This is a genomic window from Verrucomicrobiia bacterium, from assembly GCA_019694135.1.
GTDB lineage: Bacteria > Verrucomicrobiota > Verrucomicrobiia > JADLBR01 > JAIBCM01 > JAIBCM01.
Genome location: JAIBCM010000002.1, coordinates 115,344 through 173,014, shown reverse-complemented (window position 1 = coordinate 173,014; position 57,671 = coordinate 115,344). Strand labels below are relative to the sequence as shown.

At 43.2% G+C, this 57,671-nt stretch carries 46 protein-coding genes, 2 tRNA genes and 3 rRNA genes (2 of these 51 cut by a window edge); 15 read left to right on the top strand and 36 right to left on the bottom strand.

Annotation, left to right across the window (positions count from 1 at the left end):
* Together K1X66_03250 and K1X66_03245 are read right to left on the bottom strand one after the other, a co-directional pair.
* Nucleotides 1-1,504: the 5' portion of a thioredoxin family protein gene (locus K1X66_03250; GenBank protein MBX7157383.1), read on the bottom strand. 581 nt of this gene lie to the left of the window's left edge; the window shows 1,504 of its 2,085 coding nt (coding positions 1-1,504); the start codon lies at nt 1,502-1,504; its stop codon lies beyond the left edge, outside the window.
* 16 nt (nt 1,505-1,520) lie between these two features.
* Nucleotides 1,521-1,877, bottom strand: coding sequence for a glutaredoxin (locus K1X66_03245; protein MBX7157382.1), 357 nt, complete (start codon nt 1,875-1,877; stop codon nt 1,521-1,523).
* Nucleotides 1,878-2,010: 133 nt separating this feature from the next.
* On the opposite strand from K1X66_03245, the gene K1X66_03240 reads away from it, so the two are divergent.
* Nucleotides 2,011-2,553: a DJ-1/PfpI family protein gene (locus K1X66_03240; protein MBX7157381.1), complete on the top strand. Its 543-nt coding sequence runs from the start codon at nt 2,011-2,013 to the stop codon at nt 2,551-2,553.
* A 1-nt stretch (nt 2,554) separates the two neighbouring features.
* Here the strand turns inward: K1X66_03240 and gap are convergent, their stop codons facing one another.
* Nucleotides 2,555-3,601: a type I glyceraldehyde-3-phosphate dehydrogenase gene (gene gap / locus K1X66_03235; protein ID MBX7157380.1), complete on the bottom strand. Its 1,047-nt coding sequence runs from the start codon at nt 3,599-3,601 to the stop codon at nt 2,555-2,557.
* Between the two features lie 101 nt (nt 3,602-3,702).
* Here gap and K1X66_03230 point away from each other — a divergent pair, with 101 nt between their 5' ends.
* Both K1X66_03230 and K1X66_03225 read left to right on the top strand, forming a co-directional pair.
* The gene (locus tag K1X66_03230) at nt 3,703-4,329 is read left to right on the top strand and encodes an SCO family protein (GenBank protein ID MBX7157379.1); all 627 of its coding nucleotides are present in this window, start codon (nt 3,703-3,705) and stop codon (nt 4,327-4,329) included.
* Nucleotides 4,330-4,435: 106 nt separating this feature from the next.
* Complete coding sequence (locus K1X66_03225; GenBank protein ID MBX7157378.1) at nt 4,436-5,167, top strand: hypothetical protein; 732 nt, start codon at nt 4,436-4,438, stop codon at nt 5,165-5,167.
* A 39-nt stretch (nt 5,168-5,206) separates the two neighbouring features.
* Here the strand turns inward: K1X66_03225 and pnp are convergent, their stop codons facing one another.
* The 10 genes from pnp to K1X66_03175 all read right to left on the bottom strand — a co-directional run bounded on the left by pnp (nt 5,207) and on the right by K1X66_03175 (nt 20,570).
* Entirely contained in the window at nt 5,207-7,348 is a 2,142-nt protein-coding gene (gene pnp / locus K1X66_03220) for a polyribonucleotide nucleotidyltransferase (protein MBX7157377.1), read from the bottom strand.
* A gap of 146 nt (nt 7,349-7,494) precedes the next feature.
* On the bottom strand, nt 7,495-7,758 hold the full coding sequence (gene rpsO / locus K1X66_03215) for a 30S ribosomal protein S15 (GenBank protein ID MBX7157376.1): 264 nt from the start codon (nt 7,756-7,758) through the stop codon (nt 7,495-7,497).
* Between the two features lie 108 nt (nt 7,759-7,866).
* A complete protein-coding gene (locus K1X66_03210; GenBank protein MBX7157375.1) occupies nt 7,867-8,553 on the bottom strand; it encodes a hypothetical protein in 687 nt (228 codons plus the stop codon).
* Nucleotides 8,554-8,592: 39 nt separating this feature from the next.
* A complete protein-coding gene (locus K1X66_03205) occupies nt 8,593-9,270 on the bottom strand; it encodes an SDR family oxidoreductase (protein MBX7157374.1) in 678 nt (225 codons plus the stop codon).
* A gap of 114 nt (nt 9,271-9,384) precedes the next feature.
* Nucleotides 9,385-10,464 carry a hypothetical protein gene (locus K1X66_03200; protein ID MBX7157373.1) on the bottom strand — a complete coding sequence of 360 codons (1,080 nt, stop codon included), beginning with the start codon at nt 10,462-10,464 and terminating at the stop codon, nt 9,385-9,387.
* Nucleotides 10,465-10,587: 123 nt separating this feature from the next.
* On the bottom strand, nt 10,588-13,941 hold the full coding sequence (locus tag K1X66_03195; GenBank protein MBX7157372.1) for a hypothetical protein: 3,354 nt from the start codon (nt 13,939-13,941) through the stop codon (nt 10,588-10,590).
* A 147-nt stretch (nt 13,942-14,088) separates the two neighbouring features.
* Nucleotides 14,089-18,567 carry a hypothetical protein gene (locus K1X66_03190; protein ID MBX7157371.1) on the bottom strand — a complete coding sequence of 1,493 codons (4,479 nt, stop codon included), beginning with the start codon at nt 18,565-18,567 and terminating at the stop codon, nt 14,089-14,091.
* 73 nt (nt 18,568-18,640) lie between these two features.
* Nucleotides 18,641-18,958 (bottom strand): Dabb family protein, encoded by a 318-nt coding sequence (locus K1X66_03185; GenBank protein MBX7157370.1) that lies wholly within the window; start codon nt 18,956-18,958, stop codon nt 18,641-18,643.
* Nucleotides 18,959-18,995: 37 nt separating this feature from the next.
* Nucleotides 18,996-19,736 carry an SIMPL domain-containing protein gene (locus tag K1X66_03180; GenBank protein MBX7157369.1) on the bottom strand — a complete coding sequence of 247 codons (741 nt, stop codon included), beginning with the start codon at nt 19,734-19,736 and terminating at the stop codon, nt 18,996-18,998.
* Nucleotides 19,737-19,748: 12 nt separating this feature from the next.
* Nucleotides 19,749-20,570, bottom strand: coding sequence for an SDR family oxidoreductase (locus K1X66_03175; protein ID MBX7157368.1), 822 nt, complete (start codon nt 20,568-20,570; stop codon nt 19,749-19,751).
* A gap of 130 nt (nt 20,571-20,700) precedes the next feature.
* Between K1X66_03175 and K1X66_03170 the strand changes: the two genes are divergently transcribed.
* Complete coding sequence (locus tag K1X66_03170; protein ID MBX7157367.1) at nt 20,701-21,306, top strand: polymer-forming cytoskeletal protein; 606 nt, start codon at nt 20,701-20,703, stop codon at nt 21,304-21,306.
* Between the two features lie 2 nt (nt 21,307-21,308).
* Here K1X66_03170 and K1X66_03165 read toward each other — a convergent pair whose 3' ends face one another.
* Nucleotides 21,309-22,415, bottom strand: coding sequence for a DUF362 domain-containing protein (locus K1X66_03165; protein MBX7157366.1), 1,107 nt, complete (start codon nt 22,413-22,415; stop codon nt 21,309-21,311).
* A 46-nt stretch (nt 22,416-22,461) separates the two neighbouring features.
* Between K1X66_03165 and folP the strand changes: the two genes are divergently transcribed.
* The 5 genes from folP (at nt 22,462) to hisI (ending at nt 26,631) form a co-directional block, all read left to right on the top strand.
* Nucleotides 22,462-23,307: a dihydropteroate synthase gene (folP, locus tag K1X66_03160; GenBank protein MBX7157365.1), complete on the top strand. Its 846-nt coding sequence runs from the start codon at nt 22,462-22,464 to the stop codon at nt 23,305-23,307.
* Complete coding sequence (gene cdaA, locus K1X66_03155; GenBank protein ID MBX7157364.1) at nt 23,294-24,058, top strand: diadenylate cyclase CdaA; 765 nt, start codon at nt 23,294-23,296, stop codon at nt 24,056-24,058. Before folP ends, cdaA begins: the two co-directional genes overlap by 14 nt.
* Before the next feature lie 138 nt (nt 24,059-24,196).
* Nucleotides 24,197-25,564: a phosphoglucosamine mutase gene (gene glmM / locus K1X66_03150; protein ID MBX7157363.1), complete on the top strand. Its 1,368-nt coding sequence runs from the start codon at nt 24,197-24,199 to the stop codon at nt 25,562-25,564.
* Nucleotides 25,565-25,582: 18 nt separating this feature from the next.
* Nucleotides 25,583-26,227, top strand: coding sequence for a fructose-6-phosphate aldolase (fsa, locus tag K1X66_03145; protein MBX7157362.1), 645 nt, complete (start codon nt 25,583-25,585; stop codon nt 26,225-26,227).
* The gene (hisI, locus tag K1X66_03140) at nt 26,227-26,631 is read left to right on the top strand and encodes a phosphoribosyl-AMP cyclohydrolase (GenBank protein ID MBX7157361.1); all 405 of its coding nucleotides are present in this window, start codon (nt 26,227-26,229) and stop codon (nt 26,629-26,631) included. Before fsa ends, hisI begins: the two co-directional genes overlap by 1 nt.
* Nucleotides 26,632-26,708: 77 nt before the next feature.
* Here the strand turns inward: hisI and tilS are convergent, their stop codons facing one another.
* The 3 genes from tilS to ade all read right to left on the bottom strand — a co-directional run bounded on the left by tilS (nt 26,709) and on the right by ade (nt 30,876).
* Entirely contained in the window at nt 26,709-27,623 is a 915-nt protein-coding gene (gene tilS, locus K1X66_03135; GenBank protein MBX7157360.1) for a tRNA lysidine(34) synthetase TilS, read from the bottom strand.
* Nucleotides 27,624-27,759: 136 nt separating this feature from the next.
* Nucleotides 27,760-29,181, bottom strand: a complete 1,422-nt coding sequence (locus K1X66_03130) for a hypothetical protein (protein MBX7157359.1) — start codon at nt 29,179-29,181, stop codon at nt 27,760-27,762.
* A gap of 63 nt (nt 29,182-29,244) precedes the next feature.
* The gene (gene ade / locus K1X66_03125; protein MBX7157358.1) at nt 29,245-30,876 is read right to left on the bottom strand and encodes an adenine deaminase; all 1,632 of its coding nucleotides are present in this window, start codon (nt 30,874-30,876) and stop codon (nt 29,245-29,247) included.
* Nucleotides 30,877-30,968: 92 nt separating this feature from the next.
* On the opposite strand from ade, the gene K1X66_03120 reads away from it, so the two are divergent.
* Nucleotides 30,969-32,030 carry a phosphotransacetylase gene (locus K1X66_03120; protein MBX7157357.1) on the top strand — a complete coding sequence of 354 codons (1,062 nt, stop codon included), beginning with the start codon at nt 30,969-30,971 and terminating at the stop codon, nt 32,028-32,030.
* A gap of 17 nt (nt 32,031-32,047) precedes the next feature.
* Here K1X66_03120 and K1X66_03115 read toward each other — a convergent pair whose 3' ends face one another.
* The 11 genes from K1X66_03115 to K1X66_03065 all read right to left on the bottom strand — a co-directional run bounded on the left by K1X66_03115 (nt 32,048) and on the right by K1X66_03065 (nt 41,180).
* Nucleotides 32,048-32,938, bottom strand: coding sequence for a hypothetical protein (locus tag K1X66_03115; GenBank protein ID MBX7157356.1), 891 nt, complete (start codon nt 32,936-32,938; stop codon nt 32,048-32,050).
* A gap of 31 nt (nt 32,939-32,969) precedes the next feature.
* Nucleotides 32,970-33,755, bottom strand: coding sequence for a site-specific DNA-methyltransferase (locus tag K1X66_03110; protein MBX7157355.1), 786 nt, complete (start codon nt 33,753-33,755; stop codon nt 32,970-32,972).
* A 24-nt stretch (nt 33,756-33,779) separates the two neighbouring features.
* Nucleotides 33,780-33,983: a hypothetical protein gene (locus K1X66_03105; GenBank protein ID MBX7157354.1), complete on the bottom strand. Its 204-nt coding sequence runs from the start codon at nt 33,981-33,983 to the stop codon at nt 33,780-33,782.
* A gap of 11 nt (nt 33,984-33,994) precedes the next feature.
* On the bottom strand, nt 33,995-34,318 hold the full coding sequence (locus tag K1X66_03100) for a DUF2845 domain-containing protein (protein ID MBX7157353.1): 324 nt from the start codon (nt 34,316-34,318) through the stop codon (nt 33,995-33,997).
* Between the two features lie 195 nt (nt 34,319-34,513).
* Nucleotides 34,514-34,960 (bottom strand): GNAT family N-acetyltransferase, encoded by a 447-nt coding sequence (locus K1X66_03095; protein ID MBX7157352.1) that lies wholly within the window; start codon nt 34,958-34,960, stop codon nt 34,514-34,516.
* 17 nt (nt 34,961-34,977) lie between these two features.
* The gene (locus K1X66_03090) at nt 34,978-35,355 is read right to left on the bottom strand and encodes a VOC family protein (GenBank protein ID MBX7157351.1); all 378 of its coding nucleotides are present in this window, start codon (nt 35,353-35,355) and stop codon (nt 34,978-34,980) included.
* A 155-nt stretch (nt 35,356-35,510) separates the two neighbouring features.
* Nucleotides 35,511-35,626 (bottom strand): 5S ribosomal RNA (gene rrf, locus K1X66_03085).
* Nucleotides 35,627-35,868: 242 nt separating this feature from the next.
* Nucleotides 35,869-39,017: ribosomal RNA gene (locus K1X66_03080) — 23S ribosomal RNA — on the bottom strand.
* A gap of 191 nt (nt 39,018-39,208) precedes the next feature.
* Nucleotides 39,209-39,282 (bottom strand) — tRNA-Ile (locus K1X66_03075).
* Between the two features lie 59 nt (nt 39,283-39,341).
* Nucleotides 39,342-39,414 (bottom strand) — tRNA-Ala (locus tag K1X66_03070).
* 245 nt (nt 39,415-39,659) lie between these two features.
* Nucleotides 39,660-41,180: ribosomal RNA gene (locus K1X66_03065) — 16S ribosomal RNA — on the bottom strand.
* Together the 16S, 23S and 5S rRNA genes with 2 tRNA genes alongside form the textbook arrangement of a ribosomal RNA operon.
* 962 nt (nt 41,181-42,142) lie before the next feature.
* Between K1X66_03065 and K1X66_03060 the strand changes: the two genes are divergently transcribed.
* Nucleotides 42,143-42,811, top strand: coding sequence for a glycosyltransferase family 4 protein (locus tag K1X66_03060; GenBank protein ID MBX7157350.1), 669 nt, complete (start codon nt 42,143-42,145; stop codon nt 42,809-42,811).
* Here K1X66_03060 and K1X66_03055 read toward each other — a convergent pair.
* The gene (locus K1X66_03055) at nt 42,808-46,542 is read right to left on the bottom strand and encodes a hypothetical protein (protein ID MBX7157349.1); all 3,735 of its coding nucleotides are present in this window, start codon (nt 46,540-46,542) and stop codon (nt 42,808-42,810) included. The two genes, K1X66_03060 and K1X66_03055, sit on opposite strands and share 4 nt — an antisense overlap.
* 187 nt (nt 46,543-46,729) lie before the next feature.
* On the opposite strand from K1X66_03055, the gene moaA reads away from it, so the two are divergent.
* The 4 genes from moaA to K1X66_03035 are packed head-to-tail and all read left to right on the top strand — an operon-like array spanning nt 46,730 to nt 49,841.
* Complete coding sequence (gene moaA, locus K1X66_03050) at nt 46,730-47,689, top strand: GTP 3',8-cyclase MoaA (GenBank protein ID MBX7157348.1); 960 nt, start codon at nt 46,730-46,732, stop codon at nt 47,687-47,689.
* Between the two features lie 4 nt (nt 47,690-47,693).
* On the top strand, nt 47,694-48,077 hold the full coding sequence (locus K1X66_03045) for a molybdenum cofactor biosynthesis protein MoaE (GenBank protein MBX7157347.1): 384 nt from the start codon (nt 47,694-47,696) through the stop codon (nt 48,075-48,077).
* A complete protein-coding gene (locus K1X66_03040; GenBank protein MBX7157346.1) occupies nt 48,074-49,423 on the top strand; it encodes a replication-associated recombination protein A in 1,350 nt (449 codons plus the stop codon). Before K1X66_03045 ends, K1X66_03040 begins: the two co-directional genes overlap by 4 nt.
* 34 nt (nt 49,424-49,457) lie before the next feature.
* On the top strand, nt 49,458-49,841 hold the full coding sequence (locus K1X66_03035; protein ID MBX7157345.1) for a low affinity iron permease family protein: 384 nt from the start codon (nt 49,458-49,460) through the stop codon (nt 49,839-49,841).
* A gap of 4 nt (nt 49,842-49,845) precedes the next feature.
* Here K1X66_03035 and K1X66_03030 read toward each other — a convergent pair whose 3' ends face one another.
* The 7 genes from K1X66_03030 to K1X66_03000 form a co-directional block, all read right to left on the bottom strand.
* Nucleotides 49,846-50,988, bottom strand: coding sequence for a bifunctional 2-methylcitrate synthase/citrate synthase (locus K1X66_03030; GenBank protein ID MBX7157344.1), 1,143 nt, complete (start codon nt 50,986-50,988; stop codon nt 49,846-49,848).
* A gap of 64 nt (nt 50,989-51,052) precedes the next feature.
* Nucleotides 51,053-52,168: a hypothetical protein gene (locus K1X66_03025; protein ID MBX7157343.1), complete on the bottom strand. Its 1,116-nt coding sequence runs from the start codon at nt 52,166-52,168 to the stop codon at nt 51,053-51,055.
* A 117-nt stretch (nt 52,169-52,285) separates the two neighbouring features.
* The gene (gene prpB, locus K1X66_03020; GenBank protein MBX7157342.1) at nt 52,286-53,179 is read right to left on the bottom strand and encodes a methylisocitrate lyase; all 894 of its coding nucleotides are present in this window, start codon (nt 53,177-53,179) and stop codon (nt 52,286-52,288) included.
* Between the two features lie 40 nt (nt 53,180-53,219).
* Entirely contained in the window at nt 53,220-53,648 is a 429-nt protein-coding gene (locus K1X66_03015) for a GxxExxY protein (protein ID MBX7157341.1), read from the bottom strand.
* A gap of 27 nt (nt 53,649-53,675) precedes the next feature.
* The gene (locus K1X66_03010; GenBank protein ID MBX7157340.1) at nt 53,676-55,184 is read right to left on the bottom strand and encodes an MmgE/PrpD family protein; all 1,509 of its coding nucleotides are present in this window, start codon (nt 55,182-55,184) and stop codon (nt 53,676-53,678) included.
* A gap of 77 nt (nt 55,185-55,261) precedes the next feature.
* The gene (locus K1X66_03005) at nt 55,262-56,785 is read right to left on the bottom strand and encodes an NCS1 family nucleobase:cation symporter-1 (protein ID MBX7157339.1); all 1,524 of its coding nucleotides are present in this window, start codon (nt 56,783-56,785) and stop codon (nt 55,262-55,264) included.
* 5 nt (nt 56,786-56,790) lie between these two features.
* Nucleotides 56,791-57,671: the final stretch of a hypothetical protein gene (locus K1X66_03000; protein ID MBX7157338.1), read on the bottom strand. Its footprint extends 1,312 nt past the window's final position; only the last 881 of its 2,193 coding nucleotides appear in the window; the start codon falls outside the window, past its right edge; the stop codon is at nt 56,791-56,793.

The following is a 57,671-nucleotide window of genomic DNA, read 5'->3' as shown; positions in this document are numbered from 1 at the left end:
AAAGCAAAGTGCCGAACATCAAGAAACCAGTAAATTGTTTGAAAATTTCCATCCAAATTCCCGGTTTGGGTAGATAACGCAATAATTTCGGTTGAGCTGAAATTAAAAGATAAGGCAAAGCCATGCCCAAACCTAACGAGCTGAAAATCGACAAGGCCAACCAGGCAGGTTGCGTTAAAGCAAAACCTAGCGCCGCTCCCATAAAGGGCGCGGTGCAAGGCGTTGCCAAAGTGGTAGCGAGCACCCCATTAAAAAAAGAACCCCTCAACCCACCCTGCGCAGTTAACGAGCTTCCCACGCCTACCAATGATCCGCCAATGACAAAAACGTTAAAAAGCGCGAGGCTCATGACTAAAACAATAGCGCTAAGCACGATGAGAAAAATGGGCGATTGAAATTGAAAACCCCACCCTATTTTTTCGCCACCGGCACGCAACGCAATGAGCGCGCTAGCCAACGCCAAAAAAGAAAGAATAATGCCAGCAGAAAAGATTAACCCATGCGCCAATATTTTTTTAGAATCGTGATGGCTTTGTTGAATAAAATTAAAAATTTTAAGGGAGATTACTGGCAAAACGCAGGGCATTAAGTTTAAAATGATGCCACCTAAAAATGCGTAGAGCAAATAGAGCAGATTTTCTTTCCAAGAAAAATTCAAAGTTAACGTGGAATTTTCGGTTTGAATGGGAGCGTCGATTTGAAAAGCTTTCGTTTCTTCTTGAGGAGTTTGATAAATTAATACACCTCTCAAACGCTCTAACGTTGCAGGCGCTATCGTGGCTTGGGTCAGTTCTATTTCATATTGTGATGGTGAAATTTGACGAACGATTTGAGGCGCATCGTGAGCAATTTGCTCAGGCGTGTCGGGGAAAAAATAAGCTGTGTTAGCATTAAAATCTTCTGATGCGATTGATAAGACAACTTTTTTATCAGAACCCTTAAAAACTTTTAAATTAAGCGATTGATTTTCTTTAGGTAGAGTTTCACGCGCGGCATCAAAAAGCGCTTTTGTTTCAGGTTTGATTTCCCCTACACCAGATGGCAGGGAAATCGTCAACGTTGCCTCACCCGGAATACAAGTTTCTTCGCACATCAGCCAAGAAACTTTGGCTTGGATAGGAATGGTGGGAGGCAGCTTCTGAGGTGGCGTGATTTGAGTCAATAACCATGCTTCATTATGATAAGCATAAGAGACAATGCCACCGACTACGACTTGCTCAGGGTAAGGCCATTGAATTTCTCCCGCTTGAAAACCGGGTGGTAAATTCCATTCGATTTGCGTGGCAAAACCGGCGTCACCTGGATTTTTCCAGTAAGTATGCCATTTAGAATCCATGCGCAAACGAATGGCAATCGTAAAAGATTTTCCAGACGCAATGGAACTGGGTTCAGCCAGTAGTGTGGCTTCTACTTGACCTACTTTTTGCTGAAAATTTTCTGAAAAAAGATAGTGCGGTAATAAAAGACTAAAAATTAAAAAAGTTTTTAAAAATAAGTCACGCACGCAAATTGTTACGATTTTACAGAATGGGTGGCGTCCAACCGCCGGACTGTTGTTGACGGGCATGCTCTTCATCACTGCAGGCCGAGTTAATAGGAACATCTACTGGCGCTGCGTTAGAGCTCACTACGCCCTCTTTAATTAACCAGGCTTCGAGTTCTTCACCGCTTATATCGGCGACAATGCGACCTCCGATATCGAGCGTGGGCTGAAGTGGTTGACCGCTTTTTTGCACCATTTCCGCGTAGTTGTTAGGGTTATTGATGATATCGCGATCTTCGTATTCCAACTGATATTTTTTTAAAATAGCGCGAACCCCGTTGCTCCAGCCGCACTGAGGTTTCATATAAGCAATAATTTTAGGTTGTGACTTCATGAGATTTAACTTCTTAGCTTAAAAGATTATTATTTTGAATATATTTAACTATTTTTTTGACGTTTCGCAACTGGTTTATTATTCAATCCTTTGCTAAGTTGCGAATTTTAAAATTAGATTAGATTATTAATTAATGAAAGTTTTAGTGCCATTGGCTCATGGGTTTGAGGAAATCGAAGCAATCACTGTAATTGATATTTTACGGCGAGCGAATTGTGAAGTCATTACCGCAAGTTTGGATGAAGGGCCGGTTACTGCGTCTCGTCAGACGCGTCATTTGGCCGATGCGTTGTTGATCGAAGTGTTGGATGAGACGTTTGATGCGATTGTCTTGCCCGGAGGCCAACCCGGTGCGGACACTTTGATGAATCATTTAAAATTACGCGAAAAACTGGTGCAACACGCTAAAGAAAATCGCTGGTTAGGAGCCATTTGCGCGGCACCTAAGGTTTTGGAAGCGGCTGGCCTTCTCCAAGGCAAACAGTTCACCTGTCATCCGAGCGCGAAATCTTTTATTACATCAGGAAAGTTTTTGGACCAACGCGTAGTGGTAGATGGCAAGCTCATTACTAGTCAGGCTGCAGGCTCAGCGTTACCCTTTGCCCTGCGGCTTGTTGGGGAATTCAAAAACGCGGATGAAGTAAAAAAGGTGAATGAAGGCGTTTTATTTTTTTAAACTATAACGAGCCGGCCACTTGTTTTAATAAATCCACACAGCGATTGCTGTAACCCCATTCATTATCATACCAGCTCACTAATTTAAAAAATTGAGAATTTAACTCAATTCCTGCCCCCGCATCAAAAATACTGGAATGATTATCGTGAATAAAATCACTCGAGACAACTTCATCTGACGTATAAGCTAGAATCCCTTGCAAATAAGTTTCACTTGCACGCTTCATTGCCTGGCAAATTTCTTGATAAGAAGTTTTCTTTTGCGTTTTTACTGTCAAATCAACAACAGACACTGTCGGCGTCGGAACACGGAATGACATGCCCGTGAGTTTTCCTTTCACTTCTGGTAAAACCAATCCCACCGCTTTGGCAGCGCCCGTTGTGGAAGGGATAATGTTAATGGCTGCACTTCGCCCACCCTTCCAATCTTTTTTAGAAGGACCATCCACCGTTTTTTGAGTGGCAGTATAACTATGAACTGTGGTCATTAAACCTTCTTCTAAACCAAAACCTTCTTTTAACAACACATGAACCACCGGCGCCAAACAGTTAGTCGTGCAACTTGCATTGGAAATAATGTGATGTTTTTTTGCGTCATAAAGATGATGATTCACCCCTGTTACCACGGTGATATCTTCTCCTTTTGCTGGCGCTGAAATAATGACTTTTTTAGCGCCTGCGGTTAAATGTCCCTTCGCCTTCTCGGCATCCGTAAACAAACCGGTGGATTCAATAACAATATCCACACCCAATTTTCCCCACGGCAAAGCGGCCGGTCCTTCTTTGACTGCCAAACATTGAATGCGATGCCCGTCAACAATCAAAACGTCGTCCTCTTCCGCAACAGGCGATGATTTTTCGCTCGTTACCGTCCCTTTAAATTTACCTTGTGTGGAATCGTATTTTAAAAGATAAGCCAAGTTGTCTGCGGGAACCAAATCGTTCACCGCAACCACATTTATTTTTTTGCCTAGCAACCCTTGTTCGCATAAAGCGCGAAACACTAATCTTCCAATTCGTCCAAAACCATTAATACCAACTTTTATCATAGTGAGGGCACCTTACATAAGTTTCTAATTTTTCCAAGCTCTCAAAATAAAAATCAGATAACCGATTGAATTTTTTAATAAAATCAGACAGATTGGAGATTATGGATAACAAACCTTCTCGACTCCCTCGATTATTTTGGAGCGGGTTAATGCTTATCTTAATCGCTGTGTTCGGAGTCATGATATGGCGAACAACCAAACGCTCTCCCGCACTGCCAACTTATGGCCAAGTTTCAGCCTTCTCTTTAACCAATCAACTCAATGAAACTATTACACAAGACTCACTTCTGGGCAAAGTTTGGGTTGCCAATTTTATTTTTACCACGTGTCCCGGTCCTTGTTTAGTCATGAGTCGACAAATGAAAAAACTGCAAACCATGCTTCATCCGGATGATAACATTTATTTGATTTCCATTACCGTCGACCCCGAAACTGATACCCCCCCTGTATTAGCCGAATATGCCAAACAACTCGAAGCCGACCCTAACCATTGGTTTTTTTTAACCGGCGATCAAAAAAAAATATTTTATCTCGCCACAAAAGGCTTTCTTTTAGCCGTGGCAGAAACTCAAGAAGCCGAAGCGGCTCGCGAAAATGGTCGCTATATTCACAGCACGAAATTTGCTTTAGTCGATCAACAGGGTTATGTGCGCGGTTATTATGATGGCACCGACAACGAAGCATTGCCCAAGTTGATCCATCAAGCTCGATCGTTGGGTGCAAAATAAGCAGTTATTTTTGTTTTTTTAATATGCGAAATTGCCTTGAAAAAAACCGTTTTTTCCTTTTAAGTTTGAATGCAACTTATAGTAAAAGAGTCTAAAAGGAGAATTTATGAAATCGAAATTGCCATCATTTTTAACCAGCCCTTGGTTTCTTTTAATCGTTGCTGCCGTTGTGGTCGCGCAAATTGGAATCATGGCATTAACCAAATCCTCTTCTTCCACTACTTCATCGACTTCTGCCGTTTCGCCTGCAACTCCCACTTCTTCCGCGCCAGCCAATATGGCCAATAATAATATGAATCGCCCTATGACACCCGCAAATCCGACGCCCTCTACCCCAGCGAATATCACACCTAATGCCCCTCAACCCACTCCTATGGAACCCCAAGAAATGGAGCCTTGGGAAAAAGATTTAGATGCCGCTTTGGATGACAATTTAACTGATGCCCAATCCGTCGATAAAATTCTCGCTCTTTATCCTACTTTCCCTGAGGACGGAAAAGTTGAAGCGGTGGAATACTTGGTCGATTTGGTTGAGGATAAAGATTATTCCAAAATCGAACCTTTGCTTTACGACAAAAAAGCTCCCGAAGAAGTTTTGGAAACGTTAATGGACGATTTATATGGACGCGAAGAATATGTGCAACTTCCCGCCATGCTAAAAATCATGCAAGATCCTTCCCATCCACTTTATGAGGACGCCAAAGAAAATCTGGCCGATTACTTAGAACAAGATTACGGCAACGATGTCGCCAAGTGGAAAGAAGGCGTGGATAATTATCTAAAAGAAAATCCTCCTGAGCCAGACGAAGACGAAGGCGATGAAGATACAGGAGAATAATTCTCCAACTCATTTTTTACTAGAGCGCGCTAGTGCGATCTAGCTTGCTGAATTTGCCGTAGCTGCCGCTGCGGCTTTTTCTTTTAGCACAGCTCGACGACTCAACTTCACACGACCTTTGTCATCCACGCCGATGCATTTCACTGTAATGGAATCCCCCTCTCGCACCACATCTTCAACACGATTAATGCGGGTCTCAGCCAGTTCGCTGATATGCACTAGTCCATCTTTACCCGGGAGAACCTCAACAAAAGCGCCAAATTCTTTAATCGTTACCACTTTGCCATTATAAGTTTTACCCACTTCAATTTCAGCGGTCATGCCACTAATTATTTCTTCCGCACGATTTAATCCTGCGGCATCCGCGCTGTAAATACTCACTGTGCCATCGTCTTCGATATTAATTTCCGTGCCTGTTTCCGCGGTAAGAGCTTTAATATTTTTACCGCCCGGCCCGATTAATAAACCGATTTTATCGGGATCAATCTTCAAAGTCACAATGCGGGGAGCATAACGTGATAACGCTTCGCGAGGCGCTTGCAAAGTAGCCTCCATTTTATCAATAATCTTCAAGCGCGAATCATGCGCTCGCTGTAACGCTTCTTTCATGATCGCAAAAGAAACGCCTGGCAATTTCAAATCCAATTGAAAACCAGTAATTCCATTGCGTGTGCCAGCGATTTTACAATCCATATCACCAAAGTGATCTTCGCTTCCAATAATGTCCGTTAAAAGCTGATAACTCGCCACACGCCCGGATTCGTCATTTTCGGTAACCAGTCCAATCGAAATGCCACCTACAGGCGCTTTTAATTTTACCCCGGCGTCCATCAATGCCAAACTGCCCGCGCACACCGTTGCCATAGAAGTTGACCCGTTGGACTCCATAATTTCTGAACTCACGCGAATCGCATAAGCAAAACTCTCCTCTGGAGGAATAACTGGTGCAATGGAACGTTCTGCCAAAGCACCATGACCAATTTCGCGACGTCCAGGGCTTCCCGTACGACCCGTTTCTCCTACCGAAAAGGGAGGAAAGTTATAATGTAAAATAAACCGTTTTTCTGGATTGCCACCCGTGTAACCATCTATTTCTTGAACCTCGGTCAAAGCTGCGAGCGTAGCCAAACAAAGCGCTTTGGTTTCACCACGAGCAAAAATAGCCGATCCATGTGAGCGCGGTAAAACACTCACTTCAGCTTCTAAAACTCTTAAATCATCAAAACCGCGGCCATCACAACGTTGTTTTTTCTCAAAAATACTCTTTCGAAAAGCTTTTTTCTGCAAATAATCAAACGCTTGCGACATTTCAAAGGGGGTCGCTTCAGGGAATTTTTGTAAAATGGCTTCTTCTACTTCTTTTTGGAGACCCTTAACCGCTTTTTGACGCTCCACTTTCATCGGGCGATATAATGCATCTTCGATGCGATCACCTGCTACTTGATAAGCAATTTCTAAAAGCTCTTCCTTGACCAATTTCAACACCGGCTCTCGTTTGGATTTACCTGCTTTTGCAGCCAATTCTTTTTGCATCGCGATAATTTCGGCCACATGCTTTTGGGCAAATTCCATCGCAGCTAAAAAGTCCGCTTCCGATATTTCATCCGCAGCGCCTTCAAACATCAAAATTTCATTCTCTGTTCCCACGTAAACCAAATCCAAATCGCTTTCGGCTAATTGAGGATGAGTCGGGTTAACAACAAAACTCCCGCCCACTCTTCCCACACGCACGGCCCCAACTGGACCCGCAAAAGGAATATCCGAAACAACCAAAGCCGCCGAAGCGCCATTGATGCTTAAAATGTCCGAGTCATTCACACCATCAGCTGACAGTAAAAGCGCAATCACTTGCGTATCACAAAAATAGCCTTTTGGAAAAAGTGGACGAAGTGGACGATCAATCATGCGCGATGTGAGCACTTCTTTTTCCGTTGGACGCCCTTCCCGCTTGAAATAACCGCCTGGAAATTTTCCAGCAGCAGCAGCCTTTTCACGATAATCTACTGTTAAAGGGAAAAAGTCTTGTTCCTCCTTAGGTTCGGGCGCGGAAACAGCAGTTACGAGAACGATCGTCTCCCCACATTGAACGGTCACGGCGCCATCGGCCAAATTTGCCAATTTTCCGGTCTCCAAAATTAATTCTTCATTTCCAATTTTTTTTGCAATGCGATGAATAGCCATGAGTTATTTTTCCAGATTTTCTAATTACCCCAATAAAGAAAATAATTTTCTATAAAATTTTTATTAAAAAATAATATAGAAAATCTTTTCATTCTTCACTTGTCGATACTTTCACTAACTTTTTTTTACAACTAAAACTGTCGATCCTACTTACGCAATTTTAAGCGCTCCAGCAGTTTTTCATAATTTGCTTTGTCTTTGCGAGAAATGTAATCCAGCAAACCGCGTCGATGGCTCACTAATCGAAGCAACCCACGGCGTGAAGCGAAATCTTTTTTATTTTTTTGTAAATGTTTTGTGATCTGTTCAATACGATGCGTCATTAAAGCAATTTGAACCGACGAAGAGCCAGTATCGCCCTCTTTAGCTTGAAAATCTTTAATGAGTCTGTCTTTTTGTTCTTTAACCATAAATAATAGCCCTCCCTTTTGCCGAAGCTTTTTAGTTTTTTCAAGGATTAAATTGATGATATGTCCAATCTATTTAATATTTCGTAAAAATAGCGATGCCGCCCCTTGTTATTGACATTCCTGATCAGGGAAAAATTGCACCCCTTTACCTATAAGGACCGTTAACGTTGCCTTGACTGTTTGCGACTGTCCATTTTTCTCAAAAGTAAGTGTGACCTCTTTTTTAATAAAATCATTCAAATTTAAATTATTGAAATCATCCACCAATAGCAATCCATCTCCATTAGGCCAAAATTGATTCACGATTTCCGTATAAAGGAGAAAATTAAATTTAATCGGAAAATATCCATTCACCGTACCGTAAGGGTATTCCAAAGCATAAATATTTACTGAATAGGTATGCTTAAAACCCTCTTCGGCACTTTTAATTAAAATCCCATTCCCTTCCTGAATAATGCCGGTGCTTACCGGATAATGATAACTCTTGTAAAAAGACATCGTAGGATCCCAAAGGTCCAAAGCGCAACGAAGCGGCGCATTAAGATAATCGCCAATTCCGGGAAAAGGATTGGTATCCACAGCGCAATCCGCGAAATAAAACTGCCCTTGAAACTCATCACCTATCGCAAATGTGCCATTCGCATTTTTCGTGCGATCGATTTCCGTTCCAACCTGAGTCACCTTAGCACGAAAAAAAATAATATGTTCCAATGCCCCATAGGATACCGTTGTAAAAGCAAAACTGTTGATTAAAATCCAACAAGAAACAAAACAAAAACGTAGCGTTAATTTCATCGATTAATTTTCCTTTCTTATGCTTCTTTTTATCGCTTTTTAAGGCACCGTCAAGGAAGCTCCATTATCTTTAGCACCTATTTTCAAAATAAAAGGCACCGCTGATTTAACCCATTCTGCACTTTTGGGATAATGTCTCGCCTCCTCTCCCCAACATTGACGCAACATGTCGGTGTCAATAATCCCCGGATTCAACGCCACAGCCGCCATGCTCTCTGGCAACTCCAAAGCTAACGCCTTGCTCAATCCTTCAATCGCCCATTTGCTCGCACAATAAGGAGCCACACCCGCATCCACCGAACGCCCCCAACCCGAACTAAAATTCACAACCACCCCTTTTTTCTGAGCCACCATCGCTGGGAGCAAATGACGAACCAGATTTGTCACACCTTTCACATTCACATCCATTACCGAATCAAACTCTTTTGCTGTAAATTCCCACAATCGCTTTATTGTCACCGTAATCGCTGCATTATTGATCAACAAGTCGGGTGTTCCCATCACTTCTAACACTTTTTCACTAAACTGTTTCGCTTCCACATCCCTTGACACATCGATAGCTTGAAAAAAATGAGGTGCAGCAAATCGATTTTGTAATTCCTTAATCTTAGTCTTCGTCCGTCCACAACCCGCCACTTGATGACCCAACGCAATAAAAGCTTCTGCCATCGCCAATCCCAACCCTCGAGTGACTCCTGAAATGACAATTTTTTTCATGTCTCGAATTTAATAAAAATCCTGATCCAAGCAAACAATCCTTATCAACAACAAAAAAGGCGACATCGAAAACGATGCCGCCTCATACCCTATATTTTACCCTAACAAAACTACTTATTTCACTTGTGTGTTAATAAGAGTCGGAACCAATATCATTCGCGGCTCACCATTGGTTGTTTTGGCCGTAATTTTTGTCACCAAAGTTACCGAAGTTGTGCCTTTCGGAGTTCCGCGACCCGCAAAATTATCTTTCCTCGCTGTCTTAAACTTCGCTGCATAACCCTTCTTAAATAAACGACCTTTGGTTAAGACTTTTAGTTTCGCTGTAGTAAAGGCCAACAACAAATTATCCACATCCGGTTTTGCCACAGCATATTCCACTCGCTCAATAATCAAATCTGAACGAATTTTGCCTTTAACTTTAAACCCTTTTTTTCCTCGAAATCTCTTCTTTTTCTCAGGGTTCGGTTTTGCTAACTCCAAAGCAAATCCCGTTGTCTCTTCTTCAAAAGTTACCGAAACATTGTCAATCGCAAGCCCTTGATCGACACCAAAATCATCCTTATCCAACCACCCTACCCACAACACCTGACCGGGTGCTACAACCACATCCGAAATCACAGAAACTAAAGTCGTTCGATTCGCCGGATCATTACCGTTAAGAGGGCCAACGGGCCCAGTATTAACTGCAGTAAAAGTTCCATTACTGACACCAGTCCAACCTGTAAAATCAGCTTTAAACGAATCTCCATCAATTCGATACAGAAGTTTCACATCACTTTTCACACTATCGCCACTCTTGCGCCATTGTTCACCATCATATTGAATCGTGATTTTATTAATCAGGCGCGCAGTTTTATTGGTGAAAACTACACCATAATAAAAGCTATCACTACCAAAAGCGCCTAAAGCCCGATCCGCACTATTGCCAAAATGATAAAGCTGACTAGCTGGCTGGATAATCGACCCATCACTGGCATACAAAGTAAAAGATTCATCCAAAACCACATTCGACCTCTTAATAAACCACCCAGGAATCGTCGAATCATTATCCCAGTTTACATTATTCAAACCCAGCGACGAAAAATCTTGGGTATAGGTAAAAGGCACTCCGGTAATTTCTACAGGCCCGGCCTTCAATTCACTTAACCAACTTAGTTGGCTAACCATCACTAACATCAGAATACGTTTCATAAAAGTTGATCAATAAAACCGAAAAAACGCGAAAGTAAAGAGTCAGCCTGTAAATTTTTTGTAAAATTCTGAAATTTAGCCTGTTTTCGCGTCCCTCAAATGACAAATCAGTCGATAAAAATCTTAACAAGTTGGAGCCTGAGCTAGAAATACAGGCTCAGAAACCTGTTCCTCCACACTCATTGCGGTTTCATATTCTCCACCCTCTTGACAAACATCCATATTCGGAGACATCGAAACATCGGGCGTGTAATTTTCTCCTGCTGCTGCTGCCCAGACTGTTTCTCGGTTCTTTGATTTGCCTAACTCTTTTTTGCCTCCAGCCACTCGATTGTCTGCAGGCAAGTCTGACGCTTCAGTTTGATAAGGAATTACTACACCTTCCCTACCCGGATATCGTCCTGTAGCCATTTCTGCTATTTCAATATCGTCTCGAACTTCACCTTCGATTCCAAAACGACTCTCAGCAGCCCGTTGGCCATCGGCCTCTGCTTGTTCAATACGTTTCTCTACTGATTTAGCAGGATATCGATGTGCGGCCACCTTCAAATGATTCACCACAGCCACAACACGCTCCGGTGTTTCTAGCTTATCCTGAAAATCATCCACCATGCCACTAGCATCGAGTGAGGTAAATAAAGACGCACCTATAACATCAGTTGAACCTCCATCTTCGATCATTCCTGCCCAAATTTCTTGCCTATATTCCGCAGCCGCCTCAGCAGCAGCTTCAACCCCAGCCAGATATTCTTGCGATTCTCTTATTCTCGCCGCTTCTTCAGCGGGAAGCTGGGCCAGCGTTTTTTCAAACTCTTTATTGACTTGTTCTTTCACCCAAGCGTCTCTGGCCTCTTGTTTTAATGCTTCTGCCTCTTTCACTCTGCTCTCAGCCAGAGCTACTACCGCCACCTGTGCAGCCACATCAGGCATGAAAGATGCTACCACTTTTGCGGCTGCTAATTCTTCTTTAGCCTCTCGCGCTTGAGCAGCGGCATATTGCGCCACTGCTTGAGCGCTTGGCTCGGCTTGATCTCCTTTTACTCGAGATCGCTGCTCAGCTCTTGTTTCTTCCGCCAATTTGGCCGATGGCAGGGAAACTTTCATCACTCCAGCCATCCGCTCATAGCGACTATTAATCACCCAATAGGTCTTTGTTTTTTTTGCAACCTCAGCCACAGCGGCTCTTACCGCTTGTTCTGCTTGAGCTTTTTGTTCCCCAGTCGCATTGGGGTCTTCTTTTGTTTTTCCTGCTGCCTTGATTGCTTCTGGCACTGCCGCTGCGGCTTCTTGCCATTGTGTCCATGCCTTATCTCTAGCCATTTTAGCCAAGGCCATCTCTTCTTGCGTGTAATACTTCCCCTGCATCCGATCCCATATGATTTCGCCTTGTAATCCGTTAATGCCTTTACTTTTGCACACTTCATTAAAATGATTGCGCGCTTCACGATATTGCTCTTGCGCTTCTGTCACTGCGCTTTGTTCAGTAGCGTAAGCCTTTGCATTTTCTCCTTCAAGAACCCCTTTGCCCCACAATCCTTGCACTTGCTTATAAGCTAAGCGTGCTTCACCCAACTTGTCTGAAGTTTTCTTGAGTCTTGCCAACGCTCCCACTAAATCTTCGTCTCCTGCTTTAAGACCAACAGTCGTCGCAATCGCATGCATTGCTTGACTCTCAAAATCAGGTTTAGACTCCGCAGCTTTGGATTCTGCTTCATCAAGTAACAGAACCGCTCCTACTGCTGCACCAACCTCAAAAATTCTTCCAACTCCACCAACATTTAACGGTCTAGCATTCACTTCGGCTTTAGCATCACGTAAAATTGCAGATCTTGTCTCACTTTCTATACCTGCTTCTCGGCAATTCTTTCTGAAGTTTGCCCTTGCAGCATTAAACTCAGCATCGATATCAGCCGGTATTGTAGCTCTTGAAACACCACCTCCCGCCTGTTGTCGGGCTTGGTAAGCCTCCATCAATCTGGCAAGATGAGGACGAAGCGCATCATTATCTATGCCATGCTGTCTTAATAATTCACCCGACCGCCTTAGAGCATCCTCGCCTATGTTATATCTAACAACCCTTCCAGCACCACTATCTTTATAAGATTCCCAAGCTTGTTCCGCAACGCCTTTATCATGAGTCTTCGCCCGATACTCAAAGGCTGCTTGTTTTCGTTCATAATTTTCCTTGGCGTGAGTAATGTTATCTTCCTGCCCTTCTCTTTGTGCTTCCTTCAAAGCCAAATAAGCTTCTTTACGATCCTTAAAAGCCTTTGCCAAAACTAAATCATCTCTAATCCCCACAGCTTCAAGCTCACTTATCTCTACAACAAACTCATCTCGTCGAGTCTCAAGCTCTAAATGTTTATTAACAGAGCTATCTCTCCATTTTGCCAAAGCAGGCTCTCCTACTGTCTCGTAATCAATCCCTTTTTTTTGGCAAGTTTCTCGATATCTTCTTTGTGCATTAGTATAACTTTGATAAGTTTTAGCAGTACCTAAGCTGGGATTTCCACTGTCTAAATGGGCTTTATATTTAGTTTGCACATTAGCAAAAGCAGCGATGACCTCTGGGTCTTGAATATCATGTTGTTCAAGATAAGTTTTCGCTCCTTCAAAGCCTGGCGTTTCTTCATAATTCTTGACCTCTTTAAGAGGTTTTTCTTGAAGGGTTTCTTTTTTAGTTTTATTAGCCTTGATATCCTTTTTTATTGTTTCCCAAGCTGCTACGACTGAGGATGATACACCTCTTGATTTGGCTCTATCTAAAAGAGTTTCTCTAGCAACATTATCTTTTGCTCTAGCCAAGCGTTTCGATGCGCGGTCTCCTGACTCTATCGCTTGTTGCAAAGCCAAATAAGTATCTCTACGCCTTGCTAAAGCCTCCTCAAGATCAATATCGTCAATGCCTTCTTCTTTTAAAGCCGTAGACGCCAAGTCTTTTGATTCTCCCGAAAATTCTAAAGCTTTTCTCCCCTTCCTTCCTTCTTTCTCACCTTCTTTTTTTCTTTCTTTTATTACTTCAGTTTCTGCAGGAACAGGGGGAGAAATAGGCGTATGAGATCTTCCCGCAACTAAAGCTTGTGCTCTGAGAGTACTATCTGCATCACGCAAAACACGCTCGATATCACTCTGCTGTTGTGGTGATAATTGGGCAAAATTTTCGGAACGCCATTGTTCCACTCTTGATCGAATTCGGTGATAATTCTCAATAGCAGAGGGCAAATTACTAAATTGTGAATCGTGGTGACTCCTAGTCCCAACAGCAGATTCCTTGAGTGCTTTTGCTGCTTCTTTAGCGCGATCTACAGCAATCCTTAGACCGGTTTCAAATCTTTGAATTGTTAAATCTCTCGCTGCACTATCCAATCTAGGTGAAGGAGACATTCCAGGGGCTGTTAGGCGAGCACGAAGATCAATTCGACTTACAGAACCGTTATCTATCCTCCCTCCTTTTTTTACTTTACCCTTTCCTGCCATAAAAAATACTTAATTATGAAATATATTATTTATTATTATTAAAACATCAATAAAACATTGGAAGGCAGGACTGTCAAATGGCTTAGCTAGTAAGGAGTAATTTAGGTGTGTGAAACAAATTAAAATCCTACTTGTGGCGAATAATAATTAACATTTGGGAGCAGGCATCTGGGGAGCTGAAGAACAGTTTTGGTTCATGCTTTCTTCTATATTCATCGCCGTTTCGTAGGCGCCATCATCTCCTGAGTAATTCACATCAGGCGATTCCCAAACGTTGGGGGTGTAATTCACAGATTGTTGTTCTTCAATTTTTGTCCAAACATCTTTTTTGGGGGATGGTTTGTTGTTATCCACTAACTTATCGTTAGCTTTCTCAGCTTCTGGCTTCTTCTGCGGCTCGGGCGTTTGTTGATCAGGTATCACTATCTCTGGTCCATACATATCTCTTGAAAGCGATCGATCCAGTTCCATCTCGTCTCTAATTTCATTCGCCTTATAAAAATCATACGTAACCAAAGCAAATTCCTTCAATTCTGGAGGTAGAATCTCATCGAACATAGCTTGTTGTACTGCAGGTAATTTATCGTAGTTTTCAACAAACCAAACTAAGAATCTGGGATCTGCTAAATTAGCTCCTTCAGGACCATATTTTGCTGCCAAGTGGTTCGTTGTCCTCATGATAAAGGGGCCTTCAAAGTCCGTAAAGTTTCCACTCTTCGGATCATAACCAAAACCAAGCTCCTTCTCCTCATCGCTGATGGGTTCAACGATACCCTTCGCTGCTTTTTCCAACCTATTTGCTCTTTTGGCTTCTCTCTCTGCTCTTTTAACAAGAATTTCTTGGGCCCAATCTCCAATGCCTGTCTCCGGATCTTCACGTTGAAGTCTAACTCGTTCCTGAACGTAATCATGCTCTGTTTGATTCGCCGCAATTTGCGCCCCCACCAATCTCGCTTCCTGAACCCGACTTTGAACTTCTTCTCCTGCTGCAAGTTCTTCTAAATTTTTCCCATCGGATGCGAGTTTCGCATGCGCTTCTGCGATAGCCTTGGCTTCTGCTTCAGCTCTGGCTAATTCAGCTCTAGCAAGTTCCAGTTGCTCTTTATTTGCTGCTTCCAGAGACGCTACCTCTTCTGGACTCGTTCCTTCAAAAAAGCTTGAAGAAGAGGTTCTCATGACTCTCAAAGCCTGTTCTCCTGACTCGGCCAATTCTACCGAAGCCCTTGCTGCCTCCAAGTCTTTCTCATTGGCTCTTTGACGCACTAATAATTCTCGAGCCGTGGTAGGAATCGCTTTTAACCCTTCTTTCGCTTCATGCAGATTCCGGTTGGCATGTCGAGCCACCAGAAGATGATCTGCAGTCTCTGCTCGCTGAGCCGCCTCTGCCCGAGCTTCTTCACGGGCTTTTTTCATGGTTTGAAACTGGGCTTCCACCGATCCCTCAACTTCATACAAGTGTGAAGTCGCTTGCTGTAAAGCTTTCCTTTGCTCTTCGGTAACTAGATTAATATACCATTGGGATGCATTGCTATCAGTTCCTTCTGGAAATACAGCTTTCTGAGCTTTTTCATATTCTGCTTTGGCGGCTTCATAGCCTGCTTTGGCTTCTTGTAATGCTTCTTTATGATTCTCTCGAACAAAGGCTCGAAGCTGCGCTTCTTCCCAAGCTTTTTTATCTGCCTCAGTTTCTTGACCCAAACCCTTAGGCAATTCACTGACCTCTGCCGCCGCGGTCTCCCCCATAACTGCCACTGTCGCCGCGGCTATCACTCCCGTCGCAATAGCTTTTTGCTGCCAGCGTTGATGAGCCATTTTTTTGGCGTCATAATATTTTTGAGCACGATCACAATCATCTAAAGCCTCTGCCAATTTTGCCGCAGCGTTTCTCTTTGCTTCTTCATTACCACTATCTACTACCGCGTCCACCTCCCTTTGAGCTTGATCTCGAATTTGACGCGCTTTTACTAACGCCTCATAAGCCTCTTTGCTTTGTTCTGCCTTTTCTGCAAGATTGCCTCGTATAAACTCGGGTTCACGTGCTGCTTTTAAGCGTTCTGCTTCATCGAGAGCTTCTTGAATAGCTCTACGATCCGGTTCGGGCAAATCTTCGCGCTCTAATAACTGACTAAGATGATTTGCACGCTCACCAATACTAAGCGTACTAGATCGAAGATTATCTTCAGCTTCTGCAAGTTGAGCTGCCGCTTTTTCAAATTCAGCCTCAGCACCTTCTATATCATCTCCCATTCGACGCGCTTCAGCAAGATATTCCCTGGCCTCACGCATTCCTTTTTGAGCTTTGGAAACCGCTTCATAATCCAAATCTCGCACTTCCGCAACAGCACGAAGACAATCCGCTTGATCGGTAGGTTTACGATCTCCAACATTGATTCGAGCCAAAGCCGCTTCAAGTTTTTGTCGGTTTGAAGAGTCGAGAACCTTGTCTGGATCTCTAACTAAAGCTTGTGCATATCCTTCAGAATTTGAAATAATGATATAGTTTCGATGAAGATCGAGTTCGGCTCTTCGAAATGCCTGAGCTGCAGCTTGAGCTTCTGCTTGGGCACCCGATAAATGAACGGTATCTCCCGCAAGCTCAAGTTGTTTGGCCCGAGCTTCTGCTGTTTTCATAGCGGCAAAAGCTTCATCTTTGCGAGCGATCAATGGACCACGCTCTTCCAAAGCGGTTTCCAATCTGCTAGCAACTCGAATTGCCTTCTCATTGACTTTGGTCGCCACTCTTTCTTCAGGAGAAAGCAAGTGATCGTAATTATTTTGCCAACGGTCATGACTGATCCTGCTTCTTTGATATTGCGCTTCCGCTCTTGCTAAAGTTACTTGTGCCGCATGAACCTCAGCCTGAGTTCCCTCTCCCTTAGCAAATCTTTTTTCAGCTGTTTTAAGCGCTTGAGCCGCTTCATCCCTGGCTCGCAAATTAGTTTCTCGTTTGATGCCATACTCCGCGATATTATCCAAAGTGTAGAGCGCTTCATGTTCATCATTTACCGCTTTTATCGCCGTCGATGCTGACTCTAATGCCGTGCGATCTCCAACAGGCAGGCGATGATCTCCTAAAACCCTTACAATTCTTTGGTTCATCGCGTTAACTCTTTGATTGCTATCTTTAAGGGCTGCCTTGGCCTCTTTAAGCTCTTGAGTAGCCGCTACAATTTTAGGGTCATCACTTGCACGAGTCTCTCTGACGGTATTACGCCAATTTTCTTGAGCCTTGGCTAATCTCACATAAACTTGATTGTGCTCAGCGGCGGCTTCCATCACTCGATCGGGTAAACTTACCGTGGGCACGGATTGACTAATAGCATTCTCGAGCAACTCCCGTTCTGCAACATCATCCGTTCGAGCTATGAGACTTTGAGCTTCGCGTCTCCAATGTGTAACGCGCCCTAATTTACCATTGTAAGTCACTTCCAGTCTTTTAAATTCTGCATCAGCCAAGTCAGCTTTCGTTTGCGCAGTTTCAACTCCTTCACCTGTTGCTCTAGCCGCTTCAAGTGCTTCATCTGCTTCTTTTTTGGCAACACGCGCTCGCTGCAATAAAACACCCGCTTGATCGAGTTCTGCTGCAAAAGTTTCTAATCGATTAATAATGTAAGGTGCATCTTTACCTGGTTTTTGCGCAGCAACTACTTGGCCAGCCTCATCCGCCCTTTCAAGTGCCCTACGCACGGCATCGACCTGTCTAGGTTCCAATGTAGCAGCTTCATCCTCTTCAGCTAAAAATTCACGGGCATTTTTTCTCCAATTATTTTTAACACCATTTTTTTGGAGATAAATTTTCGTTGCTTTCTCCCAAGCCGCTCTTGCTTCCTCGAGTGCCTTTTCGGCGGCTTGGATCTCTGCTGTTGCTATTTCACGATTCGCTCCTGGACGCTCCAGGTTCAATCTAGCTTGTGCCAAAACTTTTTCTGCCTCTTTTATATTAGCAGTTGCTTGGGCTTTATCCCGCATCGCTTGCTGATATTCTGCTGCATATCGATCTAAATTACTAATAATCGTGTCAGCTCTTTCTTCGCGCACAATCTGAGCAGTTCTCGCTTCCGCTTGTTCAATAGCGGCATCTATGGCTCTTTGGCGTTCCACTGAGCCAGTTTGACCCTCAATAGTAGTAAGATGATCCGCCGCTTGATCGGCTTCATTTCGACGTCTCAGTGCTAAAGCCTTAGTTCGAGCCGCTTCATCGTCCAAAGTTTGAAATTTGTCTTGAGATAACTTTGCTTTGGCTTCAGCTGCTTCAGCGAGTTTGGCTTTGGCTGAAGCATCAGTACCTGTTGCCGCTTCGGCTTCTGCTCTTAGCCGTTTTGCTTCGGCCCGATCTCCCTTAAGAACACTCGCTGCCTCTTCAGCGCGAGCGCCCATTCTCTGCGCAGCTTCTTCAGCTGCTTCAGCCGCCGCTTCACGATTTTCGGCAAAGTCTTTAGCTTTTAAAACTTTGACCGCATCTTCGAAATCAAATTCTCGAAAGCTACCTCTCCCGGTTACGTCGATTTCAACTTTCCCCGTATGACGCGGAACTTTAGCTTTTTTGGAGCCTTTTTTGGCTCCTTTGATAGCTCCCTCAAGAAGCTCATCTATTACTTTTTTAGCTACTTTTTTCCCCTTAGCCATTTGAGTTATATTTTCCTTAGTTCAATTAAAAGGATAATTAAACCTCTAACATGGCAGCTGTCAAACGGTTTTGCTAGCTATAGCGCACGTCTTTGCCGGGCTCCATTTCGAAATCTTCCGCATAACGCTCTTCGGTAAAAGGTTCGATAATAGTTTTGACAAATTTGATGTGGATGGGATGTTCGCGATAAATTTCCAGCTTAGCCATGGATTCGCAATCAAATGCCAGGAAAAACTGCCATTCCGATTTGGGTTTTACATTTTTTCCCGTTTTTAAATTCATAACCTCTGGGATTTTGAGCAGACTGATGCGAGTCTCGATCAAAATAGTTTCCAACTGCTCTGGCGTGACAGAGGGTTTCAATTTAAAATAGACGCAATGATGAACCATAAATCTTTAAGGCATACTTGTTTGATGACATAAGCCTTTATCGAATCTCATAGACGACGTCAACGACAACGCTCAAATCTTGACTCCCTGGTTCGATATTGGGAGGCGCTATTTTACTTTCATCCAACCCCGCTCGCGTTACTCCTAAAGAACGAGTCATAGGTGGTAGAGAGCCGTTATTTCCTAATTCTTGAAAGCTTACTAATACGCCCAATTTCACTCCAGCTGCTGCAGCCTGGCTTAACGCTTTGGCTTTAGCCTGAGCAAAAGCTTCCTTGCGCGCTTGCTCCCGATAAAGTTCCGGATCGCTAATTTCAAAAAAAGGTCCATCGGTTCGATTTACGCCCAATTTCACCGCCTCTGCTAAAATTGGCCCCATTTTATCAAAATCTTTTACTTTCACTGAAATAGTTTGTGACAAACGGAAACCAGTCAAATCCGGCGGTCTATTTTCAATGTAACTATAAACCGGTTCAAGATTGTATTGCGTCGTTTGCACCGCTTTTTTTTCAATGCCAAGACCTGTTAGCATAGCATAAACGGCATTCGCTCTCTCACTATTGCTTTTCTGCGTTTTGGCAGCTTCTGCATCTTCTGAGACCACGGTTAAAAGTAATACGGCGGCATCGGGCGCAGCAGACACTTCCCCACGTCCTTGCACAGTAATCATGCGCTGTGGGAAAAAGGAATCTTTTAAAACAACCGCCTCTTTGGCTACAAGAATTGCCAAATAAAATGTTAAAACAAGAGCCACCGGAAATGGAATCACACGTGTCATACCACTATTGCCTTATCGCAATCCGAACGATTTTGAAATAAGAAAATCCCAAATTCGATCTGGCACCATCTGATGAAATAAAATCGCCATGCGCCCTCGATTCGTCACCACGTAGCGCGGACGCGGGTGGGCTCGAGTCAAAACCTTCGCAATCGTGCGCGCCACACGATCGGGTGAAGCGCCTGGCCAGCCTTGATGTTGATAAAATCGCAATGCTTTTCGAGCCATGTCGAAGTAGGGCGAGGTTTCGTCCTTTAGCGCTTCCAACGATTTCAACTCAACATTTGCCTTAAACTTTGTGTCGATTGGCCCTGGCTCAATCAAAACCACTTTCACTCCAAACGGCGCCACCTCAATGCGCAACGTATCACAAAAAGCTTCCACAGCATATTTCGAAGCGCAATAAGCGCCACACATGGGAGCGGTTAATTTTCCCATGATTGATCCCACATTCACAATCACTCCTCGGCCGCGTGCCCGCATCTGCGGCAACACCAATGCGCACAATCGAGCCAAGCCAAAAAAATTTGTTTCAAACTGCTCTCTTAAACCGCGACGCGCCACTTCCTCCGAAGGCCCCATCATTCCATAACCTGCATTATTTACTAATCCCGTAATCACTCCGGCCTCCTGCACCACTTGCTCACACTGCTCTTCCGAAGTCACGTCCAATTGAGCCAAAGTGATGTTGGAATAATTTTTCAATCCTTCTAACGACTCCAATCGTCGCGCAGTCGCCAGGACCGACATTCCTTGTCGCGCCAAAAAAAGCGCTGTCGCTCGACCAATTCCGCTAGAACATCCCGTGATTAAAATTTTTCCTTCACTCACCATCTCTAAAGTTAAGGAGGACAAAACACCTCGCAAGCCGAAACTCTTGTCGAGCTATTAAACCTATTGACTAATCGCTTCAAACTGAAAAAAAACTGGACATTGTCAGCAAATCACACATAATAATAAAATCATGGCCTTCGATTCAAAAAGCTTTGGACTCGGCAATCTCGTTGCGGGACGTTTCTCATCGGATGCGCCGTCAACTACAATTCCTGAAGAAACCCCTGTAACTTCAACCTCTAATCATCATAAAAATTATAACACTCCAACCTCTGTGACACCTACTGAAACTTATTCCCATATTGGCGGCTCTCAATCGCCCATTATCACTGAAGATGTCGAACTCAAAGGCGAACTTGCTTTTACCGGCGAACTCGAATTTAACGGTCGCTTTGAAGGAACACTAGATTCCGATGGCGCACTAACTATCGGAGATCGTGCTATCATCAAAGGCAACATTAATGCATCCTCCGCTGTGGTTTCAGGCAAAGTTCAGGGCAACATTGTGGTTAGCGGAAAAGCCCACATTCGATCCAACGCCATCATCCACGGCGACATTCAAGCTTCCACCATCGAAATTGAGGAAGGTGCTAGTGTAAATGGTAAACTTACCACAAAAGGCGATCGCGAAACACCTAATTTCAACAACATATTTACTCGTCTCGGCGGTAGTAATTCAAAAAGCTCAAAAGGTGGCAGTAGTAACAGCAGCAGTGCTATTTTAACTGAAAAATAGTTTTATTCTGCAACAGGTTTTGGCATCGCAATCTTTTTGATTTCAATCTTTTCATTATCAAAAAAATTGCCCAAACCTAAAGTTTTAGCCGTTTTAATATAATTGATTTTTAATAAAGGTAATAGCGAAGCGATTCGCCACGGCTCTATCAAATTCAAAGCGTAACTATCCAAAGCCACAGGATCTTCACTCATGAAAAGCGAATTCATTTTCCGACAATAATGCGGCACATAATCCGGTCCCCCTCCATATTGGCACCATAAACCGTCCATCACATGCAACACCGTTTTCGTGCGCAAAGGCGTTTTCGCATAAATTTCAGCTAAAGCCGGATCACCCCAAAAAGGTTCAAACTGAAATCGTCGCGTGTTATCCACTGAACCCAACACCAAATCTGCAAAACAACCCTGCAACCCAACCGCCTCGCTATTAGACAAAACCGGCATATGAATAATCTTTGTCAAACGCCGCGTCACCAATTTTGCGACATAAGAACGAAAACTCTCCTGCTTAGGCAAAGCGCTAGCTAACTCAAAATTCAAGCCCTCATCTAAATTTTTTTTCTGTAGCGCTGGGTTGTGTGCTATCGAGGATTGTTTAATATCTTGAAATTCAAAATCGCCCCAAATCAACTCTCCCACTTCGGGTTGCATTACAAACACATTAGAATCAAAGCCCGTCAATGGAATCACTGCCGTAAACACGACTCCATCACGACGACGCCCTAAAGAATAGCCAGCGGCTCGCATTTCATCAGCAAACTTGTCCCACACCACAATATTTTCGCCTTTTACACCAGTCGCTTTTAATCCCTCGATCAAAACATCTACCAAAACTGGTTTGGTAGCCAAAATTTTTCCGCCTGCCGTGGAAATTTTAAGCCCCACCACATCACTCGATTTGATCCATCGCGACAAAGCTTTTCCTAAATTGGTTTCGCCCGTAAGTTGATAAAAGCCTTCACTTACCATTTGCCTGACAACAAAATCCTGAACTACATTTCCTTTGAATGATGCCTCATTAACTACCTGAACTAAATTTACCTCAGCACCCAAAGCCCCAAAATGCCAACCCCAATAAATCAACGCTAAAAATAAATTCCGTTTCACACTTTTTTTAATAAATTAATCATAGCATGATACGTTTGAAATAAAAATGAAATGGAAACATAACAACGGCGAATGGGATCTTTCTCAAAATTCTCTGATTATGGGAATCTTAAACGTCACGCCCGATTCTTTTTCTGACGGAGGCCAATTTCTTAATCCTGAAACTGCTCTTCAACACGCAGAAACTTTGATCCAGCAAAGGGCTGACATTATTGATATCGGAGGCGAATCCACTCGGCCTGGCTCCCAACCCATTTCTCAAGAAGAAGAACTCAAACGAATTTTACCTGTGCTAAAACTTCTCGCTCAACGCACAAGCATCCCCCTATCTATCGATACCACCAAACCTGAAATCGCTCGCATTTGTTTGGAAGAAGGAGCCACCATCATTAATGATGTGAGCAGCGCAAAAAATCCTGATATGATTAATCTCATCGCAAAAAAAAAATGCGGCTACATTCTCATGCACAGTCAAGGCACCCCTGCAACCATGCAACAGTCTCCCATCTACCAGAATATCGTGGATGAAATTTCAAACTTCTTCGAAACCCAACTGCAACACCTCAAAACAGCAGGAGTTGATCTGGAGCACGTGGTGATCGATCCCGGTTTTGGATTTGGAAAAACTTGGGAACACAATCGCACTTTGTTTTTAAATCTTGAATATTTTCATCGTTTCAACCGTCCGCTGATGGTGGGCATTTCTCGAAAATCATTCGTTGGCAAAATCACAGAAACTCTACCTCAAGATCGACTAGGCGCCACTTTAGCAATGGAAACGCTCGCTTTATGGCAAGGCGCCTGCATAATTCGCACTCATGAGGTTGCGCCCACTCGACAAATCGTTAAAATGGTCGCAGCATTAAAAAACTCATCTCATGAATTGGATTAACTTCGTGCTTCAATATTGGCGCTGGTGGCTGGAAATCGCCATCCTCTCGCTCATGTTTTACGGCATTTATCGTCTCATTCATGGCACCCGTAGCGCTTCCGTCCTCGGTGGATTAGCCCTGGTAATCAGCGTGCTATGGATTTTTGCCAAATGGTTAGACCTCGTGGTGCTCAACCAACTTTTTCAAACTCTCCTGACTTCTTTACCTATTCTTCTCGTGGTTTTATTGCAACAAGAAATTCGCCAAGGATTAGCAGGCTTATCGCTCGGAAACTTTTTTTCACGAAATCGCAATCGCACCGCAACCATTGAAGCAATTGTTGGCGCAGTCGAATCGCTGAGCGAAAAACGTATTGGCGCTTTAATCGCCATCCAACACACCATGTCCAATCAAAGTGTGGTAGAAAGCGGCGTGCTCTTAAATGCCGCAGCCACGGAAGAATTAATTGAAACGCTTTTTTATCCCAAAACTCCTCTCCACGACGGTTGTGTCTGGATTGAAAATGATAAAATTGTTGCGGCCGCTTGCATTCTTCCTGTTACTCAACGAGAAGCATTGCATCGCAGCTTGGGCCTACGCCATCGCGCTGCGCTTGGCTTATCCGAAGAATGCGATGCCATCGTGGTAGTGGTTTCGGAAGAAACCGGCATCATTTCACTTTGTTATAAAGGCAATTTAGAGCGCCCCTTGAATCCCGATCAATTACGCCAACGCATTACGGATATTTTATTAGAACGAAAAAATTCATGAACTCTTCCTTCTTCTTTAACTGTCGCGCGAAACTAATAAGCATTTTAATTGCGCTCGCTTTTTGGTGGTTTTTGAAATCACAATTAGAACCTAACTTTTTTCAAAAAGCCTGGCAACTTTACACGTTGCAACAACTCAATGAAACCACTGCCCCACCCGCCCCCTAGACAACTTTTTGGCACTGACGGCATTCGCGGCCCGGCAGATCAATATCCGCTAACGCAGGAACTGATTTGCCAATTAGGCCGTGCCACTGCCCATCTTTTCCGCCGCAACTCTCAGCCACCTCATATTCTCATTGGTCGCGACACACGACGATCGGGGTTGCAAATCGAACAAGCCCTTGTTGAAGGCTTGACTTCTTTAGGAGCAAAAGTCGGTTTGCTAGGTGTAGTTCCCACCTCTACTGTGGCTCATCTTGTTCCTCATTTCAAAGCCGACGGCGGGATTGCCATTACTGCCTCACACAATTCCTATGAAGATAATGGCATTAAATTTTTTCGTCATGACGGTTATAAATTAGACGATGCCTTAGAACTGAAACTGGAACAAGAAACACTTCAACCTACTTCAACTTCAAATTCAACAATCCCGGGTCAAACTTATACTATTTCAGAAGCCGCTTCCCTTTATTGTCGGTTTGCTCAATCAACTTTGCCAAAAAATTTTTCTCTACAAGGGTTAACCATCGCCCTGGATGTCGCTCACGGTGCCGCCTACCAAACTTCTCCCGAAATTCTTCAGTCGTTGGGCGCAAAAATCCATGTTTTCAACGCTCAACCTACCGGCATCAACATCAATGAAAATTGTGGCAGCACTTACCCTGAAAAATTGCAAGCTTACGTTAAAGAAACTCAATCGGACGTAGGCATTTCTCATGATGGCGATGCGGATCGTGTTATTTTTTGTGATCACAAAGGTGAAATTTTAGACGGTGACGAAATCTTAGCAATCGCTGCAATCGATTTACTCCAAAAGAATGCGTTAAAAAACAAAACACTGGTTACCACCGTTATGAGCAACTTAGGCTTAGATCAATGCCTCGCTCAATATGGAGGAAACATCATTCGCACAGCCGTTGGCGATCGTTATGTCATCGAAGCAATGACTCAGAATGATTGCAACTTAGGCGGCGAACCTTCCGGGCATCTCATTTTTCGCGATTATATTACCACGGGCGATGGCATCATTAGCGCCCTGCAGATTTTGCGACTGATAAAAGAAAGTGGAAAATCCTTGCACGATCTGAAAAAAATTCTTACCCGTTTCCCGCAAAAACTCATCAACATCAAAGTAAAAGAAAAAAAACCTTTAGAACAAATGCCTCACGTTCAAAAAGCTTTGCGAGAAGCAGAAAAAGAGCTTGGCTCTCAAGGAAGAATTCTTCTACGTTACTCCGGAACAGAACTTAAAATTCGATTACTCATAGAAAGCGCTGAGGAAACCACATTAACACGACTTGAAAAAAATTTAGTAGAACCTATTAAAAAAGAGATTGGAGTATAAAAAGCAAAATAAAGAATTATGAAAATTTTTATCGATACCGCTGAAATTAAAGAAATCAAAGAAGCCCACGATTTAGGATTAGTAGATGGCGTCACCACCAACCCTTCTCTCGTTGCCAAAAGTGGCAAACCTTTTCGCCAAGTTTTAGAAGAAATTCTAGCTATTGTAGATGGCCCCATTAGTGCAGAGGTTATTTCTACTGATCGTGATGGAATTTTAAAAGAAGGCCGTGAACTGGCAAAAATTCATAAAAATATTGTTGTGAAGGTGCCGTTGATTCCTGAGGGCCTCAAAGCTGTTAAAATTTTTGCCGATGAAGGCATTCAAACCAATGTCACCCTCTGTTTTAGTTCTGCACAAGCTTTGTTGGCGGCAAAAGCAGGCGCTACTTATATCAGCCCTTTTGTGGGTCGTCTCGATGACATCACATCCGATGGCATGAGTCTCATTGCCGACATCCGTCTCATTTACGATAATTATAAATTTAAAACTCAAATTTTAACCGCTTCCGCGCGCCATCCCCTACACTTTGTTGACGCGGCAAAAATCGGCAGCGATGTCATCACCGCACCCTACGCCGTTTTAATGCAATTATTAAGACATCCCTTGACCGATATTGGTCTGAAAAAATTTCTCGATGACGCAGCAAAAATTAAGAAATAATGAAAGTGTTATGGCCCAATTTTGCGAAACGCGATGGTATTTGCGTTGCTATTGCTCAGGATTTTCAAACCAAACAAATCTTGATGCAGGGTTATGTGGATGAAGCCGGCTATCGTGAAACTTTAAAAACTGGCGAAGCGGTTTACTATTCGACCTCGCGCAAAAAACGTTGGAAAAAAGGTGAAACTTCCGGTGATATCCAAATCGTGCATAATATCTTAATCGATTGCGATGGCGACTCGATTATTTATGTTGTCGAACAAAAAGGTCAGGGCGCTTGCCACACTCAAGCAAAAAGTTGTTACTATCGTGATTATAAAGGAAATTATTCGGAAAAAGTAAAAGAAAGTCCTGCGGACACTTTACCAACACAAGAATGTGAAGTTCATCCTCGTTTAAATTAACCCGCTAATTACGCGAATGGTTAATTTCTTGTTTTTAAAAAATTAGCCTCCATTCGCGTGATTAGCGGGCAAATCCATCATTTTTTAATCCAAAGCCTCGCCTCCTTACGACAAACTTGCCAACCTTTAGTAAGATTACAGCGCGCCAAGCAACGATCCTGCAACATTTTCAAAATATTCTCTATCAACTCAAAATCGATATCTTTCACCTTTTCCTTTTCCAACCACTCACGAATCACGCGTCTTTGCAAAGCCAAGGGTAATTTCGTAAGTTCCCGGGTGACCAAGCGATGAGGCTGACTTCGATCGCGAATTGTTTGCAAAAGTTTACGACTCTGCTCATTTAAATAAGCGTCTTCTTCTGCCAACAAATCGGCTGCCTGACAAAGTCGTTTTACTAAATTTGCATCAAAATGCTTTTTTAAATAGGGCAAAAGTCGATGGCGAATTTTGCCTCGAAAACGAGTTAACTCTTCATTTACCGGATCTTCATACCATTTTAAATGATGCGTTTTTGCGTAATGCAAAACTTCTTCTCGCGTCACTTCCAACCAGGGACGAAAAATAGTAACATTTCCACGCTGCGACTTCCATTTCATCGCGCTCAAACCGCGACTTCCTGCACCGCGCAAGAGACGCATCAACACCGTTTCCGCCTGATCATTGGCCGTGTGGGCCGTCACAATCCCCGAGCATCGAAAACGTTTCGCAGTCTGAACTAAAAAATCATAACGCGCCTCGCGCGCAACCGTCTCAGTAGCGTGAGCCGATTTTTTAGCTCGTTGAGTTACAAATTTTAGGTTCCATTTCTTAGCCAAAACACAACAAAATTTTTCATAGTCATCCTCATGCAGAAACCAGCGATGGTTAAAATGAGCAACAATCGGCTGAAATCCAGCTTCGATCAAGCAATGAAGCAATGCCACCGAATCCACACCTCCTGATAAGGCGTAAACCAACTTGTTCGGTAATTGAGAAAATCTTTTTTCCACAATATTAATCAAATAAAAAAGAGCGATGGGTTAGATCGCTCTTTATAAAAAATAGAATCAAGGCAAAGCTCAAACAGTAACTAGACGGTAATCAATCTATGATTTGAGTAATAAATTGTCAAGCCTTAATCTGTTATTAGGGCAAAATACTCGGCTGAAAGTCGACTTTTTGAGGAGTGGCATTTGGCACAGCAGGATCAAGTTTATTTTGTGGATCAAGTGAAGGCGCTTGTTCTGGTGCAACCACTTTGCGACAATTCATATTGTTATGAATTGTTTCAATTTGTTCGTTCGACAAATAGCGTTTCGAGTCTGGAATAATTTTGTCACCCGTTTCAGAAACAACCACATTATCATAAGCCATAATATTAGTTTTTCTAAAATTTTCTGTTGCTACCGGAGTTTCAAGGCTTTGCTCAAAATTAAAATCCGACAATCCCATTTTATGCCCCATTTCATGAGCAAAAGTATTTAGGGGAGCTCTGGTGCTCACTACAATAAACTCAATTCCATCACTACGAGAAAAATAATAACCTTGCTCTTGGATTTGGTTGTCATCCACAAGTGGGTTGACAACATCATTATCAATAACATCTACATTGGCATAAAACACAGGAATAGCATTCCCCTGTGGATGTTCCTTCAGATACTTTTCTAATGCTTCATGATCATTACGATCAAAGTTTCCATCATTTAAATCCATTCCAGGAATTTCAGGTGCGTTACTTATTTCTTGTTGTGGTCGAATTACCACTCCTGCTTGAGCAAATACTTCATTGGAAAATGCTAAATGCCTATCCACACGCTCAGCAATTTCCTCTTGAGGAATCGCATTTCCTCCCGACAAAATAAAAGGTTGCATGTTGACTTCACAACGAACAGGAACATTTGCGACAGTGTAAGATTTTTCTTTATAATCGATAGCTAAAGTTGCTCCTGGAACAGCTAAGAAAGTTTGATCTTTCGCTGTATCATCTTTAGGCAAAGTTTTTGTTTTCAGATCATCTTCCATAACACTGGAAACCAAAACTAAATCCTGACTTTCGTAATATTTCTCTTTTTTATTCCATTGCAACTTTATCTCAACATTTTCTAAAAGCTCGCCATCAGGCCCATTGATTCGTAAAGGAACAACAATAGATGCTTTTGGTTTTTTGTTTTCTCCATTTGGCAAAGGATCAGTAATTCTAATTCTAAAGGAATTATTATCAAGGGCAGGATCCATGTTAGGCCGGGTAAAACCTATAGGCGTTCGTGTGGTCGTAGTCGTAGTTGAACCTCCATAAGTTGTACCACCAAAAACTCCTCCGCCCGTTACACCAGCATTATTTGTGGTGGTAACACTTTTTTCTCTATATTTAACCTCAGGAACATGCGTCATGGCATTTTCCCAATTCGTTATATTTAAATCTAGACAATCACTCCTCACTCCACTTTTACTAATAACTTCCACCTTAGGCTCAAGATTCCCGAAACTTTCTTCAAAAAGACGTGTCAAACGTGCGCCCCTCTCTTCATCGGATTCACGAAATGCATTAGAACGAGTTTCTAGGGGCATAATAAAATTGAGTTTTATCTTTAGAAAAATTTCTGTCAACAAAATTGACCATAACTATCAAATTTAACAATTCCTTACAAACCCTTTACCCAAAGAAAACAATCCTCGATCACTCAATTTTAAATCAGGAATCACCAAAAGCGCCATGAAAGCGAGAGTCATAAAGGGCGCGTCTAATTGCGAACCCCACTCTTTAGCCAATCGATCCAATTTTTCATAACCCGCAGCAACCTCCTCACCTGCTTCAGGCGACATCAAGCCTGCGATGGATAAAGGTAAAATTTCTGAAACAGTTTGTGAGGCAGCAGAAATGCCGCCTTTAGCTTCGATCAACAAATTCACCGCTTTGGCCAACGATTCATCATCCACTCCCACCGCAACAATATTATGCGAATCATGCGCCACGGAAGAAGCGATTGCGCCTTGTTTTAAACCAAAATTCTTAATCCATCCGATCGCCGGTTTGACCGATTGGTAACGATTCACCACTGTTATTTTTAAAATATCTTGCTCCAGATCCGATTCCGCCTTTTGAGAATTCCATCGAGGTTTCAACTTTAAATGGCGCGTGATGAGTTGACCATTCAACGCCTCGATCACATCCAACTCACCGTCTCTATTATTTTTGAATTGAAAATCCGCAGCAGTTTTTAGTGAGGTTTCAAAATGATTAATCAATGGGCTTTTTATTCGAGGCAACAAACTTTTTCCAGTCTCCGCCACTTTTTGACCATTAATGTAAGTCGCTAACACATTAAAATTTTTTAGATCCTCTACCACTAAAAAGTCTGCGGGATCACCCTTTTGCAACAGACCAACCTCCAAATGATAATGTCTCACGGGATTGAGAGTCGCTGCGCGCAAAGTTTTTATAGAATCAATTCCTTTTTCGATCGCACGTTTCACTAGCAAATTAATGTGGCCTTTAACTAATTCATTCGGATGCTGATCATCGCTACAAAGCATACAAAAGTCAGGATGACTTTCGATTAAAGTATAAAGCGCTTCAAAATTTTTAGCCGCTGATCCTTCCCGGATTAAAATTTTCATCCCACGCGCAATTTTATCCAGCGCCTCCTCTTTCGTGAAACATTCGTGATCCGTAGAAATACCCGCACTGGCATACTGTTCCGCATCTGATCCGCGCAACCCCGGAGCATGCCCATCAATCGGTTTTTGCAATTTTTGTGCGATTTCAATTTTCTTCATCACTTCTGGCTGTCGTTCCAGAACTCCAGGAAAATTCATCATTTCACTGAGATATTTTACCTCATCCCGCTTCAACAGCGACTCAATTTCATCCGCTGTAATGGTCGCGCCAGCCGTTTCAAATGAAGTGGCAGGCACACAGGAAGGCGCGCCAAAGAAAAATTTGAAAGGGGTACGCTGCCCTTCCTGAATCATGTAATCTACACCCTTAACTCCCAACACATTGCCAATCTCGTGCGGATCAGAAACCGTTGCTACTGTGCCATGAATCACCGCCCAGCGCGCAAACTCTGGGGGCGGCAACATCGAACTTTCAATATGAATATGCGCATCCACAAAACCGGGCATCACAAAATGCGAATACTTTTCTTGATTCCACTGAATATTCTGAATTTTCCCTTCTCTAACTTCCAATGTGCCAGGCTGAATCTTTCCGCTCACCACATCTACAATATTTCCTGAAACAGTAAAAGAAGCATCATTCATAGAGTTAAAAAGCGTAACAAGTGAGTAAAAATTTGTCCACTTTTAGCCTAGCCTTGTTATTTCTACATTCTGCATTATAACTATTTTAATTCATGGCTTTTATTCATACTATTTTCGAAAAATTGCAACGTCATCCGAAACGCATTGTGTTTCCGGAGGGCAACGACCCTCGTATCATTCAAGCCGCTGGCGAATACGTAAAACGGAAACTCGGCCCGGTAATCCTTCTAGGAAAACGTGATGAAATTGCCGAAATTGCAAGCCAACATGGTGTGGGCCTCGTTTTTATTAATGTCATCGATCCGGAAAAAGCCGATGATCTCGAACTTTTTTGCGATCGCTTAAAAAAACTGCCTAAATATCGCGACATTGCGGATGAAGAAGCTCGCAAAATGATGGCTATCCCTAACTATTTTGCCGCGATGATGCTTCAACACGGACAAGTCGATGGCATGGTGGGCGGCGTCAGCACGGCCTCCGTCAGTTTATTGCGACCCCTTTTTAGTCTCATCAAGCCTTTACCCGGAGTGCCCAGCGTCTCCAGCTGCATGGTCATGCAAGTGCATAACAAACAATTAGCCCATAAAGGCCTTTTTTTTCTGGCCGATTGCGGCGTGATTCCTGAGCCCACTGTCGATCAGCTCGCCGTCATTGCCCTAGAAGCCGCGCAACTTTCACGCCAACTCACCGGCGAAAAACCCAATGTTGCTTTTCTCTCTTTTTCCACGCGAAACAGCGCTAAAACCCATAGCACTGAAAAAATAATTGCTGCCACCGCTCTCGCTCAACAAAGAGCACGGGATCAAAATCTCGAAATCGAAATCGATGGTGAACTTCAAGCGGACGCCGCCATTGTGCCAGAAATCGCCCAACAAAAAGCGCCTGACAGTCCATTAAAAGGCCAAGCCAATGTTTTGATCTTTCCCGATCTCAACTCAGGCGACATTGCCACAAAACTCGTCCAACGCCTCGCCAAAGCCGATGCCTATGGACGGATTCTCATGGGACTTTCCAAACCCGCAGCCGATATCTCACGAGGTTCTACCGTGCAAGATATCGTGGGTGTTGCAGCCATTATTGGATTGCGAGCAGTAGCTTATCGGCAACTTTATCCTGACCAAGGCATTCGTATTATACCTAATTCTAACGAATAAAAGATCGCTCTCATCATTTAGCGATCAGCTATTTTGAGCAATTTAATTTCATGATAAGCAATAAGAAAACTGCCTAAAATCAGAGCGCCTGTTCCAATCTTTAACGACTCCTCACGAAACGCGCCCGCATGACCAAAATCAAAATACGACGATCCTAAGAAAAAAATACTGGCTAAAGCCAAAGTTCGAAGCATCCAACAAAGACGCGCAACATCCCGTCGATATCTAAACCACACTAAGGCCGCCACCGGAGCATAAGCTAAAGCCAAAATATCGTTCATATGAATTCGCAACCAATAATTTTGGCCCTTTGGCAAATGCAAAAAATTTGAAATCATTTTGGCAATTCTCTCATGAAACATTAACAAATCGTCCAAACCCGCAAAACCAAGCAACAAACTCATTAACAACCAAAAACGAGCAAAGGAAGACGACATCGGCCACATGATAAACATCAAGCCCAACAACAAACTCCAAAAAATCCAAAGAATTACCTCTCCAATTCGACCATCGTGAAATGAATAAATCTTTTGATCAGGAGAATCAATCAAATCAAAAGTATAAATACTTCCAATAACCAGCATACCCAAAATCTGTATCACAACAAAAAAAGTGAAAATCTTTTTCCTATTCTGAGGAATCAAACTCCGAGCTATCACGCTACAAATCAAACTGCTTGCCAAAAGCAAAGCAGTCGAAAGAAAAGTGCCGGGCATATTTTCTTCAAAATATTTGCTATAGTTGCCTTGCGCTTCGCCCCAAAAATATAATGTTCCACATGCCAACAACCAGGCGGGAAAAATAAAACCTATAATTAAGCGCCAAAAAACAGGAGGAGATTCAATTTGCAATATTGCTTTAAAAGTTTGGCGTAAAAAAAGAAATTCAACTCCAATTCTTCTTTTCACCTCTTCCATAAGCTGAAATAGAAGAGAAGGGTCAAGATTTTTGCAACCGTTTTCGGATCAATTTTATATAATTCGCATCCCTTTCACAACCCGCAAACGCCCTACCATGTTTCAAAGCTGCAACCGCCGTCGTGCCCGAACCCAAAAACGGATCACACACCCACTCCCCTTTTCTCGAACTCGAAAGAATAATACGTTCAATAAGGGCCAACGGTTTCTGTGTGGGATGCCCCACTTTTTCTTTGCTCGCACCTTTCAACGAAGGAATTCGCCATAAATTCGTCGCAAATTTTCCCTGCTCCAAATGAAACTTTCGCTTTCTCAAATCTTTATAGCGTTTATCTTTGAGATAAATTTGTTTCGTGGCTTCATCGTAAGGCTCGCGCACCGCTGATTTATTGAAATAAGGTTTCTCACTTTTTCTCAAAACTAAAATCATCTCATATTGCGGCGTGAAGGAATCGCGTCGCTCATTGTAACCCACCGCTCGATCCCAAATAATCAAATCATGAAACTGAAACAATTTCGTTGCTTGCGCCATCACCTGTAAAAAAACATTTTCCCGTTTTCCCAACTGTCCAAACAAATAAAGCAACCCCGTCGAATGCAACACCCGCTTCGCCTCCCTCAACCAACTCATCATCCACTTCACATAAGCTGCCTCATTCACCCACGCATTATCCCATTTTTCTTTGAGCTGCACTTGAAAATAAGGCGGATCAGCGACGATGAGCTGAAAAGAACTGGATTTTTGCTGAGGAAGCCAGGTTAGGCAATCTTCTATGTTAATTAGATATTTACTTGAACATTGGCACATTTAACTTCGGCGATTTATTAACTATTACTTATAAATAGAAACTAAGAGTGAAAGAATTGAAATTATTATAGCAATAACCGACATCCAAAAAGCAGGCCTATTAGCTTTTCTTTCTAATTCTAATTTTGCGGCAATATGTTTTTCTGAGGCAGGTTTATCACCTGATACAAATGGAAGAAGTTCTGAAGGGCTCTTTTTTCTATAGGATTTAAATTCTTGTTTATTCATATATTTTGGAATCAATCTTTTAAATCCCATCCTATCACATAAGAATTTTCTAAAGTAATCTTTAATCCATATCGATTATGCCCTCTGGGTTTATATTTCCAAATCTCTCTCTTCTTAGTTTTTAAAACTTTTTCATCAATGTCGTATGGTTTACCTAAGGAATCTAACAATTGCTCTTGCGTTTGATTTATCCAGATTTTTTTCTGAATTAATTTTTCAACTAATTCAGAATCTTTATAGCGTAATAATAGGCGTTTTTTTCTTTCAGTTTTTTTCCAATTTAAGAAAAAAATATAACCAATGACTGCACTTACAGCTAAAAAAGCTAAAAACATAACGTTTTCACTTTTACAAACCTTATAAGTTAGTTCAAATCAATTAAAATGTTTAATCATGAGAAATTCGTACTAACAAATTCGAATCGAAAAGATCGGAGGGTACGACGATAGGTTCATCAAAAGGGATATCTTTCCATTGCAACGCGCCATTTCTTGTTTAACGATGGGTGAAGAGAGAGATCGTAATGATTTTTATGGCAATTCCAAAACGTAATAATGAAATTCAGGATCAATTTTCCATCCCAAACTCTCGTAAAGTTTTTGCGCGCTCGCATTTGTTTTTGCAGTGGATAATTCCATGCGATCTACGCCCGTTTTCAAAGCATAATCTTTAGCACTTTTCATCAATTGCTGAGCCACGCCTTGCCTACGATAATTCGTCGCGACAAAAAGATCGTAAAGGATGAGTGATCGTTTGCAGGTAATGGAATTAAACAAAGGGTAAAGTTGAGTGAATCCTAATGCGATTTGATTTTCATCTTTTGCTAAGAAAATAACCGAATCTTGAGCAACTAATCTTTGTTCAATAAATTTTCGTGATTCAGTCAGGTTTGATTCTTGTTTATAAAACTGTCGATATTGATCGAATAACAAAGCAACCTGCTCAAGATCATTGATATTAGCAAAATCCACTTTCATTATCTTAAAAATGCTAATTAATTTTGGGTGCGATGACAAATTTCTAAGCGATTACCAAACGGATCTTCAAAGAAGACCGCATAATAAGTTGGTCCTTCGTCAAAACCGGGTCCTTCAATATTTAGCGCGTCAATTTGATGAAGCAGTTTTGCTAATCGATCGACTTCTTCATTGGAAGTTGCCCAGAAAGCGATCCGATTTTCGTTCGGTTGATGAGTTTTGCTTTCGGTCACACCAAAAAATTCGCTAACACCCTCTTCAGCATTAAATTGAATCCACCCTCCAACATCGGCGGCTCGCGTAAACCCTAAAGCTGGTAATAGTTTGTTATAAAAAGGTTCTGATTTTTTTAGATCTGGAACTCTTAAGTCGATGTGATCAAGACGACGAGGCATAAGTGAAAGTTAAATATGGTAAAAATGGATCCCCGGGTCAAGCCCGAGGATGACACATCTGATGGAGAGCATCGCCCTCCTAAGGAAAATCGTAAAATCTCGCTTATCAAAATAAAAAAACCCAGCTCTTCGTTTAGCGAAGGGCTGGGTATTAAAACTGGCAACGACCTACTCTCACACGGGCTATACCCGCACTACCATTGGCGAAGATGTGTTTCACTTCCGGGTTCGGAATGGGACCGGGTGGGACCGCATCTCTCTGGTCACCAGAGGACTTGCGTCCAGTCACTTGGTGCGCTCATGTTATTCGCGCATCGACTGAATCTAGGCAAGATCTCTGATGAGTTGCCAAAATCTAGCATGGTTTAAGTCTTTGTTGAAAAGCTGAAAACTGATAGCTGACAGCTTTTAAGAATAAATACAACTTTGTGCTGAGTGATATTTCAGACGAAATTCTGCTTTCGTGGCTCCGGACGAAAATAATGTCCGGAGTTTGCGAAAACAAAGAAAAAAAGAATCAAGTCGATTGGTATATTAGTACCAGTTAGCTTAACACATTACTGTGCTTCCACATCTGGCCTATCAACGTGGTGGTCTTCCACGTACCTAATAGGGAAATCTTATCTTGGGAGGAGCTTGGCGCTTAGATGCTTTCAGCGCTTATCTCTTCCGCACATAGCTACCCGGCGCTGCCACTGACGTGACAACCGGAACACCAGAGGTGCGTCAATCTCGGTCCTCTCGTACTAGAGATTGAATCCCTCAAATTTCCTAACGCCCACAGCGGATAAGGACCGAACTGTCTCACGACGTTCTGAACCCAGCTCGCGTACCACTTTAACCGGCGAACAGCCGGACCCTTGGGACCTTCTCCAGCCCCAGGATGTGATGAGCCGACATCGAGGTGCCAAACCGCGCCGTCGATATGAACTCTTGGGCGCGATCAGCCTGTTATCCCCGGCGTACCTTTTGTCCGATGAGCGACGGCAATTCCACATTCAACCGCCGGATCACTTGGGCCTGCTTTCGCATCTGCTCGACTTGTAGGTCTCACAGTTAAGCCAGCTTCTACCCATACGCTCGACAGCTGATTATCAACCAGCCTGAGCTGACCTTCGCACTCCTCCGTTACTTTTTGGGAGGAAACCGCCCCAGTCAAACTGACCCGCTGCCATTGTCCCCCGCCCGGTTTCACGGGACTCAGGGTTAGTATTCTCATTGCAAAAGGGTGGTGTTTCATTGACGACTCTGCTACCCCCGAGAGAGTAGCTTCACTGTCTACCACTTACGCTAAGCATCTGAAACGAAAACACAGTAACAGCTTACAGTAAAGGTGCACGGGGTCTTTCCGTCCTGCTGCGGGTAGGCGGCATCTTCACCGCCATTACAACTTCGCTGAGCATCTCCTGGAGACAGCGGTCAACTCGTTACACGATTCGTGCAGGTCGGAACTTACCCGACAAGGAATTTCGCTACCTTAGGACCGTTATAGTTACGGCCGACATTCACCGGGACTTGGGTTCAAAGCTTCGCCTATATTGCTACAAGCTAACCTCTTGCCTTAATCTTTCGGCATTGGTCACGTGTCACACCCTATACGTCGTCTTGCGACTTAGCAGAGCGCTGTGTTTTTGTTAAACAGTCGGTTGACCCCTTTCACTGCGGCCCCTATTGCTAGGGGCGCCCCTTCTTCCGAAGTTACGGGGCTAGATTGCCGAGTTCCTTCAGGAGACTTCACTCACGCGCCTGGGTATATTCTACCCACCCACCTGTGTCGGTTTACGGTACGGGCACCTTAGTATACCCTAGAATTTTTCTCGACAAAACTTTTGAATAATCAGCTTCAGCCGTGGCCTCTGCGTCCCCTTGCGGGACAAGGACATTCAGCACCTTGCTATTCTCTAGTCTTGTGTATTCTAGGTTAAATGTCGGTGGTACAGGAATATTAACCTGTTGGTCCATCGCCTACGCCTTACGGCCTCGACTTAGGTCCCGACTAACCCTGGGAGGACGAACCTTCCCCAGGAAACCTTGGGTTTACGGCGGACAGGAATTAAACCTGTCTTATCGCTACTCATGTCTGCATCCTCACTTCCAGGCGCTCCACCGTCGGTTTCCCTTCGGCTTCACAGCACCTTGGAACGCTCCCCTACCATGCGTTAATATCGAAATGTTAACGTATCCGAAGCTTCGGTATACCGCTAATCGCCAATCATTTTCGGCGCGATCTCACTCGATGAGTCAGCTGTTACGCACTGTTTAAATGATGGCTGCCTCTAAGCCAACATCCTCACTGTTTATGTAAGATCACATCCTTTCCACTTCGCGGTATTTTGGCACCTTAGCTGTCGGTCTGGACTGTTTTCCTCTCGGCAATGGAGCTTATCCCCCACTGCCTTACTCCCGGATTGCGCCCTATGGTATTCGGAGTTTGATTGGATTCAGTACCCTGGTGTGGGCCCTAGTCCATTCAGTGCTCTACCTCCACAGGTCAGCATCCGAGGCTGCACCTCAATACATTTCGGGGAGAACCAGCTATTACGGGGTTTGATTAGTCTTTCGCTCCTACTCTCAGTTCATCAGAAAACTTTTCAACGTTCACCTGTTCGGACCTCCATCTCCGGTTAAGGAGACTTCATCCTGACCAAGAGTAGATCACCTCCGCTTCGGGTCTACTGCCAACGACTAGGACGCCCATTTCGGACTCGCTTTCGCTTCGCCTCCGGACTAAAGGCCCTTAGGCTTGCCATGGACAATAACTCGCAGACTCATTAAGCAAAAGGCACGCCATCACCCAGCACTTTCTAATCTCTGAGATAGACTATGTTGTATTTTTTGTTTTAACCGACTACGGGAGTTGCCATATTGTTTGAGCATTCGTTCACGTTTTCGCGCATCACGCTCATCTAAATAAGCTTCGTAATAAACTATTTTTCAACCTGCGTGTCGCAATAATTTTTGATGATCGCGATAACATTGTTTGAGATTACGGGTAAAACCGTAATATAGTTCGCCGTCTTTTGGATTTTTTAGTATGTAAGTATAAAACATAAATCTTTTCGCCAAAGAAGCAGAAAGTGCTGGGCTCTGACACTTTGTAAGCACATAATTGCAGGTACTCTTTCACTCCGCTCACAGCGGTGCTTTTCACCTTTCCCTCGCGGTACTTGTTCACTATCGGTCGCTGATTAGTATTTAGCCTTAGACCGTGGTCGGTCTGGATTCATGCGGGGTTTCACGTGCACCGCATTACTCAGGAACTCACTAGGTTGACTCTAATTTTTAGTTACCGGCCTCTCACCGTCTATGGGGCGACTTTCCATCCGCTTCACCTAATCTTTGTCATACCATGTCGTGGTCCTACAACCCTGGAAGGCAAGCCTTCCAGTTTGGGCTGTTCCCCTTTCGCTCGCCACTACTGAGGGAATCGCTTCGCTTTTTTTTCCTCTGCTTACTGAGATGTTTCACTTCAGCAGGTGTTGCTCTTACCGGTCTATGAATTCAACCGGCAGTTCCACGGCATTACCCGTGGTGGGTTATCCCATTCGGAGATCTCCGGATCAAAGTGTATTTGCCACTCACCGAAGCTTATCGCAGCTTATCACGTCCTTCTTCGCCTATCAGCGCCAAGGCATTCATTATGTGCCCTTTGTAGCTTGATTCTTGTGTTTGAAATCGTTCTGAACCGTTCCAATAATGGAACGGGCTCAGCACAAAGTTGTATTTACCCTTTCAGAATTTTATCCCGTTTTACGGGGAAAAATTCGAAAAGACTTTCATGCTAGACTGTCAAAGAACTTTATTTATTCCGCTAAGCGGAATAAACGAAAGTGTTACGTTTGGCTTTTAATCATGGGCCTGACTGGGCTCGAACCAGTGACCCTGCGCTTATCAAGCGCATGCTCTAACCAACTGAGCTACAGGCCCGAGCTTGCTTGTGCGCCAATTTCAAATCTCAAATTTGAAATGATCACCACGGAGATTTATGGAGGTAACCGGACTCGAACCGGTAACATCCTGCTTGCAAAGCAGGTGCTCTACCAATTGAGCTATACCCCCCTTTTTTTTAGGGGTAACCGGTAACTAGTGATTGGTAACTGGTAAAAACGAGTTACTAGTCACCAGTCACTAGTCACTACCTGATGCGAAAGTTGAATTGTGCGCTTAAGCAATTACTTTTATTGGTTTCCCAATAAAAGATTTATAACGCGTGGTTAGGTTAATCCTAACGGTAGCGTCCGACCTATCTTGCTAATGTGAAATTTCAAATTTGAATTTTCACATTGCAAAGAATAACTCCTTAGAAAGGAGGTGATCCAGCCGCAGGTTCCCCTACGGCTACCTTGTTACGACTTCATCCCAATTACCAGCCATACCTTAGACGATTTTAAAACCGGCTTCGGGTACAACGGGCTTTCATGATGTGACGGGCGGTGTGTACAAGACCCGGGAACGTATTCACGGCGCCGTAGCTGATGCGCCATTACTAGCGATTCCAACTTCATGGAGGCGAGTTGCAGCCTCCAATCCGAACTGGGCCTGGTTTTGGGGATTGGCTCCACCTTGCGGTCTTGCTTCCTTCTATACCAGGCATTGTAGTACGTGTGCAGCCCTGGCCGTAAGGGCCATACGGACTTGACGTCATCCCCACCTTCCTCCCCGTTTGACAGGGCAGTCTGTTTCGAGATCTCTTGCGAGCAACAAAACATAGGGGTTGCGCTCGTTGCGGGACTTAACCCAACATCTCACGACACGAGCTGACGACAGCCATGCAGCACCTGTGCAATTCGTCCTTGCGGACCAACGACTTTCATCGTTTGAACAAAGCATGTCAAGCCCAGGTAAGGTTCTTCGCGTTGCATCGAATTAAGCCACATACTCCACCGCTTGTGCGGGTCCCCGTCAATTTCTTTGAGTTTTAATCTTGCGACCGTACTTCCCAGGCGGTCCATTTAACGCGTTAGCTGCGGCGCTGACGGGGTCGATTCCGCCAACACCTAATGGACACCGTTTACGGCTAGGACTACCGGGGTATCTAATCCCGTTTGCTCCCCTAGCTTTCGTGCCTCAGAGTCAGGGTTCTTCCAGTTGCTTGCTTACGCCATTGGTGTTCCTCTCGATCTCTACGCATTTCACTGCTACACCGAGAATTCCAGCAACCTCTCCGACCCTCCAGCTTTTTAGTATCGAATGCAGTTCCGCAGTTGAGCTGCGGGATTTCACATTCGACTTAAAAAACCTCCTACGCACCCTTTACGCCCAGTAAATCCGAACAACGCTTGAGACCTCTGTATTACCGCGGCTGCTGGCACAGAGTTAGCCGTCTCTTCCTCTCTGGGTAACATCAACTCCGATTGTATTAGAATCGAAGCATTTTTCCCCAGTGACAGGAGTTTACAAGACGAATCCCTTCATCCTCCACGCGGCGTCGCTTCATCAGGCTTGCGCCCATTGTGAAAAATTCTCGACTGCTGCCACCCGTAGGTGTCTGGACCGTGTCTCAGTTCCAGTGTGGCTGGTCGTCCTCTCAGACCAGCTACCCGTCATAGCCTTGGTAAGCCGTTACCTCACCAACTAGCTGATAGGACGCGGGCTCCTCCAGAAGCGCGAGGCCTTACGGTCCCCCGCTTTAGTCTTGCGACCACATGCAGTATTAATCCGCCTTTCGGCGGGCTATTCTACACTTCTGGGTAGATTCCCACGTGTTACTCACCCTTTCGCCGCTAAACTTACTCAATATTGCTACCAAATAAGTTTCGCACGACTTGCATGTCTTATCCACGCCGCCAGCGTTCGTTCTGAGCCAGAATCAAACTCTCCGAAAAGAAAGTGATCCTGAAGCTTTTATTATTTCCGAAGAAATATTTACTTTGCTTAGGATTATCCCGCCGAAGCGAGATAATTTAAAAAACTCATTGAATTGCTTAAGAATCGCACAATTCAACTTTCGCTGTTGTATATCTACCTTTTGATTTATTTCAAAAAGCCAAACTGTCAAAGAACAAAAATTAATCTAAAAAAATTTAGCCCTCAAACTCTCTGCATTTACTCCATTTCACTCTGAAAAAAGGACAGCCAAGAAGATCAGGGAAGTCGATAAACTACTGAAATCTTTTAATGAGTCAATAGTTTTTTAAAAAAATTTTATCTTTTTTTAAAAACAACCTTTTCTATCTTAAAATATAATCTTTTTTATCCTCTTAACAATCATTTTTTGATCTCTCATCAGTTTTTTTCTTGAACATCAACGCTCTCAATACCACATCTAAAAACAAGCAAAAATAAAGCCTGCAAAATAACGTTTCTTGGTTCAAAATCATTCATGCTTTCAACCCTCACCCTGATTCGACAATTTCCTGCCGGTCTGGGGGGTGCAGAAAAATATCTTCAACTCCTGATTGAAGGTTTTTCTGAAAAACAAATTCAAATCAACTTGCTTTGCGCCGATTGCCCTCAAGAAAGCCCTCTCAATAAAATTCCCAATCTCAATATTATTCGCTTGGATCCTTACCGTTTAAACCAAATTCGCTGGATGCGCCCTTGGTATTTTTCCTGGCTCGCCAAAAATTGGGTGCAAAAAAATCCTCAACCTCTCGTTATTAGCCTAGAACGTCACTGGCAACAAAATCTCCTCCGTGCGGGCGATGGAGTTCATGCCGCTTGGCTACAACAACGTCGCTTACTACAAAACTCTTTTTCCAATTTTTTTATAAAACTAAGCCCCTTCCACCAACTCTTACTTTGGAGCGAAAAAAAAGCCTATAATCCACAAAACACCCAACGTGTTATTGCCAACTCCCATTTTGTTAAAAAACAAATTGTCGATTTGCTTCATTTCCCAGAAGAGCATATTGATATCATTTATAACGGCGTCGATTTAAAACCCTGGCAACCTTCTTACGATCCTTGGCTCAAAAACCATCTTGGTCTTAATCCTAACGATATCGTCGCTCTTTTTGTTGGTAGCGGTTGGCAACGCAAAGGATTAAAAAAAGCGATTGAAATTGTCGAAACCTGGCAAAAACAAAACTCGCGTCAGATAAAATTAATAGTCATTGGAAAAGGCCCAGAAAAACATTATCACCATCCTCTCGTTTATTTTGCAGGACCCAAACCTTCTTCAGAAACCAGCCGCTTTTATCAAGGTGCAGACTTGCTACTTTTTCCAACCTACTACGACCCTTTCGCCAACGTCACTCTGGAAGCCTTAGCTTCAGGCTTACCTGTTGTAACAAGCACTCATAACGGCGCTTCAGAAATTTTGACAGAGGGCCAGGACGGCATCGCGCTCGCACCTGAAGCGCCTATTGAACTTTGGGTTCAAGCCATTAACCATTTTTCCAACCCAGAACAACGCGATCTTAACTGCCAACTCTGCCGCCAAAAAGCCGAGCAATTTTCTTTAGAAAATCATCTGCAACAAATTTTAGCGTTATGTTCTAATCTAAAATCTTAATAAGAAGGAATGGACGCCTTTTGCGTTGGAGTTTGCGAAGAAAGCTGTTCTTCGATACTCATTGCAGATTGGTATTCCCCACCCTCTACACAAGCATCCATATTCGGCGACATCGAAACATCGGGTGTGTAATTCTCTCCTGCTGCCGCTGCCCAGACTGTTTCTCGGTTCTTCGGTTTGCCCATCTCTTTTTTGCCTTCTGCTTCAGCCACCCGATTGTCTCGGGGTGGGTTTGGCGTTTGGGTTTGGTAAGGAATCACTACACCTTCCATGCCAGGATATCGCCCCGTGGCCGTTTCTGCTATTTCAATATCGTCTCGAACTTTACGCTCGATTCCAAAACGAGTCTCAGCAGACCACTTAACATCGGCTTCAGCCTGACGACGACGCTCGTGGTGGCCTCGGGTTGTAGCCACACGACCAGTAATAGTCGTGGCATGATCACTTACAGTCCCAATAAATTCAGGTAATTCTGCTATATCTTGTGCTTCATCCACTTTGCCACTACCGTCGAGTGAAGTAAATAAGGAGCCACCCATGACATCCGTTGAGCCTGCTCCATCTCCTGCCCAATAATCTTTCACTCCTTGAACTGACTCTTCCACATCCTCTAAATATGTCGGCGATCTTCTAATTCTTTCTGCTTCTTCTGCCGGAAGTTTGGCTAGCACTTTTTCAAATTCATTCTTTACTTGCTCTCTCACCCAAGCATCTCTGGCCTCTTCATTTAACGCTTCTGCCTCTTGCACCCTGCCCCGAGCCATGGCAACAACCGCCATCTGTGCAGGAATAGCTCCAGGTATTACTGCCGCTGCAACCTCTACCACTGCAGCATCTACCACTGGCTGTATTTCTTTGGCCGCTCGCAGTTGCGCATCGGTATATTGCGCTAATGCTCGAGCGCTTGGCTCAACCTGATCTGCTTTTGCTCTGGTTCGCTCTTGAGCTTTTGTTTCCTCTGGTAGCTTGGCCGCCGGCAGCGAAACTTTCATCACTCCAGCCATTCGCTCATAGCGACTGTTTATCACCCAGTAGGCTTTTGTTTTTTGTGCCGCCTTAGCCACTGCTGCTCTTACCGCTGCTTCGGCTTGAGCCTTTTGTGCGTCGGTGGCGTTTGGATCTTCTTTTATTTTTCCTGCTGCCTTGATGGCTTCTGGCACTGCCCCAGCGGCCTGTTGACATTCTGCCAATGCCTTATCCCTTGCCGCTTTTGCCAACCCCATCTCTTGTTGTGTATAATACTTGCCCTGCATCCGATCCCATATGATTTCGGCTTGTAATCCGTTAATGCCTTTGCTCTTGCACACTTCATTAAAATGATTGCGCGCTTTTCGATATTGCTCTTGCGCTTCTGTCACTGCGCTTTGTGCGGCAACGTAAGCCTTCACATTTTCTCCTTCAAGAACCCCTTTGCCCCACAGTCCTTGCACTTGGTTATAAGCTAAGCGTGCTTCACCCAACTTGTCTGAAGTTTTCTTAAGTCTTGCAAGCGCTCCCACTAAATCTTCATCCCCAGCTGCGAGACCTAAAGTATCGTTTATGGCTCGAACTGCTAATCCATAATTCTCATCTTGCGCCCCAGCTTCTCCTTCGCTCACTGCTAACACTCCCAGCGCCACAGCTCCTGCTACTGCTGCACCAACGCTTGATATCCTCCTACGTTTTTCTCTTTCCATCTGATCTTTAACACCCTTTAAAACCTTTTCTGCTACTTCATCAGGTATCCCATTTCTTCTACAATGCTCTTCAAACATGTCGCGGGCATATTGATATCTGCTTGAAATAGGACGAGGCACATTACCTTCTCGAGATGTTAAGTGGATTTCATCATAGGCCTCTATAACTTGAACTAACCGGTTTTTAATCTCTTGACCCTCTACACTTACACCATGTTCATTAAGTAATTTTTCAGCCCTGGTAGCAGCAACACCTTCTCCTTCTATCCAACCAGTTTCTCTTATCCTTTTAGCAACTTCTTTCTGTGTCTGTTTTTGAATCTCATCTGCAATTTTGCGAGTGATGCCATTAGCATCAGATAGTTTTACACCTCCTAGAGAGTTTTCAAGACTCCGACCTGCGGTTCTGTAATTATTTTGGAGTTGAACGAGTTCTTCTTTTGTAACATTGCTAGGCCTAAAGTGTATCGCTTCATGAGCCTCAATGAAGCCGGCCAAGGCCGTTCTTGAAGCTTCACTAGTGATTCCATGTCTAGCAAGTACCAAGCCGGCACGATCAAGCGATTCTTGACTTATACCACGCCTTTCGGCTCTCACTTCACCCAAAACAAAATCTTCCCAAACCGATCGAACAACATCACGACGATCGTCACCAGCTTCACGCATTAATACTCGTCTTTTATTAACGAGCTCTGCTTCAGCTTGGATTATTTTTGTTGTATCATCCCCTTTTCTTGCTTCTATTGAAGCACAATAAGCCTCTTTGCATTCTTTTAAAGCTTGTGCTAACGCTAAATCATTATTGATACCCCTATTCCTAAGTGCTTCAAGTTCATTACTCAAATGAGGTGCCTTTGATTGAAGTTTTTTTTGTCGAACCAAAGCAAATTCTGGCCCCATTTTCTGATCTATTCTATCTCGTACATGCTCCCAAGCAGGCTTCGCCACATCGCGATAATTGATGCCTGCCCCTTCGCAGAGTCGTTTATATTTTTCCTGAGCCATTTGATAGGCTCTAGCTTTCTCCTTGAAGCCGGGTTGGTGCGTAGCGCCATTAGGATCTCCCTTAGGTGCATCATGTTCTAAGTAAAAATCTTGAAGATCTTGATATTTTTCTCGCATGTCCACAAAAGCCTGAATAACTGCAGGGTTGGTAATATTACGCTCCTGAAGATAATCTTTTTCGATTTGAATTTGGGACAAGTCCACTGCCGCCAAACTAGTTTCAGCTCCTCTTTCTTTTTTTACTTTTGCACCATCGCCTTCTACTAGTTTGATTTCATTTTTTATGTCTTGCCAGGCATCATTTACTTCCGCTTCTTTGCCATATTGTCTTGCTCTATTCTTAAGTGTAGCATTAGCACCAATATCTTTTGTTTCAGCCGTTTGGATTTCATCGAGATCTCTCGACTTCCTCGCTTCCTGCAAAGCTAAATAAGTATCTCGGCGTCTAGCTAAGGCTTCTACTAAAGGATGATGAGCGAGATCCGTAACTTTTTTTTCTTTAAGAGCTGATAGCGCCTTATCCATTGATTCATTTGATGCGTCTATTGCCTTCATTTTTCTAGGCCTTTTTTCAGGCGCTCCAGATCGATCACTTACTTGCTCAAGCTTTAGTGCCGGTTCCAGAGTTTTTCTGCCTGCAGCTACCGCGGTACCTTTCGTAGCAACTTGCGCTTGCGTCAACGATTCCTCTATTTTAGCCCTTTGCACTGGAGTTAATGCACGATCTCTTAAAAAGGTTTCAGCAATTTTGTGAGCTTGTGCATAAAGAGTAACAGCTTCTTGAAAATCTCGTTCAGCTCTCGCAATACCCTCAGCATTATCCTCTTTCTCACGAGCTTCTTTCAATTTAGCTCCCGCTTCAGTAACCTTTTCAGCTGCGACACCCAGCTCGCCTTCATGTTTCGAAACCTCTAAATCCACCTTTGCCGCATCTAGGTCTGACAAATGAGCTTTTGTTTTTCCATGTATATGCGCATCAACATCCCGCTTATGTCCTTGAGAGTCTGATCTATGTCCACCATCTACTCCACCTTTTCTACCTTTTGCCATAACTATTTATATTTAAATAACTTTAAACGTTAATATTAATCCAATTAAAAGCAATAAAACCCATTAAGAAATTTTGTCAAATGGTTTCATTATGGTTTTCGATAAAAACGAGTTTCAGCCCATTCATCAATCCCAATACCGGTAAGAATCTTGAAGAGAACCAAGAATAAATCTATCCTATATTCAAATGCGAACCGTAAACTATTTAAGAATTTCAATTACGGACCGGTGCAATGAGCGTTGCCTTTATTGCATGCCCGAAGGGTTTGCCGATTGGAAAAAACGCGAAGATATTTTGACCTATGAAGAAATCTTGCGTGTCGTCCAACTTACCACTCGACTCGGTTTTAAAAACTTTCGTATCACCGGAGGTGAACCTCTGATTCGTAAAGATGCTACCTCTTTTATCGAAAAGCTCACCCAAACTAAAGGAGTTGAAAATGTTTTTTTAAGCACTAATGCCACTCGTTTAACCGAACATGCTTTTGAACTCAAAAGGGTCGGTGTTAAATCACTCAATATTAGTTTAGATTCCCTACAATCTGAAACTTATCAGAAAATTACCGGCGGAAATTTAGCTGAAGTTTTGCAAGGCATCCAAACTGCGCGTGAAACGAGTTTTGAACGAATCAAACTCAACACCGTTCTCATTCGCCACATGAACGAAGACGATCTTTGGCCTTTGATCCATTATGCAGCTGAGTATCAACATCCGATTCGCTTTATCGAGCTTATGCCCGTGAGCTTGACTGAAATGCTAAGCGAAAAAAATTTCTTCCCAGCTCATGAAGCTCTCAAAAAAATTACTGAAAAAGACAATGTAATTCCTCTGAATGAAACTTTTGGCATAGGTCCCGCAAAATATTATCGCTTAGAAAAAATCGGCGCTATCGTAGGATTTATTAGCTCCATTACTAATCTGCATTTTTGTGAAAATTGTAATAAAATTCGATTAACATCTGATGGGAAAATTCGCCCCTGTTTAGGAAATCATGGAGAATACGATCTCAAACCTCTTTTGCGCAACGGAGGCAGGGATAAAGATATTTTAGAAATGATCGGTTTAGCGCTTCACCAGAAACCGCCCGAACATCTTTTTCGAAATAATTATCAACCCAATCGTATTATGACCGCGATTGGCGGTTGAATCTATGAAAAAAAAAATACTTTTTACGTTTGAAACCATTTCACCCTTGCCTTTTCCCCAAAAGACAAACTCGATTGGAAGCATCGTTGAATTTCATGGCGTCGTTCGCGACGAAGAAAGTCAACAAACCATTACCCATCTTGATTACGAAGCTTATCAAGACATGGCACATCACCAAATTCATAAAATTTTAGATCAACTCAAACTCGACTACCCCTGTCGCTCTTTCGAATTCGTTCATCGTCTTGGAAAAATTCCTGTTGGCGAATCTTCAGTCTGGATTCGTATTACCTCAAAACATCGTAAGGAAGGATTCGGACTTTTGACAGAATTTTGCAACCGTTTAAAACAAGATGTGCCCATCTGGAAATCGGCTCCCAATTTATGAACGATCTTTTTGAAAACTTTTCTTCGGAAGAGAAAAAAAATACAAAACACGAAAACGCGCCTCTCGCCTCACGATTTCGCCCCCGAACTTTGGAAGAATATGTCGGCCAAGCTCATCTACTTGGGAGCGGCAAATTATTACGACGCGCCATCGAAGCCGATCGCCTTAGTTCACTGATTCTTTTTGGCCCTCCAGGCAGCGGAAAAACTTCTCTAGCACAAATCATTGCCAACACGACACAATGCCACTTCGAAAAATTAAGCGGTGTAGAATCAGGAACAGCTGATATGCGACGCGTTTTAGCTAGCGCTTTAAATCGACTGCATACTACCGGCAAAAAAACCATTCTCTTCATCGACGAAATTCATCGCTTTAACAAAGCGCAACAAGATGTTCTTCTACCAGACGTAGAAAATGCGACCGTTCGCTTAATTGGCGCCACCACGCATAATCCGTTTTTTTATATCAACGCGCCACTCGTTTCACGGTCACAAGTTTTCCAACTCGAACCGTTAAACACCAAAGACATTAAAACTTTATTACAACGCGCTTTAAATGATTCAGAAAGAGGTTTGGGAAAAATGCCCTTGGTAGTAGACACAGAAGCTTTAAATCATCTTGCCATTCAAGCTGATGGCGACGCGCGCAAAGCTTTAAATTCCCTCGAAATCGCTGCGCTAACTACGAAACCTGATCAAAATCAAAAAATTCATATCACTTTACCAATTGCTGAAGAATGCATTCAGAAAAAAGCCATCGTTTATGATGCAAATGAAGATCAACATTACGACACCATTTCCGCTTTCATTAAATCCATTCGTGGTAGCGATCCTGATGCTGCGATTTATTGGCTCGCAAAGATGCTCTACGCGGGCGAAGAAATTCGTTTTATTGCGCGACGCCTCGTCATCAGCGCTGCTGAAGATATTGGCATGGCTGATCCGCATGCCCTTCCGTTAGCCGTTGCCGCACAACAAGCGGTAGAGTTTATTGGCTTGCCCGAAGCGCGCATTCCTCTTGCCGAAGCCACGGTTTATTTAGCTACCGCACCCAAAAGCAACGCCAGCTACATGGCTCTCGAAAATGCTACAGATGACGTTAAAAAAGGTGTCACATTAGCGGTGCCCCGCCATCTGCGTGATGCTCATTATCCCGGCAGCAAAAAACTTGGCCATCAAGGTTATCAATACTCTCACAACTTCATAGAAGGCATCGCGCCCCAAGACTATCTCAACGAAGTGCGAACCTATTACATTCCCACCGAACATGGCTACGAAAAAAAGATTCAAGAAAGGTTGGAATATTGGAAATCGTTAAAAAAACAAAGCAGCAATAAAATTGATTAGTTTAAAAATCCATTTATCTTAACCTTTTCTCTTTATGGCAGGAAAAAATTCTTGGTTTACTCGTTTTGCTAAAGTTACAGCTCGTTATTCTGGAAAACCTATTACCTTTCTTATTGCTGGTTTAGCGATTATAATATGGGCGATTACAGGCCCTTTATTTAGTTTCAGTGATACATGGCAATTAATCATCAATACTAGTACAACCATTATCACCTTCTTAATGGTATTCTTAATTCAGAACACCCAAAACCGAGATACGGAAGCGTTACAAATCAAATTAGACGAAATCATAAAAAGAATTCATGGCGCGCAAAATAGCCTCTTAGATTTAGAAGAATTAGATGACGAAGAGCTTGATAAAATCCGGGAGGATTATCGTCGTCTTGCCGAACGCGCTCGAAAAAAAGAAAAAAAATAATTCGCTATTTCCTTTGAGCCAAAGAAGCCACTTTTCTTTCGGGCGAGCCGGTGTATTGCGATAAAGGACGGATCAATCGATTACTAGCTTGCTGCTCGAGAATGTGAGCAGTCCATCCTGTTATGCGGCTCATTACAAAAATCGGCGTGAACATATCAATATCGATATCCATCAAATAATAAGCAGGCCCAGTTGGAAAATCGAGGTTGGGATGAATTCCTTTTTGTTCCACCATCGTTTTTTCTAAAATATCCAACATTTCGTGCCATTTCTTTTCACCCTTAATTTCGGCCATTTTTAAACCATATTGATTCATCGTAGGTGCGCGCGAATCACCTTTTTTATAAACGCGATGACCAAATCCCATCACTTTGCGTTTTTCTTTTAACGCAGTTAACAACCACTCTTTCGCTTTTGCCGGTTCACCAATTTCCAAAAGCATATGCATCACAGCTTCATTTGCACCGCCATGAAGCGGACCTTTTAATGAAGCAATTCCTGCTGTCACAGCGCCATAAATATCAGCTAAACTTGAAGTCACCACACGCGCGGTAAAGGTCGAAGCATTAAATCCATGCTCGGCGTAAAGCACTAAAGAAACGTCGAACGCTTTGACCACTTCCGGTTCCGGCACTTTACCAAAACAGACATGGAAAAAATTTTCAGCCATACTCAAATCTTCTCTAGGCGCAATAAAATCTTGGCCTTTACGATAACGATAAAATGCGCCAATCATCGTAGGAATTTTTGCGAGCAATTGAAACGAGCGCTCTCGATTGGTCGCTTCATCCGTTTTCTCCATATCCTCATCTTCCATTCCTAAAAAACTGACTGCCGTGCGAATCGCATCCATGGGATGCGCTTTTTTGGGAAAACTCTGAATCACCTTTAAAAGTGTTGGACTAATCGAACGCAAACTTCTTTCTTTTTTCTGAAACGCATCGAGCTGTGATCGATTAGGTAATTCACCATTCCACAATAAATAAGCCACCTCTTCAAAGGAACAATTTTCCGCTAAGTCTTGCACGGGATAGCCGTGATAAACCAAGGCATTAATGTCCGGCATGACTTTGGAAACTTTGGTTGTGTCAACAATGACACCTTCTAAACCACGTCTAATTTCAGGATTTGCTATAGTTGTACTCATAAATTTTATTTATTTTTTATCAAAATGATATGAGCAATAGAAAGGTTTTTGTCAAACTTATGTCTCACTCTAATACTTGCTCTAAAAGTTCAGCTAAACGCCAACCGGCCTTATGTAGTTCGTCTCTGACCACATTGCTCGCCCATTTGTCATAGGATTTACCATCAGGCATTGATTTTTCAATGGCTTCGCCTCTTGCTATCAACTCGCCTCCTTCCATCTGAGGTTTCACATGGACAAACTGCAAGCGCTCATGCGCTTGGGACGCTATCGGAAGAATTTCATCAGCCCATTGCTGTGCCCAATCATTGACATTAGTTGACAGATTTAATTTCCAATTTTTCGGTTCTTGAGATGCAAAATAATGCACAACTTCTTTATCCGTCACAGTTGATGAGTGTCCGATCGTCTTCTGTCGGATTTCTGCCCGAATCTGATCCAAGGCTAAGGTTACGGTTTGGCTATCCCAAAAGCTGTGTAAATTTCCCAATTGATGAATACGTTTTTTACCCACCATGGCGGTGTATTTAAAAGAAAGGCTGTTACCACCCACATCACTAATGCCAACTGTGCCTTTATCAGGATTAACCGGTTGCCTATTGGTAATGTTGAAATATTCGGCACCCACATGCAGCGGTTGATGAATATCACCGATGTAATGCGCCAAAAGAACGATGGCTACAGGTTTCGTAATCTTGCGCGCATTCTGTTCGCTTTCTTGGCCTTTTAAGACACGAACGCAATAGGTTATCATATGAACAATATCCCAAACCGATCGGCCCGTTTTTCCATCAGCATATTTTCCAAAATCGAACACCGGCACATCTGTGTAATGAAACCAACAATGCGACGGTATAACAGAATTATAATTTGTCGTCGGTGGATTCGCGCGCCAAAACTCACGCAGTTGTGCGTCTAACACTTTGTTGGAAGACACAGGTAAAGCCCGGGAGCTATCAGGACCATCCTTATCCCAATTCTTAATCGCGTCTGGCAAACCAGCAGCCGTTGCCAACGAGACATCGCCTAACATTTGTCGAACTTTTTCCTCAACCGGTTTGCCTGAAAGCTTCTCGTCGACGATTGCGCCAACTATTTCGTGACCCTGTAGCGCATACGAATAAGCCCGACTAACGCTAAATGTGGCCATCACTAGTAATAGGATGAACTTTTTTTTCATGTTAGTTTTAGACTTATTAACTTCTTAGGAAATTCATTGACCAAACTACTTTCAAATCATGGATTGATCGAGTTTGTTTTGAATTTAAAACCAACAAACATCGAGCACAGGCTTTAGTTAGACTTTAAAATTAAAAATCGACTGATCAAATTGGTTATATTTTTCGTAATGCAAAATTTCGTAAAGCCGTTTGCGATGCTGCATTTTTTCTAAAAGGTGCTCTTGCGTGCCTTCATCACGAATGCTCGCTAACCCATCTTCCACCGCTTTCATCGCCAAACGCAAACTGGTTACAGGATAAATCACAAGATTATAACCCAAATTTTGCAACTGCTTTGTCGTTAATAAAGAGCTTTTGCCAAATTCCGTCATATTGGCTAGCAGCGGAACCGAAACCGCTTGGCGAAATGCTTCAAACTCTTTTTCATTCTGTAGCGCCTCAGGAAAAATCATTTCTGCACCGGCATCAACGTAAGCTTTCGCACGTCCGATTGCTGCTTCCAATCCTTCAGAAGCTCTTGCATCCGTTCGAGCAATAATTAAAAAATTCTTATCGCGCTTAGCGTCTGAAGCAGCTTTGACCTTTTTAATCATCGCTTCCGTTTCTACCAACGCTTTATTATCCAAATGACCGCATCGCTTCGGATTTTGTTGATCTTCCAAGTGACATCCACAAAGTCCCAAATCTTCCAATTCTTGAATCGTACGCGCAGCACTCATCGCTTCACCAAAACCGGTATCAATATCAATAATCGCCGGCAACTCAGTTGCACGCGCAATAGCGCGACCGCGTTGAGAAACTTCGGTCAAGGTGGTTAAACCAATATCAGGAAATCCAAGATCATTGGCTAAAACTGCTCCTGAAATATAAACACCATCAAAACCCTGCTGCTCCATTAACATCGCCACCAAAGGCGAAAAAGCGCCAGGGAAACGCAAAAGTTTTCCTGACTTTAACGCCTGACGAAATTCCTGACGTTTTTGTGTCGCATTTTTTTTATTAAAAAGCATAAGTTTTGCCCGCGAATCACGCTAATCACGCGAATAATAATTAAAGAAAAATTGGCTCATCTTTAGTCTGTTTAGAATTTACGATCCGTTCATATTCAAGTTTGGGATAATGACCGAAGTTAACAAGTAATCCAAGCTGAAAACCTGTGGCGTTTAAATAATTAAGCACCTGCCCCCTGTGCTCATCAATTATTTTCGCCGCAGTTTTAAGTTCTAAAATAATTTTACCAAAACAAACAAAATCAGGCGTGTAGGTTTGTTGAAGAATTTGGTCTCGATAAGTGAGAGTAAGTTGCGGCTTAGATATTGCGGAAATTTTCAAATAGTTAAATTCAATTTCCAAACACTCCTGATAAACTCCCTCTAAAAATCCACGCCCTTTCTCATTATAAACCGTAAAACAAGCGCCAATAATAGCGTAACATTCTTCTTTATAAATAATCTCTTTAACCAATTTATCTTTTTCCATTCGCGTGATTAGCGTGATTCGCGGGCTCTAAAAAATTCCTCGATTATCTCGTTTATTATTTTCCAACTTCGCTAAATCTACTTGAACATTTAATTGCCCCAACTCTTCGGCTTTTAAATTTGGCAAACGTTGCACAGTTTCTAAAAAGCGTTCGCTTTCAGAAGAAGTCAAAATATCTTCGGTAAGCGTCTTAAACTTCTTGATATAATCGGGTCTTGCAAAAGGTTTCGCTCCTAAAGGATTGGCATTAGCCACGGCTAATTCATCAACAACTTTATCACCATTTCTCAATAAAATTTCGACTCGTGCACCAAAGGCTTTTTCCTTGGGATCATGCGTGTGATAACGACGCGTCCATTCCGGATCTTCCACCGTTTCAATTTTATGCCACAACTCCACCGTCTCAGGATGACGTGCCATCTCGGAAGCATAACTTTTCACGTGATGCCATTCGCCCGTTCGCAGCGCCACCGCAAAAATATACATAATACTATGATCCAACGTTTCGCGCGTCGCGTTCGGATCCATTTTTTGCGGATCCTGCGCACCTGTGCCGATTACGTAATGGGTATGATGACTCGTATGCAAAACAATTTTCTGAATCTCTTTTAAATTCGGTAGCTTTTTACGAAGTTTAAACGCCAGATCAATGAGCGCTTGCGCTTGATATTCCGCGGAATGTTCTTTGGTGTAAGAATCTAAAATAGCACGCTGCCCCTCACCTATTTCCGGTAAAGGCACACGATAAGTCGATTTATCACCGCCTAGCATATAAGCAATTACACTATCTTCCCCTTCATAAATCGGCGAAGGACTTTTTTCACCACGCATTGCACGATCTACCGCTTCCACTGCCAATTTTCCGGCATGCGAAGGGGCATAAGCTTTCCAACTCGAAATTTCACCTTTACGCGATTGTCGTGTCGAAAAACCCACATGTACCGCTTGTTGCACCGCTTGATAAACCACATCAGTATTTAAATCCAAAAGCGCACCAATCCCAGCGGCTGCTGAAGGACACAAATGAGCAATGTGATCCTTCTTATATTGATGCAAACAGATTGCTTTCACCAAATTGATTTGAATTTCATAGCCCACCACAATTCCGCGCACCAAATCCGCACCATTACGCCGACATTGTTGTGCCACTGCTAAAATGGGCGGGATATTATCACCCGGATGCGAATAATCTGCGGCTAAAAAAGTGTCATGCATATCGAGCTCACGCACAGCCGTCCCATTGGCCCACGCAGCCCATTCCGCATCAAACCGTTGATCATTCGGCATACCAAAAACCGTCGCTCCTTTTTCGCGAGGATGCGCAATCGCCTGACTGCGGGCATTCGCTACGGGTTTGCGATTAATGGCCGCAATCGCTACCGACGCATTGTCAATAATCCGATTAATCACCATGTCAACCACCGCAGGCTCTAATGATGTTTTATCCGTTGCTACCTGAGCTATTTTCCAAGCCAGTTGTTGATCTTTAGAAAGAGGAACTTTTGAAGGGTAAACTTTAACATCGTGTAAAATCATAGCCTGACTTTCTACAAGGCTTTTAATAATTCTTCCAGTGAATATTTATGACCTACTTCTCCGTTCGGAGAAAAAAATCACACATCGGCAGAAGCTAAAGAATCCAACGTCTTAGTTCCATTATTTTGCTGTGAAAATAATTTCATCCCGCCCCAATAAAATACAAAAGCAATCGCAAAACCAACAAACCAGGCATAATCATAAAGCGCCACAAGCCATGCAGGAAATTCGGAAGCCGCTTTAAGTTTCACCTGCACCAAAAACCCTGGCACACTGGGAATCACTCCTAATATTAAAGCAATAATACCAATCAAATTAAAACCTCGTGTGGCTGAATAAACACCGTTCTCCCGATAAAGCTCAGCCAGGTTCAAGTGTTGGCGTCGCACCACAAAATAATCCGCAATCAAAATCCCGCCAATCGGCCCCAGCAAAGCGCTGTAACCCACAAGCCACAGAAAAATATAACCATTCGGATCAGCCACCAATTTCCATGGCATGATTAAAATTCCCAAAATTCCAGTAATCGTTCCTCCAATACGAAATGAAATATATCGAGGAGCCAAATGCGCAAAATCATTCGCAGGACTCACCACATTAGCAGCAATATTTGTCGCCAATGTTGCAATACATAAAGAAATCATCGCTATCACCAAAACCACGGGATTGGTAAAACGCGTTAACACATCCACCGGATCCCAAATCGCTTGACCATAAATAATCGTTGTTGCCGAAGTAACTGCCACCCCAATGAAAGAATAAAGCGCCATCGTTGCTGGTAAGCCCAACGTTTGCCCAATGACTTGATCGCGTTGCGATTTAGCATAACGCGAAAAATCAGGGATATTCAAAGAAAGCGTGGCCCAAAACCCAATCATCCCAGTTAACGCAGGAAAAAAGAAAATCCAGAATTGCCCAGCTTTCGGCTGTCCCGGATCAAACACAGAAGGTTGCGAAAGCATGGGGCCAAAACCTCCAGCATTTTTGTAAGCCCACCATAATAATAGCAATCCAAGAACAATGAGCAGAGGCGCTTTAATATTGAGCAACCAACGAATGCAATTGATTCCTTTATAAATCACCCACATGTTAATACCCCAAAAAAATAAAAAACAAAAAAGTTGGGGTAAACTAATGCCAAGAAAGCCAATAGGCGCAGCAACAACAAGCGACGGCTCAAAAACGCCAAGAATTTTATAAATAGCCGCTCCCCCGATCCACGTCTGAATCCCAAACCAACCACACGCCACAAATGCGCGAAGCAACGCAGGAATATTCGCGCCCACTGTGCCAAACGCGGGTCGACAATAAACCGGAAACGGAATGCCATATTTCGTGCCCGCATGAGCATTAAGCACCATCGGAATCAGCACAATCAAATTACCAAGAAAAATAGTCAAAATTGCTTGCTTCCAATTCATGCCACTTCCAATCAACGACGAAGCCAACATATAAGTTGGAATACAAGCCGACATCGAAATCCATAATGCGGCAAAACTTCCCACATGCCATTTGCGCTCTGCCTCCGAAACCGGCGCTAAATCTTTGTTGTAAAGACGGCTTTCAATGATTGCCTCTGAAAAAGCTTCCCTGTTTTTCATTTTAATTACCTTTTAAGAACATATTTTTCTTTTTCATCTTCCTCTTCTTCCTGCTCTTTTTTCTGAGGAAGATCTTCCACTGGGTCCAACTTACTTAGAATTCCTTGAAAAACTTTTTCAATATTAGCTGCTCTTTTTTGAATCGCCCCTTTTAAGCCATTGTCATTGAATTCCTTTACTATTTCATCTTTTACAGCAACTAACGTATCCATACCCGGAGGATTTTTCACAAATGATTCAATCTTATCTGATACATTACCCTTTGAAATAAACTCAGCAGCAGCATTTGTCATTTTAATCGGGGCTTCCATGACTTGAACCATCTGTCCTAAGACTGGAATCATTTCGACAACTTCCCTTCCATCCTCTAACCATTCCTTATGTAATTCGCGAGATTGCTTGATTAACTCATTATACTCAGGGTCTCCCGGAGACAGTTTATCTAATTTTTCGTTAATTTCTTTAGCCCGTGCCTCTTGTTCATCTATATAATCAGAAATGATATCTTGTATTGTCAGGCTCGTATTAGCAACATCAATGACCTCAGAAACAATCGTTCCTTCTCCCGGCACAACTCCAGCCCCGACACTTGCAGCTAGTAAATAATTGCTTCTTTCAGCACGCGACAATGCAACTTGCATTTTTTCATACTCTGGCGTGCCCGACTGAAGTTTCGCTAGCTCCTTTTTTAGGTGAATAACCTCTTCACAAGATTCTTTCAATTGACTTACACTTAAAGCCACCCCAACACCCAAAGGCACTTTACCTGCTAGACGTTTAATGATTCCATTTTCAACTGCCTTTTCGATTTGTTTTGCAAGACTTTTCGCCCCCACCTGCAAAGCCTTTTGCTCAGCAATATCGGTTGCAGTGTTGACAGCTCCTT

Bases quoted from the DNA above. Each gene is read 5' to 3' on its own strand.
- K1X66_03245 (MBX7157382.1), bottom strand. From the start codon at position 1,877: ATGAAGTCACAACCTAAAATTATTGCTTATATGAAACCTCAGTGCGGC.
- K1X66_03240 (MBX7157381.1), top strand. From the start codon at position 2,011: ATGAAAGTTTTAGTGCCATTGGCTCATGGGTTTGAGGAAATCGAAGCA.
- gap (MBX7157380.1), bottom strand. From the start codon at position 3,601: ATGATAAAAGTTGGTATTAATGGTTTTGGACGAATTGGAAGATTAGTG.
- K1X66_03230 (MBX7157379.1), top strand. From the start codon at position 3,703: ATGGATAACAAACCTTCTCGACTCCCTCGATTATTTTGGAGCGGGTTA.
- K1X66_03225 (MBX7157378.1), top strand. From the start codon at position 4,436: ATGAAATCGAAATTGCCATCATTTTTAACCAGCCCTTGGTTTCTTTTA.
- pnp (MBX7157377.1), bottom strand. From the start codon at position 7,348: ATGGCTATTCATCGCATTGCAAAAAAAATTGGAAATGAAGAATTAATT.
- rpsO (MBX7157376.1), bottom strand. From the start codon at position 7,758: ATGGTTAAAGAACAAAAAGACAGACTCATTAAAGATTTTCAAGCTAAA.
- K1X66_03210 (MBX7157375.1), bottom strand. From the start codon at position 8,553: ATGAAATTAACGCTACGTTTTTGTTTTGTTTCTTGTTGGATTTTAATC.
- K1X66_03205 (MBX7157374.1), bottom strand. From the start codon at position 9,270: ATGAAAAAAATTGTCATTTCAGGAGTCACTCGAGGGTTGGGATTGGCG.
- K1X66_03200 (MBX7157373.1), bottom strand. From the start codon at position 10,464: ATGAAACGTATTCTGATGTTAGTGATGGTTAGCCAACTAAGTTGGTTA.
- K1X66_03195 (MBX7157372.1), bottom strand. From the start codon at position 13,941: ATGGCAGGAAAGGGTAAAGTAAAAAAAGGAGGGAGGATAGATAACGGT.
- K1X66_03190 (MBX7157371.1), bottom strand. From the start codon at position 18,567: ATGGCTAAGGGGAAAAAAGTAGCTAAAAAAGTAATAGATGAGCTTCTT.
- K1X66_03185 (MBX7157370.1), bottom strand. From the start codon at position 18,958: ATGGTTCATCATTGCGTCTATTTTAAATTGAAACCCTCTGTCACGCCA.
- K1X66_03180 (MBX7157369.1), bottom strand. From the start codon at position 19,736: ATGACACGTGTGATTCCATTTCCGGTGGCTCTTGTTTTAACATTTTAT.
- K1X66_03175 (MBX7157368.1), bottom strand. From the start codon at position 20,570: ATGGTGAGTGAAGGAAAAATTTTAATCACGGGATGTTCTAGCGGAATT.
- K1X66_03170 (MBX7157367.1), top strand. From the start codon at position 20,701: ATGGCCTTCGATTCAAAAAGCTTTGGACTCGGCAATCTCGTTGCGGGA.
- folP (MBX7157365.1), top strand. From the start codon at position 22,462: ATGAAATGGAAACATAACAACGGCGAATGGGATCTTTCTCAAAATTCT.
- cdaA (MBX7157364.1), top strand. From the start codon at position 23,294: ATGAATTGGATTAACTTCGTGCTTCAATATTGGCGCTGGTGGCTGGAA.
- glmM (MBX7157363.1), top strand. From the start codon at position 24,197: ATGAAACCACTGCCCCACCCGCCCCCTAGACAACTTTTTGGCACTGAC.
- fsa (MBX7157362.1), top strand. From the start codon at position 25,583: ATGAAAATTTTTATCGATACCGCTGAAATTAAAGAAATCAAAGAAGCC.
- hisI (MBX7157361.1), top strand. From the start codon at position 26,227: ATGAAAGTGTTATGGCCCAATTTTGCGAAACGCGATGGTATTTGCGTT.
- K1X66_03130 (MBX7157359.1), bottom strand. From the start codon at position 29,181: ATGCCCCTAGAAACTCGTTCTAATGCATTTCGTGAATCCGATGAAGAG.
- ade (MBX7157358.1), bottom strand. From the start codon at position 30,876: ATGAATGATGCTTCTTTTACTGTTTCAGGAAATATTGTAGATGTGGTG.
- K1X66_03120 (MBX7157357.1), top strand. From the start codon at position 30,969: ATGGCTTTTATTCATACTATTTTCGAAAAATTGCAACGTCATCCGAAA.
- K1X66_03110 (MBX7157355.1), bottom strand. From the start codon at position 33,755: ATGTGCCAATGTTCAAGTAAATATCTAATTAACATAGAAGATTGCCTA.
- K1X66_03105 (MBX7157354.1), bottom strand. From the start codon at position 33,983: ATGAATAAACAAGAATTTAAATCCTATAGAAAAAAGAGCCCTTCAGAA.
- K1X66_03100 (MBX7157353.1), bottom strand. From the start codon at position 34,318: ATGTTTTTAGCTTTTTTAGCTGTAAGTGCAGTCATTGGTTATATTTTT.
- K1X66_03095 (MBX7157352.1), bottom strand. From the start codon at position 34,960: ATGAAAGTGGATTTTGCTAATATCAATGATCTTGAGCAGGTTGCTTTG.
- K1X66_03090 (MBX7157351.1), bottom strand. From the start codon at position 35,355: ATGCCTCGTCGTCTTGATCACATCGACTTAAGAGTTCCAGATCTAAAA.
- K1X66_03055 (MBX7157349.1), bottom strand. From the start codon at position 46,542: ATGGCAAAAGGTAGAAAAGGTGGAGTAGATGGTGGACATAGATCAGAC.
- moaA (MBX7157348.1), top strand. From the start codon at position 46,730: ATGCGAACCGTAAACTATTTAAGAATTTCAATTACGGACCGGTGCAAT.
- K1X66_03045 (MBX7157347.1), top strand. From the start codon at position 47,694: ATGAAAAAAAAAATACTTTTTACGTTTGAAACCATTTCACCCTTGCCT.
- K1X66_03040 (MBX7157346.1), top strand. From the start codon at position 48,074: ATGAACGATCTTTTTGAAAACTTTTCTTCGGAAGAGAAAAAAAATACA.
- K1X66_03035 (MBX7157345.1), top strand. From the start codon at position 49,458: ATGGCAGGAAAAAATTCTTGGTTTACTCGTTTTGCTAAAGTTACAGCT.
- K1X66_03030 (MBX7157344.1), bottom strand. From the start codon at position 50,988: ATGAGTACAACTATAGCAAATCCTGAAATTAGACGTGGTTTAGAAGGT.
- K1X66_03025 (MBX7157343.1), bottom strand. From the start codon at position 52,168: ATGAAAAAAAAGTTCATCCTATTACTAGTGATGGCCACATTTAGCGTT.
- prpB (MBX7157342.1), bottom strand. From the start codon at position 53,179: ATGCTTTTTAATAAAAAAAATGCGACACAAAAACGTCAGGAATTTCGT.
- K1X66_03015 (MBX7157341.1), bottom strand. From the start codon at position 53,648: ATGGAAAAAGATAAATTGGTTAAAGAGATTATTTATAAAGAAGAATGT.
- K1X66_03010 (MBX7157340.1), bottom strand. From the start codon at position 55,184: ATGATTTTACACGATGTTAAAGTTTACCCTTCAAAAGTTCCTCTTTCT.
- K1X66_03005 (MBX7157339.1), bottom strand. From the start codon at position 56,785: ATGAAAAACAGGGAAGCTTTTTCAGAGGCAATCATTGAAAGCCGTCTT.